Here is a 57671-nt window from a genome sequence, read left to right as displayed (position 1 = left end):
GGGGCCGGCGACCGTCCCCAACGGGCTTTTATTCGTTCCATTAAGCGCAACAGGGGTTCAAAACGACGCATTATAGGAGAATCCGTCCAGCCGTTGACCACAACGCCTGTCGCGCCCGGTTTCAAAACCCGGTAGAGCTCATGATAAGCCTGTTCCTGCTCCTCAAGTGGAAGGTGATGAAAGGTGTGTAAAGAAACCGCTCCTTCAAACACCTCGCTTCGGAAGGGCAAGTTAGCCACATCAGCCACCACATAAAGTCCATGCGAGCCCAAGCGCGCCCGCGCCTCCTTAAGAGCAACCAGCGAAAGGTCAGCACATACCCGATAGGTATAGCCGTGAGAATAAGTTAAATATTCAGGATACTGCACCGGGCCAGAGCCAGCATCTAACAAGAAGCGACCTTGTGGCGCCAGATAACGCCCGACTCGGAGGTGGCAGCGATGACGATATTCCTCTGAGACCGGGCGCAGGTCTTCGTAGCGCATATTCTGATAAACGCCCTCGGCGACCTGCTGCCAACCCACTTGATCGTAGAATTGTTGTACCTGCTGCTTAACCGAGCCAGGTCCACTCATGCATTGGCACCCTCACGCGCGTTGTAAGCCACCATCTGGGGTGAAACGGTCCACTCAATGGGCTCACCAACCAGGTACTGAAAGGTTGGAGCATAGAGGTCACGTTCATCGCCTTCCAGCACTTCAGCCAACGGTCGCGCCTGGTAATCTTCCCACATGCGCACCAGATGCCAGGGGAAGGGTTGCGGATACTCGAAGAAGAAGCGATAGGCGTATTGCCAGGCACGTTGAATCTGCTCGCGGCTCAAGCGATAGGCCGCCGGATTCTCGAGAATTTGCCCCAGCAACTTGAAGTAACTGACCCAGGAATCGGGATCATACGTGAAGCCGCGTTGACGATAGTGGGTTTGTCCAGCCACAATGACTGGCAGGCCATGCATGGCCATCTCCAACCCCACCGTGGTGGTATATACCAACCCTAAATCCGCCACCTCCACCAAATCATACGTGTTGATCGGATCTTTGGGGCGGATCAAACGAATATGCTCCGGCAAGCGCGGCAAAACATGGTGGAGAATATCCACCATAGACTGGCCGCGGGTCAATACCTCGCCGGGGTGCACCCGAATGACCAACTGTACATCCGGGCGTCCCATAAAATACTGCACGGTGCGGCTGATCCACTCGGTCATCGTTTTACTAAACACCTGGCGCCCTAAGGTCAGGCTATCACCCAACACATTGGTTGCCAGCAGTACCACCGGACGCTCATCCAACCCCAACGCGGCACGCGCCTGCGTACCCCCTTGCGCCGGTACCCCTTGCCATAAGCGGGCAAAGTTTTCCCACCGCGTGGCCCGTCGTCGTGCCATCAATAACGCCCGCATCCGCTCCAGTTCTTCCTCGGTCAGGGGGATATCCTTGCGTGCTTGCCACAGAGCATCTGTTTCTTGGCGCATGACCTCGGCATTCTGCGCTAACCAGATACGTTGACGTTGATCACCAAATTCGTAGGTTACTGTTGGAATCTTCAGGTAACGCGCTACGCGATAAACGACGCCTAATTCCTGGATGGTACCATTGGGAATAATGGCCACATCAGGACGATGCTGTTTGAGCCAGGTCAGTGCCGCCTGAGCCACATCCTTATTGCGCAAGTAGCGCAAACGATAAAGATCGCTCTGAGGATCAATATCTTCGACTTGTAAGGTGTACTGCGTGTCAAAAACCGACACCTGCCGCACCGCTTCTTCGAGTTCGTGCGCCAGATGGGTGTAGGGCGCCCGCAAGGTAACAAACGAAACGATGTTGATCAGCCCCTCAGCCACCGAGAGCACTTTGCGCGCATAGGCATTTTGGCGGCGCAGATCAAAGCGGTTGATCGGCGTATACCAGTCGCCATAAGGCAAGAACGCCAGGGTCACCCGATGTCCCTGGGCTGCCAACGAAACTGCTAACAAGGTAGCATGTTCAATCCAATAGTGGAGAGTGGCGAAAATAAACACCTCGCGCCCTGGAGAGGCTTTGGCTCGTAGAGTTTGCGCCTGGGCAACGATTTGGGGCAGAGTGCTTTGTAAGTTACGCAACACAAAACGACTTTGAATCGGCTTGTTGCCGCCCTGCCGCACCATCCAATACAATTCTGCCGCAAATGGCAGACTGCCCAACACCTCTTTTAGTAATTCTTTGCCATTGGTTTTCATCTCAAACAACCTCAACCTGCCATTCCAGACGGGGACGCACCGCCCCCAAACGCGGCTCAGGCCATTGGGTGCCTGGTGCACCGGTGGCATCCACCGTAAAGGTCAACGCTTGTTCATCTTGAAAATAACGTCGCACTCGATAGGCGCTGGCATTGACGCCCACGACAAAACGCCCCTCGTTGAGGAGATTGGCGGGTAACAAACACCGACTAATATAGCGCCCTGCCGGGCGAACCGAGAAGCGTTCGAACCGCTCCGGGTCATCGGTATCGAAGGATGTAAACACATACTCACCGCGCGTGCTCATCAAGTAAAAACCCACCCGCAGGCCGGCAATCGGCGCACTGAGTTCATATTCAATCTCGATCACGCTGGGTTCTACCGAACGCACGGTGTCTACCACTTGACCCTGTGCATTGCGTATGCGTAAGGCAATTGGGCGAAACGGCGCCGCCGATGCCGGTACCTCTTCTGCATGCCATACCCGCTCCCCGGTCTGCGAGAAACCCTGCGAGAGATAATAATCCACTGCCTCGGGAGTCGGAGCCCGCATGACCAGACGCCCTTTTTCCAGCACCAAGGTTTCCTCAGTGAGGCGCAAGATGGCTGACATGTTGTGGCTCACAAAGAGCACCGTGCGCCCCTCGCGCGCAACCTCTCCCATCTTACCCAGGCACTTACGCTGGAATTCCGCATCGCCCACTGCCAGCACCTCATCCACCACCAGGATTTCAGGCTCCAGGTGAGCCGCCACCGCAAACGCCAGACGCAGGTACATGCCACTCGAATAGCGCTTGACCGGGGTATCAATGAAGGGCTCTACCTCGGCAAAGGCCACAATCTCATCAAATTTACGGTCTATTTCAGACCGCTTCATGCCTAGGATGGCACCGTTGAGATAGATATTCTCCCGTCCGGTCAACTCCGGGTGAAAGCCCGTGCCGACCTCTAACAACGATCCCACGCGCCCACGGATCTCGGCTTCACCTTCAGTAGGCTCGGTAACCCGGGATAGAATCTTGAGCAGAGTGCTCTTTCCCGCGCCGTTACGCCCGATCACCCCCAACACCTTGCCATGCTCAACCTCAAAGGACACATGCCGTAACGCCCAAATGGTTTCATCGGCCCGATGATTGCGGTGAAAGAGCGCCTGTACCCGATCCGCCAACGCTTCGCGCAGGGTAGGATAACGGGTGACTACTGCGCCAATGCGATATTGCTTACCCAGGTCTCGAACTTGAATGGCGTAACGACTCATAAATCCTCTTCCCGCCGATTCATCAAACGCGGTCGGCAAAAAGGCGTTCCATCCGCCGAAAATAGAACAAACCGCTGATCAACATCACAATGGCCGTGGCGCTCGAGATCGCCAGAATCAGCCCTAATTGATCGGTTTGACTACCCAAAAGTGCCCACCGAAATCCCTGCACTACGCCGGTCATGGGGTTAAGTGCATACACCAACCGCCACTGTTCCGGAACGGTATTGATGGAGTAAATGATTGGGGAAACGAACATCCACAACTGGGTCAGGAACGGTAAGGCATACCCCACATCACGATACAAGACATTCAGGGCAGAGAGCCACAACCCCACCCCCAACGCCGTGACCAGTGCCAGGAGAAGAAGTAAGGGAAGCAGCAAGATTCCCCACGTAGGATAGAGGCCATAAAACGCCATCATTCCTAACAAGAACAGAAAGGCAATCCCAAAATCCACCACCCCGCTCAACACCGAGGACAGGGGAAGGATTAAGCGCGGAAAGTAGATTTTGGTGATCATATGACTATTGCCCACCAGAGACCGACTGGCATCGTTGAGGGCTTTCGAGAACAACCCCCAGGGCAGCAACGCGGCATACGAGAACACCGGATAAGGAAACCCTTCCGATGAAACCTTAGCAAAGTTTCCGAAAAAAATGGTGAAAACCACCATGGTCAAGAAAGGTTGTAAAATGGCCCAGGCTGCGCCCAGCAGGGTTTGTTTATAGCGCACTTTGAGATCACGCCATGTAAGGAAATAAATCAATTCACGATACAACCACAGATCACGCAGGTCAAGCGCAGCCCACCCGCGCGAGGGGCGAATGATCGTCACCGCAGTTTGTTCTCTTAAGGCCATACCTCAACCCGTCTCAGGCGCTGGCTACAATGCCGCGCACACGTTCACGATTCTGACGATACCACTCGATGGTTCGTCGCAACCCTTCCTCAAAAGGCGTTTGGGCTTTGAAACCAAAGTATTTTTCCGCCCGGCTGGTATCCAGGGCTCGCCGCGGCTGGCCGTTAGGACGGTTGGTATCCCACACCAGACGTCCCTCGAAACCGGTCAAGCGACGAATCATCTCCGCCAGGTCGCGAATACTGATCTCCATTCCAGAACCCAGATTCACCGGCTCGGGGCCGTTGTATTTTTCGGTGGCCAGCAGGATGCCTTCAGCGGCATCTTCCACAAAGAGGAACTCACGCGTCGGTGAACCATCCCCCCAAACCACCACCTCGGGTAATCCTTGCTCTTGGGCTTCAATGCACTTGCGTATCAAGGCTGGGATGACGTGGGAAGTCTCAAGGTCAAAGTTATCCCGTGGGCCATAGAGGTTGACCGGTAACAGGTAAATTGCATTGAATCCATATTGCTGACGGTAAGCCTGTGCCTGCACGAGCAACATCTTTTTCGCTAAGCCATAAGGGGCATTGGTCTCTTCCGGATAACCATTCCACAAGTCATCTTCTTTGAAGGGCACCGGGGTATATTTGGGATAGGCACACACGGTTCCAATGGCGACAAACTTCTCCACCCCGCGCTGCCATGCCTGGTGCATCAACTGGACGCCCATCATCAGATTATCGTAAAAGAACTCCGCCGGATGCATGCGGTTGGCGCCAATCCCCCCCACATGGGCAGCCAGGTGAATAATCACATCCGGGCGGGCGTCATCTAACATCCGTCGGATGGCTTGCGGATCCACCAAATCATATTCACGCTTGCGAGGGACAAAAATTTCGGTTGCCCCACGTTGGCGCAATTTATCCACGACAAATGAGCCCAGAAAGCCGGCACCCCCTGTTACGCAGAAACGCTTCCTCCAAAACGAATCAGTACTCATCAGCGGCCTCATTCGGAAAATCAAGTTGAATGGTCAAATTGTGCACCCGGATGACCGGCGCGCGACCATTATCTACCAAAGTTAGACCTTGTTCGAGGCAGGTAAGGCGACACACCTCGGCCACCTCACCCTCACCCTCTAGACGTACCGCCCGATAGCCACTCTCACGCACCTTTTCAATCACCGTTAGGGCGCGCTCACGCACTTGGCGGTAAAGTTGAAATGAATCGCGGATGTAATCCAGGGTCAAGCGAGTGCGCAGTGCTACCCCTTCCGGCGTGATCAAATAACGTAATTTGCGGCGCTCTACACGCCGCACTTTGATATACCCTTTAGCAATCAGACGTTTGAGGTGCCAGTTAACCGTCCCTACCGCAACGCCTAAACGCGTGGCCAGCGAGGCTTGAGTCGCATCTGGATCTTGCTCAATGTGCTCCAGGATAATCAAATCGCGCGTTGATTCAGAAGAAAGCGGCATAATCACCTGCTAATATTCAACGGTTGAATTATAAAACAGCCCTTCTGATCGGTCAAGCCTTGGTTTCTTAACCTCTTTTGTACTTACCCTTGCAATTAATGCGATATATTTTATAATTATTATCGTGATTTATCGCCTCGCTTTTACCATGGTCATGTGTCCGTGTAAGGCGCGGAGGTGGCAACCGCCGGCGTAGGTTTGTGTGTTGTCCATGTGGCTATCCCGAGCGGTTGCTCTCCCCTATCCAGAGCAACCGCTTGTTTTATCTGATCGCTTTCTGGAGGTGTCTTAACATGACCAATCTAAAACCTGTTGATCATACCGCATTACGCACCAACCAAGCCACCATCATTCTACTGCTGGTATTGGGATACGTCTTCAACCAACCCTTATGGGTTGTATTCGTAGCGTTGTTTATGCTCGGTGGCACCTTGATCGGTCGTCCAGGTTTTGGCTGGATTTATCAAGGTGTGTTCAAACCTCTGGGAATTCTCAAACCCGAGGTCCTTCAAGACAATCCCGCCCCCCATCGATTTGCCCAGGGATTTGGGGGCAGCGTCGTGGCAATGGCAGCAATCGCCCATTTTGCCGGTGCCCCAACGTTAGGGTGGATCCTGGCCTGGGTTGTGGTTGGCCTGGCTGCGCTCAATCTTTTTCTGGGATTTTGCGCCGGTTGCGCAGTTTATTACTTCCTTAACCGCCTAGGCGTACCCGGCTTCACTCAAGCCCCACCTCCCGGCACTCGCCCCGGTTTCCGCCCACCACGGCAGGCATGATGAACACAGACGTTCTATTGCGGCTTCTCACAGCCCTGCTTATCCTGGGAGCAGGGATTGTCGCGTTCACCCTGGTCAACCGGTGGTTGCTATGGCGAGCACGACGCGGGTTTTTAATGCCACCGGGATTTCACCTTGGAAAACCCGCCATTCTGTATTTCACTACCCCGGAGTGCGCGCCGTGTAAAACCTTGCAACGTCCTGCCCTACAGCGCGTTCGTGAACAACTGGGTGAAGCCTTTCAAATTATCGAAATCAATGCTTATGATCATCCCCAACTGGCTGACCAATGGGGCGTTTTCAGCATCCCGACCACATTTGTGTTGGACGCCCAGGGTCATCCTCGCTTCGTCAACCGCGGTGTGGCACGGGCAGAACAATTACTTCATCAAATTGCCCAGGTGACTCAAGAACGCAGTTGAGAGGATCCAGGATTGATGCCTGGCACAGGCAAGGAAGGCCACTCCAGTTCGGGGGTACGGTTGATGAACAGCACCTGCGGTCCCTTCTCCCCCAAAAGAATTGCGGAAAGGGATGCAGGCGCAACAATTAAACGGTGAAGGTCATCCAGCGTCATGTTGAGAAAATGTAACAATGCCAAGCGGATCACATCGGCATGAGTGACACAAGCAATTATTCCTTCAACCGCCAGGCTTTCCAGTTCGGCCACAACCCGCTGCTGAGCCTCGGATAACGCTTCGCCTTCTGGAAAACGCACCCGCGATGGCGTGGCTTGCAACACCCGCCAGAGTTGTGTTCGCTGCAATTGTTTATACGACCGTCCTTGCCATCGGCCAAAATCTATCTCATTCAGACCCGGACGGATCTCCACCCCTAATCCCAACGCCCGAGCCAATGGTTGGGCAGTTTCCACCGCCCGTTCCAGAGGGCTGGTATAAAGTGCCTGCACCGGCATCCCTAACAGCATCCGGGCAAGCCCCAGGGCTTGCTGCTGCCCACGTCGGTTCAGGTGCACCCCCGGCAAACGACCTGCCAGACGGCGGTACATGACATCATTCTCGGCGTGGCGAATCAGGAGCACAATCTTGGTCATCGGCATCTGTGGGAAGCAATTGGGATTTATCTGCGGTGGCCTGTGCTGCTCGCCAGCGCGCCAGACGCGCAGCGATTTCGGCCTCATAACCTTGATCTGAAGGTTGGTAGAAAATCCGCCCCACCAACCGATCCGGCAGGTATTGCTGAGGAATAAAATGCCCAGGAAAAGCATGAGGATATTGGTAGCCTTCGCCATGCCCGAACCCCTTGGCATCCCGGCTACTATCCATCAAATGGCGGGGCACTGGACCAGGCCCTTCTTCCTGCACCAAACGCTGCACCTCAAAGAATGTGGTAGCCGTGTTGGACTTCGGCGCTGTGGCCAGGTAGAGGGTAGCCTCAACAATGGGATAGATACCCTCTGGCATACCTACATACTCAAACGCATAAGCAGCAGCGGCCGCTACCAGCAGCCCGTGCGGATCGGCCAGTCCAATATCCTCCCCCGCCAGGATAAGCAGCCGACGCAGGATAAAGCGTGGATCCTCACCTGCCGTAATCATGGTAGCCAACCAGTAAAGAGCCGCATCCGGGTCAGAACCGCGCACCGATTTTATAAAAGCCGAGATTGTGTCATAGTGGGCGTCGCCCTCACGCCCATAATGGATAGCACGCTGCTGAATCGCTTCCTCAGCAATCTCGCGGGTAATGTGGATCACTCCATTCGCGTCCGGTGGGGTAGTTTCAACAGCCAATTCCAGCGCATTCAACAAATTGCGCGCGTCGCCGCCCGCGGTGCGCAGCCATAAAGCCCTCGCTTCCGGGTCAATGAGGACCTTACGCCGACCATATCCTCGCTCAGGATCGTGCAATGCGCGCTCCAGCACTTGCTCCAAATCCGCCTCGCTCAAGGGCCGCAGTTCAAAGATGCGAGAACGCGAAACCAGCGCCGGAATGACATCAAAGTACGGATTTTGGGTGGTTGCGCCAATCAGAGTGATTAAGCCGCTTTCAACGTGCGGGAGCAGGGCATCTTGTTGCGCTTTATTCCAGCGGTGTACTTCATCAATAAAGAGGATCGTGCGGCGACGGTAGAGTTTGCGCCGTTCAGTGGCCTCTTCAATCACCCTCCGTAAGTCGGCCACACCAGCCAGTACCGCCGAAATACGCTCAAAGTGGGCTTTGGTATGATGAGCAATGACCTGCGCCAGGGTGGTTTTACCGCTTCCTGGCGGCCCGTAGAGAATGATAGATGTCATCAAGTGATCAGCCTCGATGGCACGGCGCAACAATCGCCCCGGCCCAATGATATGGTCTTGCCCTACGATTTCGTCCAGGGTACGGGGGCGCATCCGCACGGCTAGCGGTGCTTCGGTGCTCATATCTTGTTCCATGGCATGATCAAACAAATCCATGTTTTCATTTTAACATAACCAGCCTCAGAGGCTATCCTTGAACCCCTTTTGGGAATAGAATTGAAGGGCAGATAACAAGGCCGGTGATGAACGATTACTCCACGCATCCCCATCCCCGTGATAACTCCACAGGGGGAGAGTATAATCTCACCTTTGCTGTACCATCACCACATCCGAGGCACGATTGGATTAACCGATGGACGACCTATCTCTCCTCTTGCCTATCTCGACCTATTATGCGCTTTACGCGTTCCCTTCGATCATCTATAACATAGCGGGGACACCGCACCCAATTACTAACGTGATGATTCATCACATCATCAACCTGACCCTGCCCGATTGGCGACAATTACAGCCTTATGTTTTCGCCGCCGGGCTGCTGGCTGTTTTATTATTGCTCAGCTTGGTCGCTTTATTGTATTTGCGTCACCGCCTGAACCAGCGCACAAATGCACTACGCCACAGCGAATCCCGTTATCGCACGTTGGTAGAAAACGCCACAGAAGGAATTCTCGTTATTGCGGGTGCAGAGGGGCGAATCGTTTTCGCCAACCCCATGGCTGCCGAGATTCTGGGACAACCCCTGGTTACGCTGGAAGGATTATCCGTCGCTAATCTGATTCATCCTGAAGATCGCGAGCCTGTTATGGCGCGTTATTCCGCCCGCCTGCAAGGGGAGAATCCACCCCCGCGTTATATCCTCCGCGTGATAACTGCGCGTGGCGCCACCCGTTGGTTGTTGCTCCACGCCGAGCGCATAAACTGGGAAGACCAACCCGCCGTTCTTGTCATGTTCTCCGATATTACCGAACGCCAGGAAGCCGAGTTTTACGTCAACGAAAAACTACGCCAAATGGCAGCCCTGCGGGCTATTGACACCGCCATCATCAACCACACCGAGATGACCACCGTCCTGACCACCATCCTCCGGGAAGCGCGTACCGCCATTCCCATGGATGCAGCGGCACTCTGGCTTCTAGATCCAGAAGAACAGCACCTGAATTTGGTTGTGGCGGAGGGCTTTCAACATCTTAAACCCCAATTCCGCCGCTCACTGAGCCAGGATCCATGGGCTCGTGAGGTGATCACCACTCGTAGAGCGTTTCAACATTTAAAATTAGACGTGCACGCTCTTCCTTCTGAGATTCAGAACCTGTTCCAGATGGAAGATTTCCAGGCCTATCTGGCTGCCCCGTTGGTTGCACACGGCGAGATTTACGGTCTCTTTGAGCTCTTCTACCGTTCGCCACTGGAGAACCCTCCCGATTGGCTTTCCTTCTTTGAGAATCTAAGCACCCAAACCGCCGTGGCAGTCGAGCATGTACGCTGGTTTCAAGCCCTACAAGACGCCAACCGCCGCCTCACCCAAGCCTATGAAGCCACCATCGAGGGCTGGGCTGCCGCATTGGAATTACGCGATGGCAGTCTGAGCGGGCACTCCCGCCGTGTTGCCGAATGGAGCGTGTCTCTGGCCAAAGCCCTTGGACTGGAAGGGGAGACCTTGTCTCATATCTGGTATGGGGCCCTGCTCCACGATATTGGGAAGATGGGTATTCCGGATGCTATCCTACAAAAAGAAGATGATCTCACCCCCGAAGAATGGGATCTCATGAAACGCCATCCGGAATACGCGTTACGTTTTCTGGAGGGGGTCGAGTTCCTAAGACCTGCCCTGGACATCCCTTATTACCATCACGAACGGTGGGATGGGAGCGGTTACCCTAAAGGTTTACGTGAAGAACAGATCCCTCTTGCCGCGCGCATCTTTGCCGTGGTAGATGTTTGGGATGCCTTACGCACACCCCGCGTCTATCGTCCTGCCTGGGATGACCACACCATCGCCGAATATTTGCGTCGCGAGAGCGGGCGTCTATTCGACCCCTACATAGTAAGCAAGTTCCTCTCTCTGTTGGAAAACCAGGGCTATATTACACGTTCGCAATGGTCAAAAAACTAGTCCAATGTCTGACGCGAGGGATCCTGGGCCTGGGATGGCTGGGAATGATCACGTCATGCCAGTCCATCCTTCCCCCACCCCCGCCTGATGAGGTCTTAACGACAACCTCTTTCCCTGCCACTCTCGAGCCTAACGCTTTTTACACACCCTCTCCCACCCCTCTTTCCACCCCAACGTCCGGCATAACGCCCACTTCTTGTACCGTAGGGCGGGTAGAAACCTACACCATTGAACCCACCCCTATTGGTAAGCCCTTACGGTTCCGGGTTTATCTTCCGCCTTGTTATGACTCCCACGCCACGCCGGGTTACCCCGTGCTTTACCTTCTCCACGGCCAAGGTAGCGATGAAACTCTTTGGATGGATTTAGGCCTCCCCCAACTCGCAGATCAGTTGATGGGACGTGGTCAGATCCCTCCGTTCCTCATCGTGATGCCCTACGAGGAATATGCACTCCGTGACCCTCAACAATCAACTTTTGGCCAGACGATTATTGAGAACCTTATCCCCTGGGTAGAAGGTCATTTCGCCGTCTGTCCCGGCCCAAGTTGCCGTGCATTGGGCGGCATCTCCCGCGGCGCCGGATGGGCAATCCATATTACCATTCAACATCCAGATTTATTCGCTGCCATCGGTGCGCATAGTGCAGCGCCCTTCTGGGGTGATGATTTACGCCTCTATTACCGCACCACCGACTATCCTCCCGAGCAATGGCCGCGCTTCTACTTCGACAGCGGTGCGCAAGATCGCTATCTCGAACCGGCCCAGGCATTCGTCAATCGTCTGTCCGAACTAGGCATATCCCATGAATGGCATCTCAATCCCGGGGCACATGATTTTACGTACTGGCAGAATCACCTTGAGGATTATCTCAGGTGGTATGCCATGCAGTGGCAGATGTCTAGTCCCTAATCATTCACCAAGGGCTAAAAAGCGGGGTTAAGGTTGTGCTATAATCTCCCCCTAGCAAGTCTTTTTAAGGAAACTGAGGGCATATGTTCAAGAATTTGATTCGGGTGCTAAGCGGCGATCCAACGCGGCGAGAACTCAATCGTCTCACTCGCCTGGTGGAACGCATTAACGAACTGGAAAAAACGTTTGAATCTTACAGTGATGACGCACTACGTGACCAAACCGAGGTGTTTCGCCGCCGATTGCGCGAAGCCACCTCCGGTATTGAAGATGCGCAGGAACGCTTTCAGGCCGAGCAGGTCGCACTGAATGAGATTCTGCCTGAAGCCTTCGCGGTTGTTCGCGAAGCCTCCAAGCGCACGCTGGGGTTGCGCCATTACGATGTGCAACTTATGGGTGGCATCGTCCTCCATGAGGGCAAAATCGCCGAGATGCGCACCGGCGAAGGTAAAACGTTGGTGGCGACCCTACCACTTTACCTCAACGCACTCACCGGGCGCGGCGTGCACCTCGTCACCGTCAACGATTACTTGGCACGACGTGATGCGCGCTGGATGGCGCCCATTTATGATTTACTGGGACTCAAGGTCGGCGTCTTGCAAATGGCCGCGCGCACCGAAAACGGTAAAAAAGCCTTCCTGGTTGATTTGGAAAAATCCTCGCCTTTTGAGGACCAGCACCAGTTGCGCCTGGTGGATCGGGCTGAAGCCTATCGCGCCGATATCGTTTACGGCACCAACAGCGAGTTCGGGTTTGACTACCTGCGTGATAACCTTGCCATGCGCCTGGAAGATCGGGTACAACGCGGACATTATTACGCCATCGTAGATGAGGTGGATAACATCCTCATTGATGAAGCCCGCACGCCGCTAATCATTTCTGGCCCAGCGGCTGAAGAGACCGAGTGGTATGTGCGCATGGCGCAAGTGGTGCGCCAGTTGCGCGAAGAAGATTATGAGATCAATGAACGCGATCGCACCGTTACCCTGACCGAGGTCGGTAAAGCCCATGTGGAAGCCCTTTTAGATATGGCGCTGGGGGATCCCGACCGCCCTGAAGACATCACGCCAGAGCAAGCTCGCATCCTGGGCTACCTGGAACAAGCTCTTAAGGCGCAATTCTTGTTCAAACGCAATAAAGATTACATTGTCCAGGGCGGCAAGGTCATCATCGTGGATGAATTTACCGGACGTCTGATGCCCGGGCGACGCTGGTCTGAGGGTCTGCACCAGGCGGTTGAAGCCAAAGAGGGCGTTCGGGTCGAGCCCGAGAACGTCACCTACGCCACCATTACGATTCAGAACTACTTCCGCATGTACCAGAAACTGGCCGGTATGAGCGGCACGGCGGTCACCGAGGCCGAAGAATTCAGCAAAATCTACAAATTAGAGGTCGTGCCCATCCCGACCAACCTGGAATACCTGGCCATGCAGCCCGACTCGCCGCTGGTGGAAATTACCGCTAAGGACGAAGACGGTTATAAATTCACGTATTATGCGCGCCGTGATGATCCGCTCAAGCATCCCGTCTATTGGAAGCGCAAAGACTATCCTGATGTCGTCTATCGCACCGAGGAAGCCAAACTGCGTGCCATAACCCTGGAAATTCTGCGTTATCATGTGTTAGGGCGTCCACTTCTAGTTGGGACAACCTCGGTCGAGCATTCCGAACGGCTTTCACAGCGCCTGCAACCCGAACTACTACGTCGCCTGATGCAGGTTCTACTGGTGCGCCAGGCCTGGTTGGAAAAACATAACCGCCAGGAAAGCGAAACAGCAATTCCGGAATTGCAGTTCCTCAACAAACCCCTCCCGGAACTCAACGTTGGGGAGTTGCGTCAGTTTGCGCGGAGCGTGGGAATCACCTCCCTCAATCCTGAGGATGCAGGTAACTTGGAGCGCCTAATATCATGGTTGGGCGTGCGCGAAGAAGATCGCCCCCGCCTGATTCGGGTTTTGCAGGGTGGCATCCCTCATCAGGTACTCAATGCCCGTAAACACGATGAGGAATCCCAGATCATTGCCCGCGCCGGTGCCTACGGTGCTGTAACCATTGCCACCAACATGGCCGGCCGCGGTGTGGATATCAAACTGGGTGGTGAACTACGCGAGGAAGTTATCCGTGATGTCGTGCGTGTCTTGCGTCGCAATGGATTCGCCAACGCCTACGAGATGAGCAACGAGGAACGCCGGCAAGCCTTACAAGGGTTGCGCGAAGAACAATACGGTATTTACGCCGAGGCTGTCCACGCCTTTCTGAAGTACATGGATGAGATGGAAAAAGTGCGCGCTCTGGGAGGCTTGCATGTCATCGGTTCGGAGCGCCACGAAGCGCGGCGCATTGACAATCAGTTGCGCGGGCGCGCTGCACGTCAGGGCGATCCGGGTTCATCGCGCTTTTATCTTTCTCTCGAGGATGACCTGATGCGCCTCTTCGGCGGTGAGCAAGTTGAAGCCATGTTGCGCCGCTTCAACTTTGACGAAAGCCTGCCCATTGAGCACGGCTTGGTTTCACGCATCGTTGAGCAATCGCAAACCCGAGTCGAGGGTATGAACTTCGACGTACGCAAGCATTTGCTGGAATACGATGACGTATTGAACCTGCAGCGCAAACGTATCTATGCCCAACGCGATCGCGTCTTCACCAAGGAAGACCTCAGTGAAGACGTCACCGAGATGCTACGGAGCGAAATTCAGGCACGTGTCCCTGCCGCTCTGCGTGATGCCGAGGGCCCCTGGCGCTTGCTCGCTTATCTTGAAGAGATTCAGCCCCCCATTGACGCCAACGGCCTCTATCACCCCTCCTATACCTTGCGCCTCGTATTAAACCAATTACGCCAACGCCTACCCGAGGGCGCCGTCAGCCGCGAGCATTTGATCACCGCATTGCTAGAGATTGCTCAGCAAGCCCTGGAAGCCGAACACGAGCATCTCTATCACATTGTGGAAAACCTGCTGGAACGGGCCGAGGAAACCTTTGAGGCACAATTAAATGAGCGCCTCGAGGCACTCTCTACCTTTTTTGAAGGATTGGAAGATCGCCTGGCTGAAAGTGAAACCCCGCCTCGCCCACAGTCATTGCTGGAGGAATTACAATCGCTGGTGCGCACTCCAATCCGCCTCACCCCCGAACAGCAGCGCCGCCTAGTCGGCGATGAGGATGGTCGTGAAGATCTCGAGTCCGTGCTGCGCGAACAAATCGAAACCCACCTTCAGAGCACCGCGCTCAACCGCCTTCTAGGGGCGTTGCAACAACGGGTGGAGAACTGGACCTTGCGCCCGGTGGACGTGTTAGGCCTCACCTGGAACGACGTTCGACGCCAAGTGTTGGACGCCCTGGAAACGGCGTTTGACCTGCGCCTGAACCAACTCATCGGCGAGGAAGGGCAAATCCGGCGCGACCTGAATACGGCTCTTGAGAAAGCCAATGGCAACCTTCTCATTGATGAACGGGGGCTAATGGGGTTGCTGCTGCTTATGATGCAAGGCACACGTCTGGCGTTTGATCGTCGTACCCATCGCCGCGGTCAAATGCGCTACTTGCGCCTTACTTACATCTACTACGCAGCACGATTGCTGGCCGATCAATCCTCTCAGGCACTCACCGCTGACATCCTGGACCATCTTGAAACAGCCCAAGAGGTATTGCGCCATATTTACGGACGATTTGAATTCAACCGCCTGGCTCAAACTCAAACCACCGTGGGCCAGTTGCACCCCAAAATCCTGGAACGCTTGAGCGCCGAGTACGGCGAAGACTACGTTGAAGTGCTCCGTAGTCGGCTCTTGGAAGAGTTGGGGGATGCCGATCGCGAAAACATCATTGAAATCCTGGGTTGGCGCTTGCAAAACGAAATTTATCGTGATCTTTTGCTCGGCGTCATCTCTCAGATGTGGGTAGACTATTTGACACGCATTGAAGCCTTACGCGTCTCGATTGGTTTAGAGGCCTATGCCCAACGTGACCCCCTGGTTCAATATAAGAGCCGCGCTTCTGAGATGTTTGAAGAACTACTAGGCGAAATTCGCGCCGGTGTGGTGACCCGGATGTTCACCGCCCAACCCACCCGCAGCATGACCGCCACCGTAGAACGCGAACGAGTAGAACTCACTTCCGACACCACGGTATCGGTGCCTGTCAATCAACCTGAATCGGCAGCCACGCGCAAGAAACGGCGCCGCCACTAATCTCTTTGAATCTTATCGGCGAGGGTTGCCAATCACGTTATTCACCTTTATAATGAGAACAATCTTTTCAGGCGGAGTATTTGAATCGTATGGACTATCATGAGACCTCATCGGAGCAGGGGGTGTTCCCCGAAAACCATGCCAATGACAACAACATGGCCTCCCTCTTGGAGCAGAGTCTGGGTATTGATTTCCCCAAACGGGGGGAGATTCGCGAAGGCGTAATCGCCAGTATTAATCCCGAACAAAAACAGATTTTGGTCAGTATAGGCACAAAATCTGAGGGTGTTATCAGTGGGCGTGAATTTGAGCAAATTCCCCACGACGAACTGGCACACCTTGAAGTCGGCCAACGCATTCCCGTGTACGTCCTCGACCCAGAAGATCAGAATGGGAACGTGGTGCTTTCCTACACCCGTGCCCGCGATGAAGTCGCCTGGCGCGAGGTAGAAGAATTGCTCCGTTCCAAAAAACCGGTGCACTCCAAGATTGTGGGCTACAACAAGGGTGGCCTGATCGTGCCCGTGAGCGGCCTGCGTGGCTTCTTGCCAGCCTCTCAGGTCAGTCTCACTCGCCGCGCTATGGCGACAGGCGATTCCCCTGAGGAACGCTGGGGCAAGATGATTGGGCAGGAAATTGATGTGGTTGTCATTGAGGTGGATCGGGAACGCCGCCGCCTGATCGTCTCAGAACGCGCCGCTAGCACCGAGACGCGCGAATCCATCAAGGAACGCGTGATCGAAGAATTACAAGAAGGGCAAGTTGTCACAGGGCGAGTTACCAGCTTGGCCGACTTTGGTGCCTTTGTCAATATCAGTGGCGCCGATGGTCTGGTCCATCTCTCTGAAATCTCCTGGGATAAAATCAACCACCCGAGTGAGGTGCTCAAAGTTGGAGATGAGGTTCAGGTCAAGGTCATTTCCATTGACCGCGATAAAAAGCGCATTGGCCTATCCATCCGCCAACTTCAGGAGGATCCCTGGTTACAGCGGGTCTCAAAGTACAAAGTGGGTCAACTGGTCGAAGCAAAAATCACCCGCCTGACCAAGTTCGGTGCCTTCGCGCAAATTGAAGGCCAGGAGGATCTGGAAGGCCTGATTCATATCTCCGAATTGAGCGAGAAACGCGTGGAACACCCCAAAGAGGTGCTGAAAGAAGGTGAAATTGTCACCTTGCGCATTATCCGTATTGATCCCGAAAATCATCGCATAGGGTTGAGCCTACGACGAGTGGATTCGATGGCATACGCGGATATTGATTGGTCTGCTTTAGAAGAAGTTATCGAAGAGGTTGACACCTCAAGCGAAGAAGACGAGTCATCATCAACCGCTAAGTCCACAGCAGCCTGAACGACAACGCCAAAATGGGGGAGCGCACACGCTTTGTGTGCGCTCCTTGCATCCAGGCACCTCCCCATGACATTAATCATTGACGGTCATCAAGATATTGCCTACAACGCCCTGACGTTTGGGCGGGATGTCCGCCGCTCCGCCCTGGAAACCCGCCAGCGCGAGGCCAACACCTGGATTCCCGCTGCAACTGGTGAGACATTATTGGGTTGGCCTGAATACCAACAAGCCCAGGTAGGGCTGATTCTTGCCACGATCTTCCTCACCCCAGCCCGCTACAAAGCCGGCAATTGGGAAACCCAGGCTTATGAGACCCCAGACGAAGGGCGCCGCTTAGCCCAGGCCCAACTGGCCTGGTACCGAGATTTGTTTGAGCGCGACCCGGACCTTTTCCGTCCGGTAACCAGCCGCAGTGATCTTGAGACCGTGCTACGTCCTTGGCAGCAGAACCCTGCCCGCTACCCCGACCTCACCCATCCGGTAGGACTGATGCTCACCTTGGAGGGTATCGAGTGGATGCAAACACCGGATGAATTAGCCCAATGGTACGATCATGGGGTTCGCCTGGTGGGCATGGTCTGGGCGGGGGATGAACGCTGTGGTGGAATGTATTACCGCAGTGGGTTAAGCCGGGAAGGTCAGCGTTGGCTGGCTGCACTGGCAGAACTGGGCTTTATCCTGGATATCACTCACATGAGTGAAGCCGCTGCGCTGGCTGCGCTGGAACGTTACGAGGGGGTTGTGGTCGCCTCACACAGCAATGTGCGTGCCTTACTCTCCGAAGATCCCTATGAGCGGCATCTCTCTCCACACCAAATTCGTGAACTGATCCAGCGGGATGGTCTAATCGGTGTCCTCCCCTTCAATCGCTACCTGCGCCCCGAATGGAAAAACGGCGATCCACGCGAGCAGGTGCGGTTAGAGCACTTAATCGCCCACATTGATGCCATCTGTCAAGCCGCTGGTGATGCCTATCATGTAGCGTTGGGAAGCGACTTTGACGGTGGTTTTGGTTATCCGGCTGTCCCGCTGGAGATCAACACCATCGCCGACCTGCCCAAACTGGCCGAGGGTCTGGCCCAGCGTGGTTATACTTCCACCGACATAGCGGCCATCTTTCACGCCAACTGGCAACGCATTTTGGAACGTGCCTTGCCGGAGTAAGCCCACCCATGACCGAAAGCCCTATCTCACAACTTGAAACCCAAGCCGGCCAAGAACCCCCTACCAGTCCCTTACCGTATTCGCGGCGGCGGATTCGCCTAGGATTATCCCTAACCCTGGTGGGCTTTGTGATCTTCTTGATAGGGGCACGCCCTAGCCTGTTCGGCCTGGACCGCAGCCCCGTGATCGGCTTTGTCCAGATTGCCGTCTTCTTAATTGGGCTGGCCATCATTTGCCTCGGCGGATACATCGCTCTGATGGCACTTTGGAAAAACCGCCAACCCAGCATCGCCGCCGATATTGGATTACGCTTGGTAAGCACAGGATACGTTATCGCCGTTTTCTCCGGAATGGCAGATGTGTTCGGTGCCGGGAGTCATCCCTTACCCGGCGTGCCCTACTTCGGCCCCTGGCAAGCCCGGGGCGTAGAGATCGGTCAGGCGATTATCGCGCTGGGATTTCTGCTCCTTATCCCTTACCGGCAGTCAAACCCTGAATCATCCTCCCCAACCCATAGCGCTTGACGTTGCGCCAAATCTTGTGATATATTGACACTGTGAGGTGCAAAGCATGCATCCTTTACATGCAGAAAAAGAAACAACCAACTCTGACTTAAACGGGGCAGATGCTCCGAAATCTTCCGACCCAATAAAATATTTTCCCGATTGGTGGGATCACCTGACCCGCATGGGGTTGGGTGAGATAACGTTGCGCATCGCCTCAGGATTGGCATCACTGGTTCTGATCCTCATTGTGGTCGCGGTGATGGGAAATTTATCCCCCCAGAGCACACCTCTGGCCGCAGGGGGAGCAGCACAAGCCGCAGCCTTGCCCACTGCTACGCCCACGATAACCATGCCTGCCTTCACCCTTCCCGATACCGAGGTTGCCATCAACGGTGTGGTGCGTCGGACGCAACTAAAGACCATCCTCCCCAGCCGTCCGCGCTTTGAGATCACACAATATGAGGTTCAGAAAGGCGATACGATCTTTGGGATTGCCGAGAAGTTCGGCCTAAAACCCGAGACAATCTTGTGGGGTAACTATGATATCCTCTACGATAATCCCCACTTTTTACAACCCGGCCAGGTGCTCAACATCCTGCCAACCGATGGCCTGCTTTACACATGGCATGAGGGCGATAGTCTCAATAAAGTAGCCGAATTTTTTAAGGTCAAACCCGAAGATATCATCAACTGGCCGGGCAATCACCTTGACCCAGCCAAGCTGGGTGATCTTTCTCATCCCAACATTGAAGCCGGCACAAAGATCTTTGTCCCCGGCGGTCGGCGCGAGTTTGTCACCTGGAGTGCTCCCCGCATCACCCGCCAGAACCCTGGTGTAGCCAAGATCATGGGTCCCGGGGCCTGTGGAGTCATCACCGAGGGTGCAGTGGGCACGGGTTCCTTCATCTGGCCCACTCCCTCCAAATGGATCTCAGGCTATGATTACTCGCCCTCAACCAACCACTATGGGATTGATATTGGTGGCGCGATCGGAGTTGCTATTTATGCCGCCGATAACGGCGTTATCGTCTACGCCGGATGGAACGACTGGGGCTACGGCAACGTCATTGTGATTGATCATGGTAACGGTTGGCAAACGCTCTACGCCCACCTCAGCCAGATTAACGTCGTATGTGGCCAAAGCGTTTATCAGGGTGACCTGATCGGTCTAATGGGAAGCACCGGGCGCTCCAGTGGGCCACACTTGCACTTTGAAATGCGCCATGATGTTTACGGCAAAGTCAACCCCCACGACTTCCTGCCCTAAACCGTTGCGCCCAATCTAGGAGGAGAAGCCGTCAGGCGCCTGGGTTCCGAAACCCACGGCGCCTGACCGGTTAATCACAAACTTACAATTGACCGATCCTCAACGCCCTTCGGTGATATCCTCTTGGGCCCGGGCCACGAAGGCATCCAACGACATTGGACCGGGATTCTCGCCGTTGCGCAGACGCAACGCCACTTTTCCTTCTGCGGCCTCTTTATCGCCTACGACCAGCATATACGGGATCTTTTGCAACTGCGCATCGCGAATCTTGGCGTTCATCCGTTCTGGACGCTCATCCACCTCCACGCGTAGCCCTTGTGCACGCAATTTTTCGGCCACCTGGTAAGCGTAATCCAGATGGCGATCTGCAATAGGAATTAGCACCGCCTGCACCGGGGCCAGCCAAACCGGAAAGGCGCCGGCGTAGTGCTCGATCAGCACGCCCATGAACCGTTCCATTGAGCCCAGAAGGGCGCGGTGGATCATAAACGGACGGTGCGGTTGACCATCCTCACCGATGTATTCCAGTTCAAAGCGTTCGGGCAGATTGAAGTCAAATTGAATGGTACTTAGCTGCCATTCGCGCCCCAAAGCGTCAATCATTTTCAGGTCAATCTTCGGCCCATAGAACGCCGCACCGCCTTCGTCAATGTCATAGTCAATGCCGGCGCGCTCAAGTGCTTGGCGCAGGGCCTCAGTTGCTTTTTCCCAATCCTCAACCCGCCCGGCAAACTTTTGGGGATCGCGGGTGGAGAGATAGGCATGGAAGTTGGTCATTCCGAAACGGCGCAGGATATGCAAGCAGAACTGTAAGGTGCTGTCAATCTCTTGCGGCATCTGGTCGGGACGGCAGAAGATGTGCGCATCATCCTGAGTAAAGCCGCGCACCCGCAACAGGCCATGCAGGACCCCACTCCGCTCATAGCGATAAACCGTGCCCCATTCCGCCATCCGAATCGGTAACTCGCGGTAACTGCGGATCTGGCTCTTGTAAATCATGATATGGAAGGGGCAATTCATCGGTTTGAGCAGATACTCCTCGTTTTCCACCTGCATCGCCGGATACATGTTCTCGCGGTACCAATGCAGGTGACCGCTGGTCTCCCACAATGTACTCCGCCCGATATGCGGGGTATAGACCGGTACATAGCCATGTTTGAGATGTTCTTCTTTGCAATACTGCTCCGCCAAATGACGGATCATCCCGCCTTTAGGATGCCACAGGATTAAGCCCGCACCAACTTCCGGATTGATGCTGAAGAGATCGAGGTCTTTGCCCAGTTTACGGTGATCGCGTTTTTTGGCTTCTTCCAGTTTCCACAAGTAATGTTGAAGTTGCTCCGGTGTCTCCCAGGCAGTGCCGTAGATGCGCTGAAGCATGGGACGGCGTTCATCGCCGCGCCAATAAGCCCCAGCCACATTGAGCAACTTGATCGCATCGGGGTTAATCTGCCCAGTGCGTTCGACATGCGGCCCACGGCATAAATCCACAAACTTATCATGGGCATAGATGGAGATCTCAGGCTTTTCCGTAAGGGGATTGCCATCCTCGTCCATTCCGCCAGCTTCTAACCCATCAATCAACTCCAGTTTATAGGGCTGATCACGGAAAATCTGGCGCGCCTCGTCGGCCGTGATTACCTTTTTAACGAAGGGGTAATCCCCTTTGATGATCTCGCGCATCCTCTGCTCAATCTTCTCTAAATCTTCCGGAGTTAGCGGACGGGGCAGATCAAAATCATAGTAAAACCCGTCCTCGATGGGCGGCCCAATGGCAATTTTGCCATTTGGGAACATCTCCAGCACGGCTTGGGCCATAATATGCGCCGCCGAATGACGAATGCGATATAGCCATGAGTCTTCGTAGCGTTCCTTTTGTTTTTCCTGCGGCATGATTAACCTCCTTTTATCTGTACACCTCTCAAAAATAACGAAGAACGCCTGCCCATTCTGGGGCAAGCGTTCGGCGCTCGCGGTTCCACCCAGATTAGCCGGTTTTATCACCGACCATCTCGTTAGGACCGATAACGGGGTCAACCGTTCACCTTACTTGGGATTAACTCCCGTTCAGGCTTCCGCTCGCAGGTGGTTTTCGCCGCCGCCTGTCCGCAGGGCATTCTCAGCCTATGATGCCCCTTCTCTGTCGGCGCGCACTGCGGCTACTCGTCCTGGTCAGCGCGTTTTGGATATGAAGTACCTCACATTATATAGGCGAAAGCGCAGAAAGGCAAGAGAAAACCCGATATTGGGTATAAACGAGCGAATATGAGATTGAAATGCCGATCAACACATGAAGTCAAAGATAACTGGCGTTCACCCCCTTCCTTCCGAAAAAAACATCCCCTGTAAAAATTCCTCGCGATGACAAGAACGTGAATGAGAAAATTCCTTTACCCGCTCAATATATAATTAGTCGCAGCGCTTATTAATTCGGGATGTTTGCCTTATGTATCGCTTACGCCGTGCTGAAGCCAAGGATGCCAAAGCCATCCGCCGCTTAATATACGCTGAGCGGCTCAACCCATTTGGGCTGGATTGGCGACGTTTTTGGCTGGCCATAGACGAGGATGAACATATCATCGGCTGCGGACAGGTAAAACCCCATTTCGACGGTTCGCGCGAACTGGCTTCAATTGCCGTGCAGCGCAAATGGCGCAGGCGCGGGGTCGCCAGTGCCATTATCCGTCAATTGTTGGCAGAAAACCCACCTCCGTTGTACCTGACCTGCCGAACCGAACTGACAGATTTTTACAACCGCTTTGGATTCGACGAGATAGAGTTCGCCGAACTGCCACCTTATTTCCGATGGATGGGCCAATGGGTTAGAATTCTGCATTGGTTCACCCTGGGTCAGGTGAAAATCTCCATCCTTGGGCTAAAATGACGCCTCAATGGCCAGTCGGGGGCAAGGGAATGATCTTATCCTGGCTCTTGCGACCAAAGATGTTTCACCAGTTAGCAGAACCGTTAACCTTTATGGTAAACTATGCGCTGAAAAGGTGCGAAACAAGTGCCAGGCTCCAATCTGGCAACCATGAAACCGAACAAATGGAGTAACAACCACTATCATGCGGTGGGTGCGCGATTATAAACCTCAACCTCAAGTGCAAGCGTGGTATCGCCAGGCGCTTTGGATTACCTTAGGGGGCAATATTTTCTTAGTAAGTGTAAAAGCACTGGCAGCCTACCTCTCGGGCAGCGTTGCGCTGTACGCTGACGCAGCAAACTCTGCCTCGGACGTCGTCTATTCATTGCTGATGGTCTTTGGTTTGTGGCTGGCCCAGCGCCCACCGGATCTCACTCATCCTCAGGGTCACAGCCGGTTTGAACCTCTGGTCGGCCTGATGGTCACCCTCTCGATGACCTTTGCCGGATTCGAGGCTGCACGTGCCTCACTGCAACGCTTTCTGGCCGGAGGGCTGGCCATCGAACCCGGGTTACCCACTTTAGTGCTGCTCTTCAGCGCAGGTATGAAAGCGGGCATGTACTTCACAATCACCCGCTTGGCGATTAAACTCCATAGTCCAACGCTTCGCACCACCGCCCAGGATAATCTTAGTGATGTCTTGACCTCTACCGCCGCCTTTATCGGTGCGGCAGGATCGAAGTTCGTCCATCCCTTACTTGATCCCATCGCCGGCTTCCTGGTCGCCATGTGGATCTTTCGCGCTGCCTACCGGGCCGGACGCGAGAATCTGAACTACTTGACCGGCGCCGGGGCTTCTGAAGAACTGCGGCACAAAATCGTTGAGGCAGCCCAATCGGTACCGGGTGTCCTGCGCGTTCATCACCTGATGACTGATTACGCCGGCCCGCGCCTGGTAGCCGACCTGCACATCAATGTGGACGGCTCCACTCCCTTGGTTGAGACCCACCGCATCTGCGACGAAGTGATTGCCCGCGTCGAATCCATCCCGGAAGTGGATCGGGCTTACGTCCATATCGAACCTGACGATTGGATAGACTGACTCGAAGTAGCCACCATGCGTCTCTCTCACCTCTTTCCTCCTACCCTCCGCGAAGCACCAGCCAATTGTCCTACGGAGGGTCTAGCCTGGTTGATTCGCGCCGGTTATCTCCGGCTGTTTGAGGCAGGATGGGCTTATCTCCCGTTAGGAAAGCGCATTTTAGAGCATGTATTGCGCCTTCTTGAATCCGAAATGGACCACCTGGAAGCCCAGCGGATATATTTACCCCCACCTACAACTCTATCCTCTCCCACTCCCTGGGATACCCTGGCACAAGCATGGAATGAGTCCGCACCCGCCTCGCCCCTGGTAGCAACCCAACTTGAAGCGGTTCGTACACTCGCCCAGCGCGATCTCCAAACCTATCGCCAATTGCCCCTTATCTTCTACCACGTATCACCATTGGCATCTGCGCCTTGGGAAGGTGTTTCTCCGCTCCATCTAACCCAGGGCTTGGTGCTGGAATCCTTTGCCTTGGTAAGTGCACCCACCGCTTTGGAAAGTTTCCAACGGCGCTACCTCCAAGCCATTGGGAATACTTTGCAACGCCTGGGTTTGCCGGTGCGCTTAGCCCATGCTGGCCTTCCAAGCGCCCTTTCGCCTCAATTAATTTGGGCACCATATCCCCAAAGTCATTCGTCCATACTGCATTGTCCTCAATGCCCTTATGCCGCCATAGAAGCCTTTGCAACCTTCAAAAAACCCGAGTTATCTCCCGAACCCGTTCTCCCTATTGAACTTATCTCCACACCAGGGATACAAACCATCCGTGACCTTTCCGTTTTTCTTGGCCTTCCGGCCTCCCGTTTGGCCAAAGCCGTCTTTTATCTGGCCCAGACCGAAAATGAGAGTCCCGAGCATCTGGTCCTGGCAGTTGTGCGTGGCGACCGCACCCTCAGCGAAGCCAAACTTGCCAGCGTGCTTGGCGCGCGCCACCTGCGGCCTGCTCCCTCCGAAGCCATCACAGCAGTTGGGGCAGTTCCTGGTTATGCCTCACCCATCGGACTGAAACCAGGGGTAAAGGTTATCGTAGATGATCTGATCCCGCGTTCCCCCAACCTTGTGGCTGGCGCCAATCAACCTGACGCCCACCTACGCCATGTTAATTTCGGGCGTGATTTCAACGCCGACTTAATCAGCGACATAACCCTGGCCGAGCCAGGTGACCCTTGCCCTTATTGTGCTGCTCCTTTGGTCAAGGCAAGCGGTTTGCCCTTGGCCTGGGTAACAGCCCCGGGTGCACTGGAAGGGGCAACTTTCCTGGATGAAAACGGGCAGAGCCGACCCATCTTTTTCGCGTATTTCCGGCTTAGTTTCGAAGCCCTTATCCTAGCCCTGGCCGAACAGTACCATGACGAACACGGTTTGATCTGGCCAGTACCTCTTGCACCATATGCCGTTCACCTGGTTGCCTTGGGTGGGCGCAAAGCCCCGCACGTGATCGAGGAATCCGAGCGCCTGTACGGACTGCTCCAAACTGCCGGGATCAGCGTCCTCTACGATGACCGCGAGGCCAGCCCAGGGGTCAAATTTAACGACGCTGACTTGATCGGGTCACCGCTGCGCCTCACCCTCAGCCCGCGCACATTAGAGACAGCCACTATAGAGGTTAAATGGCGCCATAGTGGCGATACCCAGATGATCTCCCTGGCCGAGGTGATCCCTCAAATCACGCGTTGGTTGAAAGAACATCAAACGCTGCCACCACGCCACGAATACATTATTTAGGTTGGCGCCAATCTTCTTCCAGCAGGTCAGCCAGGGTCACGGCTTGGCCGGGATGACGAATAACCAAAATCCGCGCCGGTGCCCAGCGCGCTGCATGTGAGAGCAGGGATGGTCGCAACACGACCACCCCCAAACGATAGGCGCGGGAGGCCAATGCCGCGAGAGCAGCCACCCAACCTTCTCCTCGTTCGAGTTCCAACGGCCCAATCTCATCTGCTACCAGAAAATCACACGGCGCAGCCACCTCAAATACGTTATTTCCCCATTGCAGGGTGTCGGGGTCAAAACGCCATTCTTGGGTGTGAATAACCTCACCTTCCACGATCTCCCCGCTGTTTATCCGCCACGCTAAAGTACGGCGCTCTCCGCTGCGTAAATTTACGGCCTCGATGGCCACCTTTTGCCCACCCTGATAGAGGCCAGGACTCAGGATCCCAGCAACATCCCAACCCAGGCTACGAGCCTCATTAACCAATCGTTGGCAAACGCTTGTTTTTCCAATGCCGATATCGCCGGTGAAAATCCACAAAAGGGATGAAAAAGACGTCATTCACGACTCCCACGTCACATAGCGATGCCCGTTGAACGTCCAAACCCGCAAGGGCACATTATAAGTCTCGCTTAACGCCTCAGGTGTCCATAACGCATCCAAAGGCCCGCTGTGCAGGACCCGCCCCTCGCGCATCAAGATGACATGCTGTGCCAAAGCAGAGACCACTTCTGGCTCATGCGAGGTCATGAGAATAGTAACTCCAGCACTGACCAGGCTTCTAAGACACTCAACCAGGCGTTTTTTATTGGCCAGGTCAAGGTGTGAGGTGGGCTCATCTAAGAGCAAGAGTCGTGGCTGCTGTGCCAGTGCCCGCGCTACCAGCAACAATTGGTATTCCCCCCCACTCAAAGCCTGCACTGAACGACGCGCCAGATGGTGTAATCCCACTCGTTCCAATGCCTCCCAAGCAATGGCCACATCAGATGCTGCAGGCATTTGCAAAGGCAATAGATAAGGGGCACGTCCCAAAAGCACATATTCCAGCAGGGAATAGGCAAAGGGATTGGCTTCACGTTGAGGTACCAACGCCACCATCCGCCCGATTTGCTGCCGCGTGTACGCCCCCAGGAGGCGACCCTCAAGCCAGATTTGCCCTCGCGTTGGAACATAACGCCCATAAGCCAGGCGTAAAAGGGTGGTTTTTCCCGCGCCATTCGGTCCCAAAATGGCTGTGACCTTGCCACGGGGCACATCTAGGTTAAGCCCCTGCAATGCTTCGGTTAGGGTTTCGGGATAACGAAAGGTGACGTTTTCGAATCGCAGAATGATGTCTGTCATGACTCACACCTTCACCGACGGCCAGGTCATGAGCAGCAGGAACCCCATTGCACCCAAAAGCGAGGTCAACACACCCAGGGGGATTTCACCTGCACTCAAGATCCGGGCTAAATCGTCACAAATCACAACAAACGCGCTACCTAAAAGCAGTGCCGTGGGTAAGGCGAAGCGTGCATCCGCGCCACTCAAACGCCGCGCCAATTGCGGCACCAGCAACCCCACCCAGCCGATCAATCCGCCGATGGAAATTGACGCTGCCGTAACCATCACGGCTGCTAAAAGAACCAAGAGTCGCTCACGATGCACCGCAACACCCAATGAAAAAGCCACTTCATCTTCCAGGGCAAGCAAGTTTAAGCGCCACCGCATCAAGACCAAAATTGTTAATCCCACCACCATCAGGGGTAGAGCCGTCACAAACGGACGCCAAGTTACACTTGATAACCCGCCTAACAACCAGAAAGTGATCTCCGGCAACTGGCGCAAGGGGTCAGCCAGGTATTTGACCAGCCCCACCCCCGAGGCAAAAAACGCCGAAACCGCGATTCCCGAGAGCAAAAGGCGCAACACCCAACCGCCATAACGCACCCGTCGCGCCAGTAAATAAGAAAGTGCCAACCCACCTAACCCAAAAATCACGGCACTGACCTGAACACCCCAGGCAGCCCCACCGAAAAAGATGATGCTCAGTGCAGCGCCAAATGCCGCGGCTTGCGAAACACCCAGAAACCCTGGCTCAACCAGCGGGTTGCTGAACACCATTTGAAGCACCAAACCCGCCCCAGCCAGGCTCATCCCTATCATGGCCGCAGCCAGCAGGCGCGGTAGGCGTAAATTTAAAATCAAGCGCTGGGCAAGCGAATCTTCACGGAGTTGAGCCGGAGTCAAGAAGCCCACTTGGGGATAGCGTCCCAGGAAGAGTGAGACCCCCAACACAACCACCAGAAGCAACCCCAGCCACAGTAGGCGTTGTTGGGCGCGCGCCCGGCTTTCCGACCAGGGTGAGGCACGTGGAGTCAAACCTAGGGATCGTGTGGAGGAGGTTAGGCTCACTTTAAATCCCCTTTTAAGAGAGGCAGAAGGCGGGATTCGAACGTGTTTGCATCAATCCTATATAATTGTTCGAAGAAGGTGCGGGTTTCCTGCATCATATCCAGCCCAGGGTAGGCATCGGGATGCAGGCGCCAGGCCAGCCAGCGCAAACCCAACACCCAGCGCACGTCCGGCTGATCCCAGGAGTAGAAATCCTTGGGAAACGCATACAGTTGTCCTTCCTGCACTGCTCGCATCGCCTGCCATTGGGGGTCGGCCTTCAGGCGCGTTACAACCTCATCGGGGTTAGCCGTATAAGCGATGATGGCGATCACGTCCGCATCCCATGCCGCAATTTGCTCCAAATTCACCTTGGTCCAACCACTTCCCAACTCAATATCCGTCCAAACCGGGCGCCCACCCGCTAGTTCGGTCATGATCGTTTGCATCCAGGTTTTGGGGGCGACATTAAACGCCACCTGACCATCGCGATCGGAATAATAGAGCAACAGCGTGCGCGGCTTTTGCTCCGATGCGAATCCTTGCAGAGGCTGTGTTACGTTTTGAACCCGAGCATCAAAATAACCGACCAATTCCTCAGCCCGCTGTGGATTCTGGAAAATTTGTCCAAGGATGCGTAAGTCACGCTGATATTCCTCGGGGGTCTCCAGCGAGAGATAAACCACCGGAATGCCCAATGACTCCAGGGGTTTTCCCAGGGTTTCGGCCATGTATGTTTTCATGATCACCACATCCGGCTGCGCTGTGACCACTTGCTCAGCTCCGACATTGGTCTCAAAAGCAATCTTTTTTTCTAGATTGGGATCCACCAGTGTGAGGAAATCGCCCTCGGCGCTTTGGCTGGTGCGAGAAAGGGCAACCACCCGCTCAATGGCTTCAGGGAAGAGGTATGCTGCATCGGCTAACATGGCGACAGCGCGGCCTGCAATAACGACTCGTTTCGGCGGGTGTGATAGGGTCACTGCGCGTCCCAAAGCATCCGTAATGGTGATGGTACTTGAGGTAGGCGTGGGCACTTCTGTGACCGCAACCGTCGCTTCTGACGTAGGGCCTCCAGAAAGAGTGGTCGTCGGGGTCAAGGTTGGCGGGGTGGCCGTGCAGGATATAACCACGAGCGCCATTAGTAGCAGAGCGAACAAGGCAACCCGAGTTTTCATAACGATCCTCCGATGTCAGAAAAAGTTTGATCAAACCAGGCCAAAAGGGATTCCACCTGGTGAATTCGCAACGAACACGCCATGCGATTATAGGGTTGGTGATCGGGGATGTCTTGACATTGCGCACGTAAGCGCTCTAGACCGCGCACAATTTCAGTGCGCTGGCGGGCCAGGAAGTCGGGGATGGCCTGGGGCGCCAGGCGTTTCAACAGATAAAGGCGGGTTGGTAACTCCAAACGAATGATCTGCACGCTACAACGGCTGGGTTGATAAAGCCATTCCTCAGCGGCACCCCGTCCCTGTGCGGTCAGCGCAAACACGCGCCGCGGCAACCCACGTTCAGCGGCTTCTTCGTGGCCCTTTACCCAGCCCCGCGCTTCCAGACGTGCCAATGAGGCATATAACTGACTCTGGCTAAGATGCCAGATACCCCCCAAATCCTGGCTAAAGACCCGATGCAGTTCATACCCATGCATTGGGCGTTCCAGCAAGAGGGCTAACAGCGGGTATTCAGGAGTAGGTGAACGGCGCATGGGATTAAAACCCACATTACGATCAATACTCACTGAGTGAGTATATCTACTGAAAAGTGTACTTCATCCCTCAATCCCCGTCAAGTGATGATTGTCATACAATTATGAAGATCGTCACCGCTCAGTTACGCATATCCTACCCCATTTACCGCGTGAAGCAGAGAACCCAGAAAATCTGCCGCGGCTTCTGCGGGTCGGACTGACTTTGCCACGGCCTGGATCAGTGCGGAACCCACAATTACCCCGTCCGCCAGCGGATACAGGGTTTGGACCTGGTCGGGTGAGGCAATTCCAAATCCCACCGCCAAAGGCAATGGGGTGATCTGGCGCACACGGCGGATAAAAGCACCCAGATCAGGTGGCAACGAATCGCGTGCCCCGGTCACGCCGGTTACCGAAACCAAATAAAGAAACCCTGTTGCGCCCTGGGCTATTTGCGCAATCCGGGCTTCAGCGAGGTTGGGCGGAATAAGTGGCACGAAAGCCAGATCATGCGCCTGACACATCCGTCGTACCGGGAGGGATTCTTCGAGCGGAAGGTCCGGGATGATCAAACCGTCCACGCCAACACGACCAGCGTCCCGGATAAAGGCTTCCAGGCCATAGGCTAACAACGGATTGAGATAGCTCATGAAAAGGAAGGGCTGTTCCAGGCCTTGTTCCCGCAACCGCACCACCAACTCCAAAGCCGCGGAAACATTCATCCCTTGGGCCAGAGCAAGTTGACTGGCGTGCTGAATGGTCGGACCATCCGCTAGCGGATCTGAAAAAGGAATCCCCAGTTCAATCAGGTCAGCGCCAGCCTGGGCCAGAGCCTTAATCACCTCCAAGGAATCCTCTAAGGAAGGATACCCAAGCGGAAAGTAAGGTATGACCGCCGGGCGGTGTCTCCCCCGGGCTTTGTCAAAAGCATTGGCAACACGTTCTCTACCCGCAGGCAATGCCCGCTGCGATATCAAGGACGGGATAGAAAGACTAATTCGTGTTAAGGGTTGCCCAAGATCCGGAACAGAAGTGGGCGAGTTCAACGCATGGGCAACACTCTCCAAATCTTTATCCCCCCGCCCAGAGAGATTGACCAGGATGATGGACTCTACAGGCAACTGAGGGGCCAGACGAATGGCTTCAGCCAGCGCATGAGCCGATTCTAACGCCGGTAGAATCCCCTCCAGGCGGGCCAGCGTTTGAAAGGCATCTAAGGCTTCACGATCCGTCGCCGTCGTGTAAGTAACCCGGCCCTGTTCATGCAACCAGGCATGTTGCGGACCGACCGCCGGATAATCCAGCCCCGCTGAAATGGAATGCGTCCCTAAAACCTGACCATCGTCATCTTGAAGCAGGTAAGTCAGGTTACCGTGTAGCACACCAGGGCGGGCACCCGCTCCTTTAGCCAATCGCGCAGCGTGCCGTCCGCTCGCCAAGCCCAGACCACCCGCCTCAACTCCGATTAGACGTACCTCTTCATCCTCGAGAAAGGCAGAGAAAAGTCCAATGGCGTTCGAGCCGCCTCCCACACAGGCAATACACACATCCGGAAGGCGTCCGCATGCGGCCAAAATTTGCGCCCGCGCTTCCTGACCAATGACAGCCTGGAACTCGCGCACAATATGCGGATAAGGGTAAGGTCCCAGCGCGGATCCAATCAAATAGTAGGTGTCTTTTACATGCGTCACCCAATCCCGAATCGCCTCATTGACGGCATCTTTGAGCGTGCGACTGCCACTTGTCACCGGACATACTTCGGCGCCGAGTAGATGCATGCGCAACACGTTTGGTTGTTGGCGCGCCATGTCCACCTCACCCATGTAAATCACGCATTCCAATCCTAAAAGCGCGCACGCTGTGGCCGTCGCCACCCCATGCTGTCCAGCGCCTGTTTCGGCCACGACCCGCCGCTTCCCCATCCGGTGCGCCAATAAGGCTTGTCCCAACGCATTGTTGATCTTATGAGCGCCTGAATGCGCCAGGTCTTCACGCTTGAGGTAGATTTGAGCCCCACCCAGAGCCGCACTTAAGCGGCGCGCATAGGTCAAGGGTGTCGGGCGCCCCACGTACGTCTTCAGCAGAGTGTCCAGTGTGACTTTAAATTCCGCATCCTCCAATGCAGCCATGAAAGCCTGCGTGAGTTCTTGGAGCGGCGGGATCAATGTCTCAGGAACGTACTGGCCGCCATAAGGTCCAAAGCGGGGCGAAAAGCGGGTTGTCATCATTCACCTCTTATGTGAAAGGGATAGCATCGTGTAAGTATCACGCACTTGGCGAAGGAACTCCTCCAGGCGGACTTTATCCTTGTGTCCAGGGGTAGCTTCCACTCCCGAGGCCACATCCACCCCCCAAGGCTGAACCTGGGTAATGGCCGTTGCCACATTTTCAGGGGTTAAGCCACCCGCCAATAGTAACGGGATCCGGTGGGCCGCCCAGGCCGCGATTTGCCAATTGGCCACCTGCCCACTCCCACCATAGACACCGGGTCTTGCCGCATCCACCAGACAGGCCGGGGGATCAGGACGTAACGGATAGGCGTTAAGAAGCGCCTCCATCTCATCCTGGGAGTGAGGGCGGAAAGCCTTGAAGGCACGGTATCCCATACGCTTGACCTCTGCGGGCGATTCATCACCGCTCAATTGCGCCAAATCCAATTGGCACTCGTCCAAAATTCGCAACACTTCATCCGCAGGCGTATTAACAAACACACCTACCAGCGTGGCCTCGGGATAAAGGGAACGAATCACCTCCACGATCGAGCGACATTTTTCAGGTAAAAGATAGCGCGGGCTGCGCGGATAAAAATTGAACCCCAACAAGGCCGCACCGGCCGCTAAGGCGATCAACGCATCTTCCAGCGTCGTGATTCCGCAAATCTTAGCCACCATGATTACTCCCTTCCCCACGCAACTCGCGGAGCAAAGCAACGGGATTAGAAGCCAGTACCAAGACCTCACCGATCAAAAAAGCATCCACTCCTACCGAACGCAACCTCTGGATGTCCTCTCGGGTGTGAATGCCGCTCTCGGCAATCACCCGAATACCCGCCGGGATCAAATGGCGCAACGTAATCGTCGTGTCCAGGCTGACGGAAAAATCGTGCAAATTACGGTTATTAATTCCGATGAGGCGCGGTAGGCCAGCGTGCAATGACTTTTCCAAATCTTCCACGGTGTGAATCTCCACCAATGCCGTCATACCCAGGGTCTGAGTTAAGGCCATCAGGTCCTGAAGAAGCACCCTATCCAGGTAGGATGCAATAAGCAAAACCGCACTCGCCCCCGCCGCCCGTGCTTCGTAAAGTTGATAGGGATCGAAAATAAAATCCTTACGTAACACCGGGAGAGGAATTGTGCGCGCCACTAAGGATAGGTCTTCCAGGTCGCCCTGAAAGAAGCGTGGTTCGGTGAGCACACTCACTGCCACCGCTCCTCCCGCCTCATAAAGCCGTGCCTGGTCCACGACATCTAAATCTGCCCGCAGTATGCCACGTGATGGGGAGGCTCGTTTGATCTCGGCGACAATAGCCACCCTTCCATCCTGGGGGTGTAACGCGGTCAGAAAATCGCGCGGCGGAGGGCTCTGTTCGGCCAAACGACGTACCTCAGTCAGGGGGTGTTGGTGCTTAACTCGATCCAGATCCTCAACCCGGGCAGCAAAGATATCCCGCAACCGGCTCATAAGACCACCTCGTGGGAGAAAGCGATCAAGGCTTCTAAGCGGTGTAAAGCCGCACCGCTTTCTAAAGACTCTTCGGCTTCGCGCAAGGCTGCCGCCATATCTCCCCCCTCAACGGCTAAGGCTGCCGCCGCATTGAGCAAAACGACATCCCGGCGCGGTGAACGATCCTCGCCGGCAAGTAGTGAGCGTAGAATCCGGGCATTTTCCTCGGGAGACCCACCCCGCAGGTCATTCAGGCTCGCCGGGCGCAAACCCAGATCGCGCCCATCCAGGTCATAGGTCTCAACTCGCCCATCCTTCAGATGGCTGACCCGATTGGGCCCTGCCGTCGTTAATTCATCCACCCCACCGTAACCATGTACAACCAGTGCTGCTTTTCCACCCAGCGCACTTAAAACTTCGGCCATGACGTGGGTCCATTGAGGCTCGGCCACACCGATCAATTGATGCGTAGCTCCCGCCGGATTGGTCAGCGGGCCCAACAAGTTGAACACAGTGCGCTGGCCGATTTCACGGCGTGGGCCCACAGCATGCTTCATCGCCGGATGAAACCGGGGGGCGAAGAGAAAGCCAATACCAACTTCTTCAATGCACCGCGCCACCTGCTCTGGTGTAAGGTCCAGGTTAACCCCCAGCGCTGCCAGCACGTCAGCACTCCCACATTGAGACGACGCGGCGCGATTGCCATGCTTGGCTACTTTGCGCCCTGTACCGGCAATCACAAAAGCGGCTGCGGTAGAAATGTTGAAGGTGTGTTGCCCATCTCCTCCGGTGCCGGCCGTATCCACCACCGGACCGGAAAAAACCAGTGGCACCGGCGTAGCGTGAGCACGCATGGCACGCGCACTGCCCAAAATTTCCTCTGGTGTCTCACCTTTCATGCGTAGAGCGATCAGATAGGCTCCAATTTGAGCTGGCGTTGCCTCACCACGCATGATCAGGTTCATCGCCTCTTCGGCTTGGGCTTCGTTTAGATGCTGATATTTGACCAATTGGGCAATATACGATTGAAGCATTTTTCCACCTCCTTACGCGAGCTTTATTTCAAGGAAATTCTGCAAAAGTCGCTGTCCCTCCTGAGTCAAGATGGACTCGGGATGAAACTGTACCCCAAAGATAGGGAACTTGGCATGACGCACACCCATAATCTCACCCTCGTCAGTCCATGCGGTGATCTCAATTTCGGGGGGAAGGGATGGCTCAACCAAGAGAGAGTGATAACGGGTCGCCTCAAAGGGGTTGGGCAACCCGGCAAATAACACATTGCCATTATGATGGACTAAAGACGTCTTTCCATGCATGACTCGCGCAGCGCGTACAACGCGTCCCCCAAATGCCGCCGCAATGCACTGATGCCCAAGACACACGCCTAAAATCGGTATGTGCGAGCCCAATTCGCGGATGACCGCAATAGAGATCCCTGCATCATCCGGGTCACCGGGCCCCGGCGAGATTACGATGTGAGAAGGGTAAAGTTGCCGGAGATCCGCACAAGTGAGCGCATCGTTGCGAAACACCTGGATCTCAGCCCCCAAGGCTCCCAGATACTGCACCAGGTTATAGGTAAATGAATCATAGTTATCAATGACCACAATCATCGCTAACCCTCCATCTCACCGCGATTCGGCCTCGGCCAGGTCTACAGCCACCAATAGAGCACGGGCTTTATTAAGCGTTTCTTCGTACTCCCGTTCGGGCACCGAATCAGCGACGATGCCCGCGCCGGCTTGAACAAATAAGCGTTCCCCTTGATAGACCAGGGTGCGAATGGTGATACAGGTATCCATGTTTCCCTCCCAACCCACGTATCCGGTAACACCGGCATATGGACCCCGGGGATGAGGTTCGAGATCACGAATAATTTGCATCGCCCGGATCTTGGGGGCTCCACTCACTGTGCCGGCAGGAAACGTAGCGCGCAATAAATCAAGGGCGTTGACCTCAGGACGCAAGTGTCCCTCAACCTGCGAGACAATGTGCATCACATGAGAATAGCGCTCCACAACCATGCGCTCTGGCACCTCAATGCTTCCGTACTCGCATACCCGCCCCAAATCATTGCGAGCCAGGTCTACCAGCATGATATGCTCCGCCCGTTCTTTGGGATCTGCCAGCAAATCCGCCTCATGAGCGAGGTCCTCGGCTGCAGTAGCGCCACGAGGCCGCGTGCCGGCAATCGGGCGCATCAGGGCATGCCTCCCTTCCAGCCGAACATGCAACTCAGGTGATGCGCCGATCAAATAAAACGGCTCCCCTGCCACCTCCCCAAAGTCGAAATAAAACATATACGGTGAAGGATTAAGGCGGCGCAGTGCGCGGTAAACCTGGAAAGGATGTACCTGCGCTGGCCGGACCAAACGCTGAGAGAGAACCGCCTGGAAAATCTCACCCGCGGTAATGTAATCCTTGGTTTGCGCTACCGCGGCAAGGAACTGGTCACGTTGAAAGGTTGAGCATGTTTCAGCCGTACTGCGCCTCTTATGAAAAGAAGGCAGCGCGGGTAAACGGGACTGGCGCAAGCGTGCCATAACCTCAGTTAGACGTTCCTCCGCCTCCACGGTGCCCCTTACCCCCGGACGTGCGATCAACAACATCTTGTTATAGGCATGATCAAAGACGATCAAGATCCCGGTCTCTAACAGCACAGATTCAGGTAGCGAAGGATCGGGGGTTAACCCGAGCACCGGCTCGAAATAACGCGCCAGTTCGTATCCGAGGTAGCCGACCCAGCCGCCGGTAAAACGCGGTAAATGGCAGGCTAAAGACATTTCAGGGGTTGCAACCTGGAGATAGGGCTGCAGAACCGCCAAGGGGTCGCTACTTACTGGCACGACCATACGGGTCTGTTCCCATTGATCTTGAACTTCCCAGCCATTGGAACGTAACACCCAGACCCGCTCAGGAAACAGACCAATAAAGGAGTATCGTCCTAATCGCTCACCCCCCACTACACTCTCCAGCAGAAACGTTGGCCCCGAATGGGCGATCTTGAGGTAGGCAGATACCGGGGTCTCGGTATCGGCGGGTAACTCATACACCCGCGTGCCATCTGCCAGGACATTAATATTGGCATGCTGTAGGGAGACCATGTTCATCACCTCCAACGGTTAAAACGCAGTCCCCTCCGCCATCAGGGACGGGAGGGGACTGTTTCCCGCGGTGCCACCCTGCTTAGACCAGCCGTTTACAAAAAATCCCGTCGGTGATGCGACGGGATGAACAAGGCCAGCCTCACTCTTCCGAGTACGCCGGATTTAACCGGATATACTCTTTGCCCTGATAACGGTGGCAACTCCGGCACAGGCTACTAGGCATTCCTTTCCGTTCGCCCTGCGGCTCAGGGAACCATTCAGCATCAGCGTACAGACAGGGCTCGCACCTGTTCCCTGCTCTCTGGACTGCCGTTTTGATGCTTACTCTTTCCCTTCAACGCCTTTACAAGCGGTCAGGCTATTCAAATGGGGAGGTTCAGATTGGTGGCAATTTTACAACGAACTTAAGTTTTGTCAAGGCATTGCCATCCCCTCAATTTGCGATTAAAATAAAGGGCGCTCTTATGCAAGCACTGGGGCGTGGTGCAATGGCAGCACACCGGACTTTGGATCCGTGGATCTTGGTTCGAATCCAGGCGCCCCAGCCTAGTGGTCGGCAATGAACGAAGCCCAAGACCCACCTTTATCTTCGTCATCACGCCGCACATCCTACCCCGTGAGTCTTGCCGCTAGGGCAATGCCTGGCAAGACTCGTTTGTTTTTTGGAGGACAGTCCCATCTATGAGTCAACGTATCACCCCTGTCATCCTGGCCGCCGGCTACGGCAAGCGGATGAAATCCACTCTGCCCAAAGTTCTTCATCCTTTGGCTGGCTTACCGATCATTCATCACATTCTGCGCGCTGTGCGTGTCGTGACTACTGAGCCGCCGGTTGTCGTGATTGGACATGGGGCTGATCAAGTGCGTCAAGCCATCGGTGATGGGGTGCGCTTTGCTTACCAGGCCGAACAACTGGGAACGGCACACGCCCTAAAAATGGCAGAGCCGCTTCTGGTCGGTCAGACAGATCTCATTCTGGTGGTTACCGGGGATATGCCCTTATTAACACCAACCACGTTTCGCCGCCTGATCGCGCTCCAAGCCACTAATTCCGGGCCACTGAGCCTGGTTACTCTGATCAACGAGAACTCCTATGGCTTCGGGCGGATCTTGCGCGGGCCCAATGGTCAGGTGCAAGGGATCGTGGAAGAAGCCCAGGCAACACCGGAGCAATTGGCCATCCGTGAACTCAATGCCAGTGTTTACTGCTTCAGGGCTGATTGGATTTGGGACGCCCTGCGCCGTGTGCCGCTTTCGCCCAAAGGGGAGTATTACCTTACTGATGTCGTCGGGATCGCCGCTCAAGACGGTCTGAACGTGCAGGCATTGGTGCTTGAAGATCCGCAGGAAGCCTTGGGGATCAATACCCGCGCTCACTTAGCCGAGGCCGAGGCCATCATGCGGCAGCGCATCATTTCCGCCTGGATGGACCAGGGCGTCACCTTTGTGGATCCGAGCAGCACGTATATCGAAGTTGACGTGAAAATCGGAATGGACACCGTCATTTATCCTTTTACCTCCCTGCGTGGTAAAACCCAAATCGGAGAAAACTGCCGTATCGGCCCCTTTACGTTGTTGCAAGATGTCACGGTGGGTGAAAATTGCCATCTGGTCGGGTGCGCATTGCAAAATCAGCAGATATCACCCGGCACATCCATCTTTCCCTCCCAGGGAACACTCTTTGTTGGAAGCGCCGATTCAAGGCAATCGCTATCGGCCATCTCCGCCACAGAAGATTTGTCTCCTCACTATGAGTAATTTTCTCAATATCGGGTTGATTGTCTTACTGCTTTTAGATTGGGGGGTAACGCTACTACGTGCCGCGTTGCTTGGCGCTCAGCGTGGACGTCTTATTTTGCGGGCTGAGGGACGAGAACAGGAAGTCGAACGCGCCATCCGCCTTTTGGAAGATCCCCACTTGCGGATAGGGTTACGATTCCTCCTCTCCCTTTTGCACTTGCTCTTGGGCTGGGCCTTGTGGCAAACACTGCTATGGCTAGGTCCTACCCTGGTCACCAGCTGGCTGGGAGTGGCGCTGGCGGGTAGTGTCATTCTAGCCATAGAACATCTATTGGAAGGTTCCATTGCACCCCATGCCGAAACATGGGTCTTACGCCTTTATGGCTTCTATCGTTTATTGGGTTTTCTGGTCCGTCCTGCAACAGTTCTATTGATCGCCCTGCGCAGGGGGCGGGTAACCGTGGAAGCCTCGCCGCACGCCGTCACCGAAGATGAACTCCGCGCCTGGGTTGAAAACGAGGATACGCCAGGCAGTCTGGAAAAGGGTGAGCGCGAGATGATCTATTCGATCTTCCAGTTCGGCGATACCCTGGCACGCGAAATCATGGTGCCCCGTATTGACATCCTGGCGCTAGAAGCCAGCACTACCGTGGAAGAGGCGATCCGCGCCTTTACCCAATCCGGACATTCCCGCGTCCCGGTTTACGAGGAAACCATAGATAACATTATTGGCTTGCTCTATGCAAAAGACCTTCTCCGCATTCAACTCGAACCCGAGAAGCCATCAAACATCCGTCCTTTCCTGCGCCAGGCCTATTTCGTGCCCGAATCCAAAAAGGTGGATGATCTCTTGCGCGAGATGCAGATGCGCAGTATTCACATGGCTATTGTGGTGGATGAATATGGAGGCACCGCCGGCCTGGTCACCCTTGAAGACATTGTCGAAGAAATCGTGGGTGAAATTCGGGATGAGTATGATCAGAGCGAAGAATTGCCCTACCAAAAACTCGGCCCGGATGAGTACGTCTTGCATGGACGGCTCTCCCTGGATGACGTGAACGATTTGCTCGACTTAAATCTAGATACCGATATTGCGGACACCCTGGGAGGGTACATTTATAGCGTCGTGGGCAAGGTACCGCTAGGCGGCGAGCAGATCCAAGTAGATGATTGGACGTTTATTGTAGAGCAGGTCAGTGGTCGCCGTATCCGCCGCGTTCATGCCATCCGTCAACCCACCCAAACCCCAACCGAGGAGGAAGCAAATGATGCTCGACAGCACAACACGCCAGCAGTTAGTAGCCACAGCGCTTGAAGCCCGCCAGTGGGCATATGCCCCTTACTCAGGCTATGCTGTTGGCGCCGCCCTGTTAACGGCCTCAGGGAAGATTTATGACGGCGTCAATGTCGAGAACGCGGCCTACCCGGATGGCATTTGCGCCGAACGGGTCGCTGTCTTCAAGGCCATCTCCGAAGGGGAACGTGAGTTTATCGCCATTGCCGTGGTTAGCCAGGATGGCGGATTTCCGTGTGGCTCATGTCGCCAGGTTTTGAGCGAATTTGGCTTAAATACCCTGGTCATTATCGCCAATCCTCAGGGTGAAATCCTCCAGGAAGCCACCGTAAGCGATCTCCTACCCCACGCCTTTGGACCGCAAAACTTACGGGATCGGTAGCCTCATCATCAATCGAGATCAATGGCGGTCATGAATTTAGCCCAGGAACGCGTGCTTAAGGTTGAAGCCGTGGTGCTCGAGCACCAGGAATGGGGAGAAGCCGATCGTTTGCTCACCCTCTTCACCCGCGAGTACGGACGAATGCGGGCAATAGCCAAGGGGGTGCGCCGCATCCGCTCGCGCAAGGCTGGTCACCTGGAGCCCTTTACCCGCGTTGCCCTGGTGCTGGCGCGTGGACGTGATCTGTGGATCATCACCCAAGCTGAAACCCTGGAAGCCAATCTAGCCCTGCACGGAGACCTTGAAGGTATTGGCTATGCCAGTTATGTGGCGGAATTATTAGAACGCTTGACTTACGAAGAAGGTCCCAACCCCAACCTCTACCGTTTGCTGGTGGATACTCTGCGCCGACTGGACGAAAACCTGGATCCGCCCGCGCTCATTTTGCGTTATTTCGAATTGCATATCCTGGATCTGGCCGGCTTCCGTCCCGAACTGACCGAATGCGTCACCTGCCGCCGGTTAATACAACCTGAAGATCAGTATTTTTCGTCCTCGTTGGGGGGTGTACTGTGCCCAACCTGTGGCAAGGTTGAGCCCTCGGCGCGGCCAGTATCCATGAATGCCTTGCGCTATCTGCGTCACTTGCAGCGTAGCACCTACCCCGAAGCCCGCCGAGCCCGCCCCAACCCTGCGATCACCACGGAAATGGAGCGGATTCTTCGAGATTATCTCACCTACATTTTGGAAGCACGGCTCAATAGCCCCGAATTCATAAGGCAAGTGCGCCAGAACCTCTCAACTACCGAGAGTTCTTCTCGCCCACCCGAAGAGAACGCTTCAGCCACCATTTCAGATACTGTAATTGACCTATAATAAAAAGAGAATTTACCTTGGGGGACGCCAATGCCACAGCTCCTTGCTTTAATTCCTGTTGCTTTGTTGTTTCTCCTCGCCATCATGCTCATACGTACGGCGCGCTTTGTCCGCCCGCCGCTTAGCCTGCCCCCTCTTCTCTTACCCGAGTGTGACGCCGATATCGCCGCCGAACACTTAGCTGAGGCACTCCGCTTCCCCACCATCACGCTCACCAATCAACCGCCCCCCAAACCTGACGCCTTTGTTGCCTTTCAGGCCTGGTTGGAACAATGTTATCCCCGCGTCCATGCCATCCTGGAACGTCTTCACTTTGGCCGAGATAGCCGACTCTATATTTGGCATGGGCGTCAACCGGACCTTGCGCCAGTGCTCTTCTCAGCACATGTTGATGTGGTTCCCGCCGAGGAAGGGCTTGCCAGTGGCTGGCGCTACCCGCCCTTCGAGGGAGTTATTGCCGAAGGTGCCGTTTGGGGGCGCGGCGCCTTGGATATGAAAGGCCCACTTATTGCTATTTTTGAAGCCATTGAGTTACTGTTGCGAGAAGGCTATCAGCCCGAACGCACCATCTACGTGGCACTAGGGGAGGATGAAGAGAGTGGAGGGCAACACGGGGCAGCCCAAATCGCTACCTGGCTGGCCGAACAGGGCATTCACCCTATGGCCGTGCTGGACGAGGGCGGTGCAGTGACCGAGGGTGTCGTGCATGGCATCGAAAGCCCGCTGGCTCTGATCGGCGTCGCCGAAAAGGGTTTTACTGTCCTGCACCTGAAGGTCATAGGCGAAGGTGGTCATGCAGCGCTTCCACCCCGCGAGACTGCAATCTCAAGCCTGGCTCGAGCCCTCACCCGTTTGAATGACGAACCGTTCCCGGCTCGTCTTGATCACATAAGGGATCTCTATGGCGCCGCGGGTAGTGCTGCCTCACCCACTCTGCAATTTCTGCTGGCCAATACCTGGCTGTTTGGATCATGGCTAACCCACCGCCTGAGCCAAGATCCACGCACCAACGCGCTAATCCGTACTACGCTTACCCCGACCTTGATTCGCGGGGGCATAAAAGAAAACGTGCTCCCGCCTCAAGCTGAAGCCTGGCTTAATGCCCGCATCCTGCCGGGCGAGAGCCCCTTTACCGTTTTAGAACACGTGCGCCGTGTTGTAAACGATCCTAACGTTCAAATCGAGATTGTTCCTGGTGCCGCCTGGGCACCATCGCCCATTTCACCCTCCCACACCCCTGCCTATAAGGTTCTCCATCAGGTTATTACCAGCGTGTACCCCCAGGCTTTGGTTGCCCCTTATTTGATGGTCATGGCCTCTGATGCGCGCTATTACGCTCAGATAAGCCCCCAAGTGTATCGCTTTACCCCTTATGCCCTAACTTCCACTGATCTCGAAGGAATTCATGGTATTAATGAACACCTCTCCATCGAGAACTTAGGCAAAATGATCCAATTTTACGCCTTACTCATGCGCGTATGGGGACAATCTCGCTTGGAGAATGAACTGGGAAAAGCAACCTAGCCCCAAGGGGTATGGTAGACTTAACTTATGAGAGACCCGAGGGTCGGGAAGCCGCGAATGAGGTCAGGTATGGCTCGAAAAATCGCCGCATTAGGGGGAATTTTGGCCCTGGTCCTGATCGGGCTGAGTTCATCATCAATCCCGATTGCTCGGGCTGAAGAATCCACCCCCACAGAGGAACCCTACGCCCGCCGAACCACATTGACCTTTGAGTATACAGCCTACCAGTGGTGGGTGGTTGAGTGGCGCACGAACTGGATCGCCTGCGAGTTGGTCATCGAACACGAAGGGTTGCCATACGCGGATGAAATCCGCACCTGGTGCGAACCTCACGTCTATAACCTCTGGCGCAACACCCAACCCTGTGTCCTTTCCACCCCTGATCAGCCTTTAACGTCGTGCCCAGGGTACTATCTTCACTTGGCTGAACAATGGCAAGCCTCTCGTGAAATCGAGGTTGAACTCCCCTTGCCGACGGTTTGGTTAAATCTGGAAGGCTGCAGCCCTGAGTTACCACCAGGGCAATGTGATAGGCTACCTCTACTGCGACTGGAAGCCGAAGAACCACTCCCCAATGAAATCATTATCGCCGTAAATGGTAGTTTAGGTGGCGAACCCTTTACTTGCCGCGGTGCCACCTGTTCTATTCCCTTACGCCCGACCGGCCTGAACGGGGAAACGCTGGAATTTTGGGCTGACTCTTCTTATGGGGATTCTAGCCCTCACTACACGGCACTGGTACGCGTGCTGCCACGAGGCGACTTCATGGCGCCGGAGGGAAACACCGATCAACAACCTTACTATTACGTAGACATCCTGAGTTCTCAATGGCGCGGTAGCGCACCAGCCAGTTGCGCCGAAACTTGGCAAGCCTTTCCTGAACCTGGCGGACCGCCGCCCTGGCTCAGCACCCCAGACGATCCTCAAGCCTTGTACTCCTCGCTCACGCTTTATTATTTAGCCGGCATCTTGATCAGCCGGGGTGAGATAGATGCCACAGACTGCCCCTCCGGTGGATTACAAGCTCCCTTGATCGCCAACGCCTGTGGGGTACAACGCGCTTATGATCTCGTTCTAGAATGGCAAAATCGTTTTGATGAAGAGATTTGGCGGGTTGCCCAGGAAAGTGGTGTCCCGGCCCAATTGCTCAAGAACATCTTCAGTCGCGAAAGTCAGTTTTGGCCGGGCATCTACCAATCTTACCGCGAAGCAGGGTTAGGACAACTCACCGAGAACGGCGCCGACACACTTTTGCTCTGGAATCCTGGTTTCTTTGCCCAGTTTTGCCCCCTGGTATTGCATCAATCGCGCTGTGACTTGGGATTTGGTAACCTCAAAGCAGAAGAACAGGCAATGTTGCGCGGTGCGCTGGTGCGCCAGGTCAACGCCAGTTGCCCGGAGTGCCCGGCCGGAATTGACCTGACCCAGGCACAATTCAGCGTGCGTGTTTTCGCCGAAGGGCTCAAAGCCAATTGTGAGCAGGTCGGACGCCTGATCAGCAACCTGACTGGTCGCAGGGCTGGCGAGATCAGTTCTTACACCGACCTGTGGCGCTTTACTCTGGTGAATTACAACGCTGGTCCGGGATGTTTATTGCGTGCTCTCCGCGGGGCTTACGCTGCCGGCGAGCCGCTCGATTGGGAACACGTGGCCGCACATCTAGAACCTGTCTGTCAAAGCGCGATTGACTACGTGCGTGATATCAGCGAGCGCCTGAGTGGTATCCAACCCACCCCCACGTCATGGGTTTATCCGGGACAAACACCCCCCTCGCCTCCGCTGGTGATTCCACCAACTCCCACCCCGCGCCCTACATCTGCTACCCCAGTTCCTGGTGGACCTACGCCCACACCCGGCCCAGGCTATTATCCACCTGGTACCCTCTTTCCTACCCAGCCCGGTGGATATCCCGAACCCGGCGCTACGGCTACTCCGGGCGGAAATTATCCCGGCCCATAATACCATAATGAGGAATACGACGATGGCCTTAAAAGACTTGTTTCTCGAGGTCCAGGGATTAACTACGCACCTGTTTTGCATGGGCGAAGGCGAACAAGCAATTCTGCTCTTACATGGTGGTGGGGTGGACTCAGCGCGCCTCTCTTGGGAACCCATCATCCCCGCATTGGCTAAAACCCACCGTGTTTATGCACCCGATTTACCCGGTTATGGCGACAGCGCCCATCCGGATATCCCTTACACCATGGCTTTTTATATTGACTTTGTTACGGCCCTCCTGGACACCCTTAATTTAACACGAGTCACCGTGGCTGGAGTATCAATGGGTGGGGGAATTGCGATTGGGCTGACCCTCACCCACCCCGAGCGCGTTCAACGCCTGATACCAGTGGACAGTTATGGGTTACAGCGTTTTGCCCCAGCGCATCGCTGGTCGTACTGGCTGGTCCAACTGGATTGGCTTAACCGCCTAACCTGGTGGATTATCACACGCCACCCTGCGCTGGCTAAAGCCTCACTCCAGCAAGTCTTTTACGACCCGCGAAAAATTGACTTCGACTTGATGAACGCCGTGTGGGAAGAGGTGCGCAAACCCCATGCCGGGCGTGCCTTTCGCGCCTTCCAGCGCCATGAGGTGCTTAAGAATGGTTTACGCACCGTCTACTTGGATCGCTTGAATGAGATTAAAGTCCCCACGTTATTTGTTCACGGGGAACATGATCGCTTGGTACCGCTCGAATGCGCTTATGAAGCTCACCGGCGATTGTCCGGTTCACAACTGACCATCTTGCCTCAATGCGGACATTGGCCACAGCGTGAAAACCCGTCAGCCTTTATCCAGGCATTGATGGCCTTCCTTAGCACTATATCATAGGGTTATTATTCCTCATCGGCGACGCGCACTCCTAAATCTTCGGGCATTACTTTTACCCCGCTAAATGCCTCAAACGTCAGGTGGGGGGATTCAATGCGAAGAGCACGCTTAACCGTTTCAAATAACGCCAGGTAACTCTGGCGAACACGGGTATCCCAGTTCAAACCCAAACGCCGCGCCGTCGTTTCAATCGTTGCGGCATCTGGCCCTTCGATCTCACAGAAAATCCCATAGGGCATTTCGTCAATAACCACTTCTGCCGCGCCTAAGCGATAAGTGGTACGCCATTTTTCATAAATAACACTTACCTCCAGCCCCAATGCCTCTAACAGATGGCGCGCCACGTCAAAGTCATCCACTTCTACCTCAATCTCACGCCTTGTGCTCACTGGTAGGTCGGGTTGGGCAGGGCCTTTATAGGTGAGCATAGCCTTGACATCGCGACGCAAGCGCAGCACGCGGTGCTCGCGCGTCAGGCGGCGGTCGGGATAATCAAAACGCAGGTTGAGTTCATAACCGCGGGGTCGGACTTCCTCCGCCCCTAATACCAACAACCGCTGATGCAACCGCTGCGGGGATCGGATATAAAACTTAACTTCAATCTCCTCTTCGTTATTCGTCTTTGACACCGTAGTCATCCTTTCTTTCGGCATGGATTAACAAGAAAACACTTATCAACATGATAAGGTTAACCGCCAAGGCAAACGGCCAGTTCCACAGCCCGGTGGGAGAAGACGAAACCCAAAGCCGATCCGCCCAATTCCACGCACTCCAGGCCACCAAGGTCGTCTCGCACAAACGTAGCCCCCAACCTCGGCGTCTCCATAACCCTACAATACCTACCGCCCCGGCCAGCGCCCAGATAAAACCCGTCACAGCCAGATAGGTCGGACCAGGCCATAACTGAATCCCCATTAGCCACGGCCATAATGCGACGGCCTGGACCAAGCGCATTGCTTGGGTCAGGGTAAACCAAGCCATTCCCACGAGCAACGCCCAATTGCGCCAACTGCGTCGCGCGCGTTGGCCCGATCCATTCACCGCCACTGCACCTCCCACAAATGCACATGCGCTGGCTCGCCATCGCGCACGTTTAAAACCTCAATCTCCATCCGGAGTACCTCTTGCGGCGCCGGTAGGCTCAAGGTCACCTCACGCGGGAGTGGCGTTTCTCCCACTTCTTGGCTCACGACCATCGCCTCGGCTGTATCCGGCGCCCACAACTGCACGGTCACCCGAGTGGGCACACCGCCAACCCGAAACGTAAACGTATGAATTAACTTTGGGTCAGAGAACGTTAACTGAATTCGCAGCGGGTTCGCTTCATAAGTGCGGATCATTGTCGTGGGATCACCGTCAAAGGCATGCTGAATTTCTCCCATATCAAGGTAAGAGTACGCCACCTGGGCTTGACTGCCATCCAGCAAGGTAATTTTTCCTTCAACCAAAAGGCGACGCTGTTGGCGCTCCGCTTCAAGGATAGCCTCAATGTTGTCCACGTAGCGCAGGCGGACAAAGTAAAACCCTGGCCGACCATCGGGATACGGCAAAATTTGCTCAATTTGGAGCCCGGTAAACTTGGGACTATTGCGGGCACGCTCATATTCCTCCGGGGTCATCACTAATACCAGGGTTTCTAATTCGGGACGGTACTCATTTACAAAACCATCAATGTTTCCCAGTTCAAATGGCAGAGGATCGCCGGCAAAGAAGCGCGCCAGGGCGTCAGTGCCGTTGGCCCAGGTCGGTGAAACCAGGATTTTAGTCCCCGGGTGATCCTGCAGGTAGTCTTGTACAGCCGCAAAAATTTGCTGTGCACCGTACTGCATGCCGTTTAGCCCATAATTACGATACCACAGGGGCGCATTGTGCAACGAATCATGGAGCATCTCCAGCCCATATAGGCTCAACCCGGCAAAGGTAATGCCGGCGAGCACATTTAGGGTAATTGAGGGTATTAGCCATTTCGCCAGGCTTTGCCCTATGCGCCGGATCACCCATTCCAGCCCTAATGCGGTAAGCAGTGCCGCCGGAATCACCATAAACAGCGCCCGTGTCACCCCCATCTCTACCATGGCCGCTCCACTCGGTGCTGCCAATACTGCCACCAACAAGGTACGATAGGCCGGTTGTCGCAGGTGACGCATTACCAAAATAATACCAATGAGGGTGAAGAGCAACCCGGGGCGCCACAAATGCCCGTAATTTTTCATGACATGACGGATCAAATCCGGTGGATCAGGACGAAACCAGTAGAGCAGATTTAGCCCTTGCAGATATTCCTGCCCCCACAGGTGTAATTTCTCCTCTAACGGCAGAGGCTGCAGCCAGTACGAGCGCAAGATTTCAAGATGACGCAGCGTTTCCCCAGGATAAGTGAGTTGAAAACGAACATAAGGCAGAAGCAGAAGCACCCCTAACCCCAGTGCCTGTCCCGCCTCGCGGCGGTGCTGTAAGTGATAGCGAGCGTCGAGTACCGCCAGCAGAACGACACTCACCGCCACCACGACCTGGGCCGGGCTGTAACTATAAAAGGTTAGCGCAGCCATAAGGGCGGCAGAGAGCAAATAACGCGGCTGCTCCAAGCGATAACGCGAGTAATAGTAAAGAAAGCCAGCGTAAAAACTGGTTGCCAAAGCCGTTTCAAACGCCGTGCGCGAATGCAAAAACCAAGCCGGTGTGACGGTCAAAATTAACGTCGCTAACCAGGGAAAACGACTTCCAAAGGCTCGGCGCATGATTAACGCTACCCACAGCGCTGCCAAACAGGTAATCAAGGCAGACGTTGCCCGCGTGACGATCACCGAGCGGCCAAAGAGCAGATAAGGCAACACCTGGAGATACACCGACAGGCTCAGGTTGTACTGACCGCCGTTCTCGAAGTAGGTAGGGAGAAACTCGCCGTCATAATTGCGTAAACCATCGCGCAGGAAATCGGCAGCTAAAAGTGTTTGCACAGCCTCATCGCTGAAGAAATAGATCGGGAAACGGTCTAAACCTACCAGACGCGTGAATGCATAAAAGGCTATGGCCAGCACGGTCAAAGCGCCCACCCACGGCAGGGCTTGCACGCGCGACCAAAGACGCTGCCAGAACCTTGCGCCCGCCGAGGGTACCGCCTCAGTTACCCAAGATGGCAAAGGAAGTGATTCAGCATTCTGCGGTGGGTTACTCAGCGCCAGGGTATGGGTTTCCAGGGGTTCACCCTCAGGGGTTAGGGTGGTGACATTCAGGTGATAATGTTCGCCCGGCTGCAAGATCAGGCGCAAATTTACCTGGCGCAAAGCCGAGCGCCGCAGCGGTGAGGAAGAGGACTCGGTAGGGGTTTTAGACTCAGCCATGGCTCAGGGGAGATTATAGCACGAGGAAAAAGAGGGTAAATTGGGCCCGACACTCAACTCACACCACAACAGTGAGGCAACCCACAGGCGTTCATGACGTTATGTAACTATAGCCACTCTTGCCAAAACTCACTTCATGGAAATAATTTATAGATCATCATGATGCTATAATGAAACTAAGACTTCAAAAAACAGGATATCCACATGAGCAGTGAAAGACCAACTGGTTTTTATCTTGGCCGGATTTTCGATCCCGCCAAAAATGAGGTCTCCGAAAAACCGCTCATTTACGATCCTGCCGACTTGACCACCCATGCGGTGATCACCGGTATGACCGGTTCAGGTAAAACGGGGTTGTGCATCTCTCTGCTTGAAGAGGCTGCATTACAGGGCATCCCCGCCATCATCATTGATCCCAAGGGTGATCTGACCAATCTGGTGCTCCATTTTCCCGAATTACGCCCTGAGGATTTCGAACCCTGGCTAGATCCGGAGAGCGCCCGTCGGAGCGGTAAATCACTAAGTGAACTCGCAGCTGAAACGGCTCAAATGTGGCGTGAGGGCCTGGCCAAATGGGGGTTAGGTCCTGAACAACTGAGGGCTCTTCAGGAAGCGGTTGATTACACCATTTATACCCCCGGTTCCTCGGCCGGGGTACCCGTAAATATCCTAACCTCGTTTGCTGCACCTAATGTGCCCTGGGAGGAGAACCGCGAAATCCTGCGTGAAAAAATTAGCAGCACCGTTACGGCTTTGCTCGGTCTGGTGGGTCTGGATAATATTGATCCACTTCGTTCGCGGGAACACATCCTCATTTCAAACATCATTGAAACCGCTTGGAGTCAGGGATACGCCTTAGACCTCACTGAATTGATTATGCAAACCCAGAGCCCGCCTTTTGACCGCTTGGGGGCTTTTGCGCTGGATAATTTTTTCCCTCCCAAGGAGCGAGCCGAATTGGCGATGCTGCTCAACAACTTCTTGGCTTCTCCGTCTTTTCAGACCTGGCTTGAGGGAGATCCCTTGGATGTGGCGGCCTTCCTCTACACCCCAGAAGGAAAGCCTCGCCACTCTATATTTTATCTTGCCCACTTGAACGACAATGAACGCATGTTCTTCGTGACGTTGCTTTTCACCGCCATTGAGGCTTGGATGCGAAACCAGCGTGGCACCAGCGGCTTGCGCGCCATTGTCTACTTTGACGAAATTCTGGGTTACCTCCCACCTGTTGCTAATCCGCCTTCCCGCCCGGTGATGCTCCGCATGCTCAAACAAGCCCGGGCGTTTGGCGTCGGGTTGCTTCTGGCTACTCAAAACCCGGTAGATCTGGATTACAAAGGTCTCTCAAACGCTGGAACCTGGGCCATCGGGCGTTTACAGACCCAGCGAGATAAAGACCGCTTGCTTGATGGATTAGAAACCATCACCGGTGCGTTAGATCGGGGTCAAATGGATCGAATGATCTCGAGTTTGGGCAAACGGGTGTTCTTTCTTCACAATGTTCACTCAAAAGGACCAACGCTCTTCCAGACGCGTTGGGCGCTAAACTTCCTGGCCGGACCGCTCACTCGCTCCCAAATCCCGGCCCTAAATCGGCTGGCTAAGCGACAGGGTCAGCCTGTAACTCCTCCTGTGGAATCAACCATTTCCGCCCAGACCCCACCCCAACCCCCTTCTCAAAGCCCAATTAAGAGCGAGAAATCCGCTGCCTTCTCCAGCACACGCCCGGCTGTTCCAGCAGGAATTGATGAATTTTTCCTTCCCGGCAACCTTGACCTGCAACAAGCCATGACCATGGCAGGGCTATCTCCTGCCCGCGAGGTAACGACCCGGGGCATTCTGTATATCCCGGCATTGTTAGCTCAGGCCGAAATCCGTTACCTGGCACGCAAATATAACCTTGAATTCAGCCGTAAACTGACCGCCTTGGTAGACCGCGAACCCAGTGGGTTAATCCCCTGGGAGAAATTTGCCTGGCGCAATCTCGAGCCAGGTTCCCTTCACTCTCATCCCCTACCCCAGTCATTCTTTGCACCGCTTCCCGCATGGCTTAGCAACGTACGGCTGCTCAAAGACCTAGAAAAAGATTTCGTGGATTGGGTCTTCCGTAATGGAACCATTTATTTACGTGCTAACGAAGCGCTCAAAGTTTACGCCAGCCCCGCCGTTACGGAAGAGGACTTTCGAAAGCAATGTGAGCAAGCCGCTCAAGCGACCATTCGCGCCGAGAAAGCCAAACTGGAAGAGACCTATCAACGCAAGATAGATGCCTTGAAGGAGCGCATTGAGCGCCAAAAGGCTGAGGTTAAGCGGAAGGAAGATGAGTTTTCGCAACGGCGGATCGAAGAACTGGGCGCCGGGGGTGAGTTGCTCATGAGTCTGTTCGGAGGCCGAAAGCGCAGCGTTTCCAGTTCACTAACCAAAAGGCGACTGACAGCTCAAGCCAAAGCCGCGTGGGAGCAGGAGAAAAAAGACCTGGAAGCCCTAGAAAAGCAATTGGCAGCCTTAGAGCAAGATTACCAGAAAACCCTTTCAACCCTTCAGGAACGGTGGACCAAGATCATCACTGAGGAAACTCAGGTGCCGTTACCTCCGCAACGCAGCAATGTCTTTGTTGAATTATTTGGAGTTGTGTGGTGTCCGTACTTTTTGATCACCATTGAGGACCAAGAGCAAAAAGTACCGGCATTCAGCCTATAGATTTGTCGGAATAAATCCAGAAAAGGGCACGGTGGATATGGTCCGACCATTTAATTGGGATTTGATCGAGTAATCTATTCGGGCCCCTCATTGCATTTTGCTAAGTTTTCTTGCCAGCGTCTCAACCACTCGATCCGCAACTGATCCGTATCGCGGAGTAATTGAGCCATCCGCGCCAGCACCTCACAGCTTCGGGCATCCAGTTTTTCCGAGTCAATGCAGTAGGAGAGTTGATTCACATCACGGATCTTTTCTTCCAGGCGTTGTATCTCGCGTTCAATGTGAGCCAGAATCGTTGACTTGCTCATGAGGGTGGCAAACTGCATTTTGAGCAAAAAAGATCGAAAATACATATCCGGTTCTATCGGGGCTTCGAGCCAGGTGTGTAAGACCTGCTCACCTAAGGGCGTGATACGATACACCTTTTTATCTGGACGATTAGGGATCGGCATAGCCGCATAGGTCACCCAACCCCGCTGATACAAACGCTTGAGCACCGGATAAATGTAAGCCAGGGACACAGAGATGAAGTAGCGATTTGAATCGCGAATAATCCGGTTTAATTCATAGCCGGTTACCTCTTTGTACAACTTGATCAGTCCAAGCAGGATATAGTCAATTTCCATGATGGTCATTTCTTCCTACGGACATTTCTCCCTTACGGAGATTGTCTCACCACCGATATATCTCAACCTTTACACCCAAGACCTGACCTCGGCATAAAGCAAGCAAGGGTTAGCGCAGATCACCCAACCCTCGCTCCTATGTTAACCACTATCCGTCCTTCGCGTTTAACCCAGAGTCGCCGCATGGCGACCAGCGATCATCCCAAAGACCATCGCCGGGCCAAGGGTGGCACCGGGGCCAGGATAGGTACGCCCCATCACCGAAGCCGTCGTATTGCCGGCAGCATACAATCCCTCGATAGGCTGGCCATCCTCACGTATGACCCGCGCCCATTCATCGGTCAACAAACCACCTTTAGTCCCCAGGTCACCGGGCCACACCCGTACCGCATAAAAGGGCGGCCGCTCTACTGGTCCAAGGTTGGGGTTGGGCTTGACCGTTGGATCGCTATAAACACGGTCATAGGCGCTATCCCCACGGTGAAAATCCAGGTCTTTGCCGGTCTTGGCAAAGCGATTGAAGCGCTCTGCCGTTTTTACGAGGTTATCCGCATCTATTCCACAAGCCTGGGCCAACTCGGGTAGCGAATTTGCCCTAACCATCATGCCTGATTCGAACCATTCTTTGGGTGTGATACCCGGCAGCATCATCCCAAAGGGATAATATTTTCGATGCCGCGAGTCCATAATTAAAAATGCCGGGATCGCTGGCACCTGTTTATGGCGTTCGTATTGCCAATGCCCACAATCCACATATGACGCGGACTCATTCATAAACCGCTGACCGGAACTGTCCACAATAAACCCAAACGGTGCTGAACGTTCCCAAAGCATGAACTGTGCTTTGCCCTTGTGATCAATAAACACCGGCCCCCACCAGGCTTCATCCATCAAGGCCGTAGCGGCGCCGATGGCCATCCCGGCTTGGATAGCTACTCCCAAATCGCCAGGACTGGCTACTGTCCAATTGGTGGTGATCGGGTGAGGATGATAGGTCTGCCGCATCTCATTGTTATGGGCAAAACCACCCGCAGCCAGAATTACCGCCCTGGCATAAATAGCACTGCGCTTACCCTCTTTTTCCACTACCACGCCCTTGACCTTTCCAGATTCGTAGATCAACTCCACCATAGGGCTATTAGTCCAAATGGGGATAGCGCGCTGCAACGCGAGGTACACGAGTTGACCAATCAAGGCACCACCGAGGCCGGTCAACGACTTGCCGATCAGCCGGCTGCCAATGCTGCGAATCCCGATCACGTAGGCAGTATGGAGAAAAGCGGAAAAAAGGCGAAACGAAAGTGAGATTTTAGAGGCATCTAAGGTATGCAGTGCCAGGGGAAGGGCGCCGTTGATCTTGTTTTTGTAAGCACCCAACTTGTTGAGGTCAAAGAAATCGGGTTCGACGCATCGTCCTTTGACGCTCCCCCCAGGCTGTTCAGGATAATAATCGGCATAGCCCGGGGTATAGAAAAAGCGAAATCCTAAGCGCGAGAGCCATTCCACCATCCGCGGACCTTCGCGCAAATAGGCCTCGCGGCGCTCGGGTGAACTGGCCGGACCGACATCGCCGATTACGGTATCCATATACAAGCGGGCTTGCTCATAGGAATCGGGCACCCCGGCCTTAAGCATGAGGGGATTATTGGGAATCCACATTCCCCCGCCCGACATCCCTGAGGACCCACCGATGGTGTCCATGCTTTCAACAATGATAGGCTTAAGGCCGGCTTCCTTTGCCGCCAGCGCTGCCGTCATACCTGCAGCACCCGATCCAACAACCACCACCGTTTTTGAAGCATCACCGTTCATAGGCTCCCCTTTATGTAAATGAAAGATTGGATCTCCATCCTTGCCCTCACGGCAGCGAGCATGCCTCCGGAGCGCATTTACTGACTACCCTTCACACGAATTAACCCGGATACCATAATTGTTATATATTACTGCTTATATATTAGAATTAGAACACAAGTATGTCAAGAATCTCGACACTATTTTCGGGTTAGGGTTTCCTGCCAGTTAAAGGCAAAATCCGCCTCTGAAGGCGGATTTTATTTTACAGGTAGCGGGGGGTGGATTCGAACCACCGACCTCCGGGTTATGAGCCCGACGAGCTGCCACTGCTCTACCCCGCAGCGCGATCATTATTATAATGAGAATAAACCAAGTCGTCAAGCATTCCGCATTCACGTTCAGTGGCTTGTTTTTGCTTATGATTGAGTCTGGACTTTCTCGCCCTCATTTTTATATTGGTACGTCAGGTTGGATTTACCCCCATTGGCAGGGGCGCTTTTATCCTTCAGATCTACCAGCCAGTCAGCGTTTTGGTTATTATGCGCAACATTTCAATACTGTGGAGATTAACGCTACGTTTTACCGCACCTTCAAAGATCAGACCTACCTGAAATGGGCAACTCAGGCGCCACCGGGTTTTCGTTACGTGCTCAAAGCCCCTAAGACCATTACCCATCGGAAATACCTGGTAGAAGTTGAAGAGGATATTCGCGCCTTCTGGGCATCGGCTAATTTACTTGGTGAGAAACTAGGGCTGATCTTGTTGCAATTAGCGCCTAGCACTCCCTACGATCTCTCGCGCCTGCGCAATGCCCTCCTGGCGTTCGAGGATCCCTCGCGGGTGGCCGTGGAATTCCGTCACCCGCGTTGGCTCACCGAGGATACCAGGTCATTGCTCACCGAACTCGGTGTCACCTTTTGCGAAGCCGATTCACCCAAGAGTCGCCCCTTAGGTTGGGTTACGGCCACATCAGCCTATTTTCGCCTGCATGGCCGCAGTCATTGGTATTATCACAACTACACGCATGATGAACTTAACGAAATCGCCCATTGGATACAACAGGCCGTGGATCAAGGAGCAGACACGGTGTACGTCTTCTTCAATAACGATTTTGAAGCCTTTGCCCCATTCAATGCCCTCACCCTTCTAAAGATCCTAAATGGTGAGGAAACGCCATGATGATCATTCAACCAGGGTTGTAGAGATACCATCATATATTCCCCGTCCTTTGAGATGGGGTTCAACCGGCCAGTTTTTATTACCAGGGTTTTTATTCCGAACTGAAGATGGTTTGCGATTTGTCGTTTAGATCACAAACTGCCGCAAGCCTATTCCCTCGTCGGCCAGCGCTCGCAGATCCTCGTTCAATGTATCCATGAATGACCCAAAGACACCTTTATCATACAAGTTGGGAAAACTGGCCTCGACCACCAGATCAAAATCTTTATCTAGATATCCTCGACAGACCCGCGCCAACCGATTATACGCATTCACCGCCTGATAAACCTCATTGCGATGCGATAGCCCCTTATCATTGACCTTAAAAAACGTGGTAAACAGGACCCCAAAGGCGTAATCCTTCACGATCAGGTTAAAATGACGCGGATGGCGGGCAAACAGAACGCGATCCTCACCCCACGAGGTCTCATAACCCAAGAAATCAAGGTGGGCGGCAATCTGATCCATAAGCGTAGTGGCAAACATAAACTCTCCTTTTTTCAGTTAATCTCTGTCTGGATTTTCAGCCTTCATTCCCCCTGTGATTTATAATAACACAGAACTTTGGGCACAAGCCGCAGATTCCTAACTAAATTAATCCCTTTATTGGGATAAGCCTAAAAAAGCCTCAATCCCCCGCCTCACTCAAAACCTGACCCCTACAAATTCAACCACCGTGCCGCAGCAGCGGGTAATTCCTGCATCGAAGCCACGCGCATTGTGCACTGGGGCAGGGATTCTAAAAAGGCTTTTCCGTAACTCTTAGAGAGGACACGCCGATCTAAAATAACCACAACGCCGCGGTCGGTCTGGGTACGAATCAGGCGACCAAACCCCTGCCGAAAGCGCAAAATCGCCTCGGGCAAGTGATACTCATTGAAGGGATCCTCAAATGTCTCAGCGCGGGCCGCGACAATCGGATCGGAGGGTACATCAAAAGGCAAACGCACAATGACCAGCACCGAAAGCGCTTGGCCGGGGATATCCACGCCCTCCCAAAACGCGCGCGTTCCTAGCAGAACTGCACGTTCGCTCTCACGGAATGATTCTAAAAGCAAATTGGATGACACCCCCTCTCCCTGCTCATAGACCTGAATATCCGCTTCCAGCAGACGAGCGGTAATCGCTTCAGAGGTGCGGCGCAATTGAGCATACGACGTGAAGAGTACCAGCATGCGCCCACCGGTAGCCTTCGCCAATTGCACCAACACCTGCTCAACCTTGCGCTGATAATCTCCGCCCCCATTGGGTTCGGGAATGTCGTTGACGATATACAACAGAGTTGAGTTCTGGTAATCAAAGGGCGAATCTAACGCCAGTTCATCGGCGGTAAAAGCATTTAAGCGATTGCGCAGATAATCAAAATTTCCCTGAGTCGTTAGGGTGGCCGAGGTAAGCACAATACTGCGCTTTTCATTCCACAGGTATTTTTCCATCAGCGCACCGATGTGCACCGGTGCAACCTGCAACGCAATGCGGTTAGCCCCACCGCTGGTTTCAACCCAGTAAACAAAATCCGGATTGGGTTGACTTACCAGCGCGGTAATTTGGTGATCTGCTTCGCTTAGGCGGCGTAACACCCCATTGAGAGACCCCAGTACATCATCTAATTCCTCAGGCGCCAGCCCCAATACATCACCCAAGGCTTGTACGAACTGCTCGCCGCGCGCCACAAGCGCCACCAAGCGTTCATGTACTGCCTGCCAAGCCAGTTCCACCGCCTCCCAGGTCGGCTGATGGCGATTGCCGGGCAGTAAACGCACCTGTTGCCCATACATACCTAACGGCTGCCCTTCCCGTTCATAGTCAAGAAAGGTGTCAAGCGCAGTAAAAAATTGCCCTAGATCTTGCTCAACTTGAAACGCCAAATCAGTAAGGTGTTGAACTTCGCGATTCGCCGCGGCGAAATCCGAGGGGCGCAGGACGTTACGCAACTGGGTGAGCACATGCCCCAGAATCCCGCTCGAAGTTCCCCCTAACTCCCGCAACATGCGCGCCAAATCTTCGCGAGTGACGCGATAACTGAGGGCATTGGTGGTCGCCTCCTCTAGGTGATGGGCTTCATCTACAATCAGCGCCTCATACTCGGGGATAACACGATTGCCGGCCACAACATCCGCCAGCAAGAGCGCATGGTTGACCACTACCAAATGCGAGCTCAGCGCAGCCTGCCGGGATCGGTAAAACGGACAGGCCCCACCAGTGCGTTTAAGGCAAGTCTCGGCCTTACATTCCTCATCCTCAGCCGAAAGGCGTTGCCACACTTCACGCTCTGCCGCTCCGTGGAGTGTAATTTCACTGCGGTCTCCGCTCCCCCCTTCCCACAACCAGACTAAGACTTTGCCTAAAACGCGCAACTCATCCACGCTTTGTGGTCCCCGCTGACGCAGCGCCTCCAAACGGCGCGGACATAGGTAATTAATGCGCCCCTTCATCACTGTGGCACGCAGTTCCAACCCCAACGCTTTCACTAAATCGGGGATATC

At 54.5% G+C, this 57671-nt stretch carries 48 protein-coding genes, 2 tRNA genes, 1 pseudogene and 1 other annotated feature (2 of these 52 only partly in view); of the genes and pseudogenes, 22 read left to right on the top strand and 29 right to left on the bottom strand.

Annotated elements, in window-relative coordinates:
- The 6 genes in view from QYE77_RS12470 to QYE77_RS12445 are tightly spaced (at most 22 nt apart) and all read right to left on the bottom strand, a layout consistent with a single transcriptional unit that may run on beyond the window.
- A protein-coding gene (locus QYE77_RS12470; RefSeq protein WP_315625760.1) for a class I SAM-dependent methyltransferase crosses the window boundary here: on the bottom strand, nucleotides 1-575 show its 5' portion. It extends 283 nt beyond the left edge of the window; only the first 575 of its 858 coding nucleotides appear in the window; it begins with the start codon at nucleotides 573-575; its stop codon lies beyond the left edge, outside the window.
- On the bottom strand, nucleotides 572-2218 hold the full coding sequence (locus QYE77_RS12465) for a hypothetical protein (protein WP_315625759.1): 1647 nt from the start codon (nucleotides 2216-2218) through the stop codon (nucleotides 572-574). The genes QYE77_RS12470 and QYE77_RS12465 overlap by 4 nt, the downstream gene beginning before the upstream one ends.
- Nucleotide 2219: 1 nt before the next feature.
- Nucleotides 2220-3476 (bottom strand): ABC transporter ATP-binding protein, encoded by a 1257-nt coding sequence (locus tag QYE77_RS12460; protein WP_315625758.1) that lies wholly within the window; start codon nucleotides 3474-3476, stop codon nucleotides 2220-2222.
- Between the two features lie 22 nt (nucleotides 3477-3498).
- A complete protein-coding gene (locus QYE77_RS12455; protein ID WP_315625757.1) occupies nucleotides 3499-4338 on the bottom strand; it encodes an ABC transporter permease in 840 nt (279 codons plus the stop codon).
- 13 nt (nucleotides 4339-4351) lie between these two features.
- The gene (locus QYE77_RS12450) at nucleotides 4352-5323 is read right to left on the bottom strand and encodes a GDP-L-fucose synthase family protein (RefSeq protein WP_315625756.1); all 972 of its coding nucleotides are present in this window, start codon (nucleotides 5321-5323) and stop codon (nucleotides 4352-4354) included.
- Complete coding sequence (locus QYE77_RS12445; protein ID WP_315625755.1) at nucleotides 5313-5801, bottom strand: winged helix-turn-helix domain-containing protein; 489 nt, start codon at nucleotides 5799-5801, stop codon at nucleotides 5313-5315. The genes QYE77_RS12450 and QYE77_RS12445 overlap by 11 nt, the downstream gene beginning before the upstream one ends.
- A 293-nt stretch (nucleotides 5802-6094) precedes the next feature.
- On the opposite strand from QYE77_RS12445, the gene QYE77_RS12440 reads away from it, so the two are divergent.
- Both QYE77_RS12440 and QYE77_RS12435 read left to right on the top strand, forming a co-directional pair.
- Complete coding sequence (locus QYE77_RS12440) at nucleotides 6095-6577, top strand: DUF4395 domain-containing protein (RefSeq protein ID WP_315625754.1); 483 nt, start codon at nucleotides 6095-6097, stop codon at nucleotides 6575-6577.
- The gene (locus tag QYE77_RS12435) at nucleotides 6577-6999 is read left to right on the top strand and encodes a thioredoxin family protein (RefSeq protein WP_315625753.1); all 423 of its coding nucleotides are present in this window, start codon (nucleotides 6577-6579) and stop codon (nucleotides 6997-6999) included. The genes QYE77_RS12440 and QYE77_RS12435 overlap by 1 nt, the downstream gene beginning before the upstream one ends.
- Here the strand turns inward: QYE77_RS12435 and QYE77_RS12430 are convergent.
- Nucleotides 6984-7631, bottom strand: a complete 648-nt coding sequence (locus tag QYE77_RS12430; protein ID WP_315625752.1) for a histidine phosphatase family protein — start codon at nucleotides 7629-7631, stop codon at nucleotides 6984-6986. The genes QYE77_RS12435 and QYE77_RS12430 overlap by 16 nt on opposite strands.
- Complete coding sequence (locus QYE77_RS12425) at nucleotides 7591-8988, bottom strand: AAA family ATPase (RefSeq protein ID WP_315625751.1); 1398 nt, start codon at nucleotides 8986-8988, stop codon at nucleotides 7591-7593. Before QYE77_RS12425 ends, QYE77_RS12430 begins: the two co-directional genes overlap by 41 nt.
- Before the next feature lie 196 nt (nucleotides 8989-9184).
- On the opposite strand from QYE77_RS12425, the gene QYE77_RS12420 reads away from it, so the two are divergent.
- The 7 genes from QYE77_RS12420 to QYE77_RS12390 all read left to right on the top strand — a co-directional run bounded on the left by QYE77_RS12420 (nucleotide 9185) and on the right by QYE77_RS12390 (nucleotide 20329).
- Nucleotides 9185-10945 (top strand): HD domain-containing phosphohydrolase, encoded by a 1761-nt coding sequence (locus QYE77_RS12420; RefSeq protein WP_315625750.1) that lies wholly within the window; start codon nucleotides 9185-9187, stop codon nucleotides 10943-10945.
- Nucleotides 10946-10989: 44 nt separating this feature from the next.
- Nucleotides 10990-11856 carry an alpha/beta hydrolase gene (locus tag QYE77_RS12415; RefSeq protein WP_315625749.1) on the top strand — a complete coding sequence of 289 codons (867 nt, stop codon included), beginning with the start codon at nucleotides 10990-10992 and terminating at the stop codon, nucleotides 11854-11856.
- A gap of 83 nt (nucleotides 11857-11939) precedes the next feature.
- On the top strand, nucleotides 11940-16043 hold the full coding sequence (locus tag QYE77_RS12410) for a preprotein translocase subunit SecA (RefSeq protein WP_315625748.1): 4104 nt from the start codon (nucleotides 11940-11942) through the stop codon (nucleotides 16041-16043).
- Nucleotides 16044-16132: 89 nt separating this feature from the next.
- On the top strand, nucleotides 16133-17392 hold the full coding sequence (locus QYE77_RS12405; protein WP_315625747.1) for a 30S ribosomal protein S1: 1260 nt from the start codon (nucleotides 16133-16135) through the stop codon (nucleotides 17390-17392).
- Between the two features lie 66 nt (nucleotides 17393-17458).
- Nucleotides 17459-18556, top strand: a complete 1098-nt coding sequence (locus QYE77_RS12400; protein ID WP_315625746.1) for a dipeptidase — start codon at nucleotides 17459-17461, stop codon at nucleotides 18554-18556.
- 8 nt (nucleotides 18557-18564) lie between these two features.
- Nucleotides 18565-19080, top strand: coding sequence for a hypothetical protein (locus QYE77_RS12395; RefSeq protein ID WP_315625745.1), 516 nt, complete (start codon nucleotides 18565-18567; stop codon nucleotides 19078-19080).
- 46 nt (nucleotides 19081-19126) lie between these two features.
- A complete protein-coding gene (locus QYE77_RS12390) occupies nucleotides 19127-20329 on the top strand; it encodes a M23 family metallopeptidase (RefSeq protein WP_315625744.1) in 1203 nt (400 codons plus the stop codon).
- 99 nt (nucleotides 20330-20428) lie between these two features.
- On the opposite strand, the gene thrS is transcribed toward QYE77_RS12390, so the two are convergent.
- Nucleotides 20429-22222 carry a threonine--tRNA ligase gene (gene thrS / locus QYE77_RS12385; RefSeq protein WP_315625743.1) on the bottom strand — a complete coding sequence of 598 codons (1794 nt, stop codon included), beginning with the start codon at nucleotides 22220-22222 and terminating at the stop codon, nucleotides 20429-20431.
- 553 nt (nucleotides 22223-22775) lie between these two features.
- Between thrS and QYE77_RS12380 the strand changes: the two genes are divergently transcribed.
- The 3 genes from QYE77_RS12380 (at nucleotide 22776) to QYE77_RS12370 (ending at nucleotide 26025) form a co-directional block, all read left to right on the top strand.
- Nucleotides 22776-23213 carry a GNAT family N-acetyltransferase gene (locus QYE77_RS12380; protein WP_315625742.1) on the top strand — a complete coding sequence of 146 codons (438 nt, stop codon included), beginning with the start codon at nucleotides 22776-22778 and terminating at the stop codon, nucleotides 23211-23213.
- Between the two features lie 184 nt (nucleotides 23214-23397).
- Nucleotides 23398-24297 (top strand): cation diffusion facilitator family transporter, encoded by a 900-nt coding sequence (locus QYE77_RS12375; protein ID WP_315625740.1) that lies wholly within the window; start codon nucleotides 23398-23400, stop codon nucleotides 24295-24297.
- A gap of 15 nt (nucleotides 24298-24312) precedes the next feature.
- Nucleotides 24313-26025, top strand: a complete 1713-nt coding sequence (locus QYE77_RS12370) for a proline--tRNA ligase (protein WP_315625739.1) — start codon at nucleotides 24313-24315, stop codon at nucleotides 26023-26025.
- On the opposite strand, the gene QYE77_RS12365 is transcribed toward QYE77_RS12370, so the two are convergent.
- The 12 genes and pseudogenes from QYE77_RS12365 to trpE form a co-directional block, all read right to left on the bottom strand.
- The gene (locus QYE77_RS12365) at nucleotides 26018-26575 is read right to left on the bottom strand and encodes a nucleoside-triphosphatase (RefSeq protein ID WP_315625738.1); all 558 of its coding nucleotides are present in this window, start codon (nucleotides 26573-26575) and stop codon (nucleotides 26018-26020) included. The two genes, QYE77_RS12370 and QYE77_RS12365, sit on opposite strands and share 8 nt — an antisense overlap.
- Nucleotides 26576-27355, bottom strand: a complete 780-nt coding sequence (locus QYE77_RS12360) for an ABC transporter ATP-binding protein (protein ID WP_315625737.1) — start codon at nucleotides 27353-27355, stop codon at nucleotides 26576-26578.
- A gap of 3 nt (nucleotides 27356-27358) precedes the next feature.
- A complete protein-coding gene (locus tag QYE77_RS12355) occupies nucleotides 27359-28408 on the bottom strand; it encodes a FecCD family ABC transporter permease (RefSeq protein ID WP_315625736.1) in 1050 nt (349 codons plus the stop codon).
- A complete protein-coding gene (locus QYE77_RS12350; protein WP_315625735.1) occupies nucleotides 28405-29565 on the bottom strand; it encodes an ABC transporter substrate-binding protein in 1161 nt (386 codons plus the stop codon). The genes QYE77_RS12355 and QYE77_RS12350 overlap by 4 nt, the downstream gene beginning before the upstream one ends.
- Nucleotides 29562-30131 (bottom strand): PadR family transcriptional regulator, encoded by a 570-nt coding sequence (locus QYE77_RS12345; protein ID WP_315625734.1) that lies wholly within the window; start codon nucleotides 30129-30131, stop codon nucleotides 29562-29564. The genes QYE77_RS12350 and QYE77_RS12345 overlap by 4 nt, the downstream gene beginning before the upstream one ends.
- 92 nt (nucleotides 30132-30223) lie before the next feature.
- The gene (gene trpA / locus QYE77_RS15400) at nucleotides 30224-31039 is read right to left on the bottom strand and encodes a tryptophan synthase subunit alpha (RefSeq protein WP_399390602.1); all 816 of its coding nucleotides are present in this window, start codon (nucleotides 31037-31039) and stop codon (nucleotides 30224-30226) included.
- An 84-nt stretch (nucleotides 31040-31123) separates the two neighbouring features.
- Nucleotides 31124-32308, bottom strand: a pseudogene (trpB, locus tag QYE77_RS15395) (tryptophan synthase subunit beta); the annotation flags it as partial.
- A complete protein-coding gene (locus QYE77_RS12335; RefSeq protein ID WP_315625732.1) occupies nucleotides 32309-32971 on the bottom strand; it encodes a phosphoribosylanthranilate isomerase in 663 nt (220 codons plus the stop codon).
- A complete protein-coding gene (trpC, locus tag QYE77_RS12330) occupies nucleotides 32961-33764 on the bottom strand; it encodes an indole-3-glycerol phosphate synthase TrpC (RefSeq protein WP_315625731.1) in 804 nt (267 codons plus the stop codon). The genes QYE77_RS12335 and trpC overlap by 11 nt, the downstream gene beginning before the upstream one ends.
- Nucleotides 33761-34780, bottom strand: coding sequence for an anthranilate phosphoribosyltransferase (trpD, locus tag QYE77_RS12325; RefSeq protein ID WP_315625730.1), 1020 nt, complete (start codon nucleotides 34778-34780; stop codon nucleotides 33761-33763). The genes trpC and trpD overlap by 4 nt, the downstream gene beginning before the upstream one ends.
- Nucleotides 34781-34792: 12 nt before the next feature.
- Nucleotides 34793-35362 (bottom strand): anthranilate synthase component II, encoded by a 570-nt coding sequence (locus tag QYE77_RS12320; protein ID WP_315625729.1) that lies wholly within the window; start codon nucleotides 35360-35362, stop codon nucleotides 34793-34795.
- A gap of 15 nt (nucleotides 35363-35377) precedes the next feature.
- Nucleotides 35378-36853, bottom strand: a complete 1476-nt coding sequence (trpE, locus tag QYE77_RS12315; protein ID WP_315625728.1) for an anthranilate synthase component I — start codon at nucleotides 36851-36853, stop codon at nucleotides 35378-35380.
- A 40-nt stretch (nucleotides 36854-36893) separates the two neighbouring features.
- Nucleotides 36894-37203, bottom strand: a binding site (T-box leader).
- Nucleotides 37204-37330: 127 nt separating this feature from the next.
- Here trpE and QYE77_RS12310 point away from each other — a divergent pair.
- The 8 genes from QYE77_RS12310 to QYE77_RS12275 all read left to right on the top strand — a co-directional run bounded on the left by QYE77_RS12310 (nucleotide 37331) and on the right by QYE77_RS12275 (nucleotide 45505).
- Nucleotides 37331-37401 (top strand) — tRNA-Gln (locus tag QYE77_RS12310).
- Nucleotides 37402-37537: 136 nt separating this feature from the next.
- Nucleotides 37538-38614, top strand: a complete 1077-nt coding sequence (locus tag QYE77_RS12305) for a bifunctional UDP-N-acetylglucosamine diphosphorylase/glucosamine-1-phosphate N-acetyltransferase GlmU (protein ID WP_315625726.1) — start codon at nucleotides 37538-37540, stop codon at nucleotides 38612-38614.
- A complete protein-coding gene (locus QYE77_RS12300) occupies nucleotides 38607-39911 on the top strand; it encodes a hemolysin family protein (RefSeq protein ID WP_315625725.1) in 1305 nt (434 codons plus the stop codon). The genes QYE77_RS12305 and QYE77_RS12300 overlap by 8 nt, the downstream gene beginning before the upstream one ends.
- Nucleotides 39862-40272, top strand: coding sequence for a cytidine deaminase (locus QYE77_RS12295; protein WP_315625724.1), 411 nt, complete (start codon nucleotides 39862-39864; stop codon nucleotides 40270-40272). The genes QYE77_RS12300 and QYE77_RS12295 overlap by 50 nt, the downstream gene beginning before the upstream one ends.
- Before the next feature lie 21 nt (nucleotides 40273-40293).
- Nucleotides 40294-41148, top strand: coding sequence for a DNA repair protein RecO (gene recO, locus QYE77_RS12290; protein ID WP_315625723.1), 855 nt, complete (start codon nucleotides 40294-40296; stop codon nucleotides 41146-41148).
- Nucleotides 41149-41178: 30 nt separating this feature from the next.
- The gene (locus tag QYE77_RS12285) at nucleotides 41179-42672 is read left to right on the top strand and encodes a M20/M25/M40 family metallo-hydrolase (protein WP_315625722.1); all 1494 of its coding nucleotides are present in this window, start codon (nucleotides 41179-41181) and stop codon (nucleotides 42670-42672) included.
- Between the two features lie 69 nt (nucleotides 42673-42741).
- The gene (locus QYE77_RS12280) at nucleotides 42742-44631 is read left to right on the top strand and encodes a lysozyme family protein (protein ID WP_315625721.1); all 1890 of its coding nucleotides are present in this window, start codon (nucleotides 42742-42744) and stop codon (nucleotides 44629-44631) included.
- A gap of 22 nt (nucleotides 44632-44653) precedes the next feature.
- Nucleotides 44654-45505: an alpha/beta fold hydrolase gene (locus QYE77_RS12275; protein WP_315625720.1), complete on the top strand. Its 852-nt coding sequence runs from the start codon at nucleotides 44654-44656 to the stop codon at nucleotides 45503-45505.
- A gap of 5 nt (nucleotides 45506-45510) precedes the next feature.
- On the opposite strand, the gene cyaB is transcribed toward QYE77_RS12275, so the two are convergent.
- From cyaB to QYE77_RS12260, 3 genes are read right to left on the bottom strand one after another with little or no spacing between them, the layout of a single operon-like run.
- Nucleotides 45511-46134: a class IV adenylate cyclase gene (cyaB, locus tag QYE77_RS12270; protein ID WP_315625719.1), complete on the bottom strand. Its 624-nt coding sequence runs from the start codon at nucleotides 46132-46134 to the stop codon at nucleotides 45511-45513.
- Nucleotides 46118-46546 (bottom strand): hypothetical protein, encoded by a 429-nt coding sequence (locus QYE77_RS12265; protein WP_315625718.1) that lies wholly within the window; start codon nucleotides 46544-46546, stop codon nucleotides 46118-46120. The genes cyaB and QYE77_RS12265 overlap by 17 nt, the downstream gene beginning before the upstream one ends.
- Nucleotides 46543-48846, bottom strand: coding sequence for an ArnT family glycosyltransferase (locus QYE77_RS12260; RefSeq protein WP_315625717.1), 2304 nt, complete (start codon nucleotides 48844-48846; stop codon nucleotides 46543-46545). The genes QYE77_RS12265 and QYE77_RS12260 overlap by 4 nt, the downstream gene beginning before the upstream one ends.
- Nucleotides 48847-49050: 204 nt before the next feature.
- Between QYE77_RS12260 and QYE77_RS12255 the strand changes: the two genes are divergently transcribed.
- Complete coding sequence (locus QYE77_RS12255; RefSeq protein WP_315625716.1) at nucleotides 49051-51546, top strand: helicase HerA domain-containing protein; 2496 nt, start codon at nucleotides 49051-49053, stop codon at nucleotides 51544-51546.
- 74 nt (nucleotides 51547-51620) lie between these two features.
- Here the strand turns inward: QYE77_RS12255 and QYE77_RS12250 are convergent, their stop codons facing one another.
- The 3 genes from QYE77_RS12250 to QYE77_RS12240 all read right to left on the bottom strand — a co-directional run bounded on the left by QYE77_RS12250 (nucleotide 51621) and on the right by QYE77_RS12240 (nucleotide 54307).
- A complete protein-coding gene (locus QYE77_RS12250) occupies nucleotides 51621-52181 on the bottom strand; it encodes a PadR family transcriptional regulator (protein WP_315625715.1) in 561 nt (186 codons plus the stop codon).
- Between the two features lie 156 nt (nucleotides 52182-52337).
- Complete coding sequence (locus QYE77_RS12245) at nucleotides 52338-53984, bottom strand: FAD-binding protein (protein WP_315625714.1); 1647 nt, start codon at nucleotides 53982-53984, stop codon at nucleotides 52338-52340.
- A 251-nt stretch (nucleotides 53985-54235) separates the two neighbouring features.
- Nucleotides 54236-54307: transfer RNA gene (locus QYE77_RS12240), tRNA-Met, on the bottom strand.
- Between the two features lie 77 nt (nucleotides 54308-54384).
- On the opposite strand from QYE77_RS12240, the gene QYE77_RS12235 reads away from it, so the two are divergent.
- Nucleotides 54385-55146, top strand: a complete 762-nt coding sequence (locus QYE77_RS12235) for a DUF72 domain-containing protein (RefSeq protein ID WP_315625713.1) — start codon at nucleotides 54385-54387, stop codon at nucleotides 55144-55146.
- A 126-nt stretch (nucleotides 55147-55272) separates the two neighbouring features.
- Here the strand turns inward: QYE77_RS12235 and QYE77_RS12230 are convergent, their stop codons facing one another.
- Both QYE77_RS12230 and QYE77_RS12225 read right to left on the bottom strand, forming a co-directional pair.
- Nucleotides 55273-55671: a hypothetical protein gene (locus QYE77_RS12230; RefSeq protein WP_315625712.1), complete on the bottom strand. Its 399-nt coding sequence runs from the start codon at nucleotides 55669-55671 to the stop codon at nucleotides 55273-55275.
- A 173-nt stretch (nucleotides 55672-55844) separates the two neighbouring features.
- Nucleotides 55845-57671, bottom strand: partial view of a helicase C-terminal domain-containing protein gene (locus QYE77_RS12225; protein ID WP_315625710.1) — the 3' portion only. It continues 972 nt past the right edge of the window; 1827 of the gene's 2799 nt are visible here — the last part of the coding sequence; its start codon lies off the right edge, out of view — the gene reads right to left on this strand; its stop codon occupies nucleotides 55845-55847.

This window comes from Thermanaerothrix solaris, assembly GCF_032334255.1.
In the GTDB taxonomy this organism is placed as follows: domain Bacteria; phylum Chloroflexota; class Anaerolineae; order Anaerolineales; family Anaerolineaceae; genus Thermanaerothrix; species Thermanaerothrix solaris.
The sequence above is the reverse complement of the archived record's forward strand: the minus strand, read 5'-3'. Positions and strand labels throughout refer to the sequence as shown.

Bases quoted from the DNA above. Each gene is read 5' to 3' on its own strand.
- QYE77_RS12255 (WP_315625716.1), top strand. From the start codon at position 49,051: ATGAGCAGTGAAAGACCAACTGGTTTTTATCTTGGCCGGATTTTCGAT.
- thrS (WP_315625743.1), bottom strand. From the start codon at position 22,222: ATGCCGCAGGAAAAACAAAAGGAACGCTACGAAGACTCATGGCTATAT.
- QYE77_RS12230 (WP_315625712.1), bottom strand. From the start codon at position 55,671: ATGTTTGCCACTACGCTTATGGATCAGATTGCCGCCCACCTTGATTTC.
- QYE77_RS12435 (WP_315625753.1), top strand. From the start codon at position 6,577: ATGAACACAGACGTTCTATTGCGGCTTCTCACAGCCCTGCTTATCCTG.
- QYE77_RS12245 (WP_315625714.1), bottom strand. From the start codon at position 53,984: ATGAACGGTGATGCTTCAAAAACGGTGGTGGTTGTTGGATCGGGTGCT.
- QYE77_RS12450 (WP_315625756.1), bottom strand. From the start codon at position 5,323: ATGAGTACTGATTCGTTTTGGAGGAAGCGTTTCTGCGTAACAGGGGGT.
- QYE77_RS12350 (WP_315625735.1), bottom strand. From the start codon at position 29,565: ATGAAAACTCGGGTTGCCTTGTTCGCTCTGCTACTAATGGCGCTCGTG.
- QYE77_RS12430 (WP_315625752.1), bottom strand. From the start codon at position 7,631: ATGACCAAGATTGTGCTCCTGATTCGCCACGCCGAGAATGATGTCATG.
- QYE77_RS12285 (WP_315625722.1), top strand. From the start codon at position 41,179: ATGCCACAGCTCCTTGCTTTAATTCCTGTTGCTTTGTTGTTTCTCCTC.
- trpD (WP_315625730.1), bottom strand. From the start codon at position 34,780: ATGCTTCAATCGTATATTGCCCAATTGGTCAAATATCAGCATCTAAAC.
- QYE77_RS12370 (WP_315625739.1), top strand. From the start codon at position 24,313: ATGCGTCTCTCTCACCTCTTTCCTCCTACCCTCCGCGAAGCACCAGCC.
- QYE77_RS12260 (WP_315625717.1), bottom strand. From the start codon at position 48,846: ATGGCTGAGTCTAAAACCCCTACCGAGTCCTCTTCCTCACCGCTGCGG.
- QYE77_RS12465 (WP_315625759.1), bottom strand. From the start codon at position 2,218: ATGAAAACCAATGGCAAAGAATTACTAAAAGAGGTGTTGGGCAGTCTG.
- QYE77_RS12440 (WP_315625754.1), top strand. From the start codon at position 6,095: ATGACCAATCTAAAACCTGTTGATCATACCGCATTACGCACCAACCAA.
- QYE77_RS12380 (WP_315625742.1), top strand. From the start codon at position 22,776: ATGTATCGCTTACGCCGTGCTGAAGCCAAGGATGCCAAAGCCATCCGC.
- QYE77_RS12460 (WP_315625758.1), bottom strand. From the start codon at position 3,476: ATGAGTCGTTACGCCATTCAAGTTCGAGACCTGGGTAAGCAATATCGC.
- QYE77_RS12395 (WP_315625745.1), top strand. From the start codon at position 18,565: ATGACCGAAAGCCCTATCTCACAACTTGAAACCCAAGCCGGCCAAGAA.
- QYE77_RS12375 (WP_315625740.1), top strand. From the start codon at position 23,398: ATGCGGTGGGTGCGCGATTATAAACCTCAACCTCAAGTGCAAGCGTGG.
- trpE (WP_315625728.1), bottom strand. From the start codon at position 36,853: ATGGTCTCCCTACAGCATGCCAATATTAATGTCCTGGCAGATGGCACG.
- QYE77_RS12445 (WP_315625755.1), bottom strand. From the start codon at position 5,801: ATGCCGCTTTCTTCTGAATCAACGCGCGATTTGATTATCCTGGAGCAC.
- QYE77_RS12250 (WP_315625715.1), bottom strand. From the start codon at position 52,181: ATGACCATCATGGAAATTGACTATATCCTGCTTGGACTGATCAAGTTG.
- QYE77_RS12360 (WP_315625737.1), bottom strand. From the start codon at position 27,355: ATGACAGACATCATTCTGCGATTCGAAAACGTCACCTTTCGTTATCCC.
- QYE77_RS12425 (WP_315625751.1), bottom strand. From the start codon at position 8,988: ATGGATTTGTTTGATCATGCCATGGAACAAGATATGAGCACCGAAGCA.
- QYE77_RS12335 (WP_315625732.1), bottom strand. From the start codon at position 32,971: ATGGTGGCTAAGATTTGCGGAATCACGACGCTGGAAGATGCGTTGATC.
- QYE77_RS12300 (WP_315625725.1), top strand. From the start codon at position 38,607: ATGAGTAATTTTCTCAATATCGGGTTGATTGTCTTACTGCTTTTAGAT.
- QYE77_RS12400 (WP_315625746.1), top strand. From the start codon at position 17,459: ATGACATTAATCATTGACGGTCATCAAGATATTGCCTACAACGCCCTG.
- QYE77_RS12275 (WP_315625720.1), top strand. From the start codon at position 44,654: ATGGCCTTAAAAGACTTGTTTCTCGAGGTCCAGGGATTAACTACGCAC.
- QYE77_RS12305 (WP_315625726.1), top strand. From the start codon at position 37,538: ATGAGTCAACGTATCACCCCTGTCATCCTGGCCGCCGGCTACGGCAAG.
- QYE77_RS12415 (WP_315625749.1), top strand. From the start codon at position 10,990: ATGATCACGTCATGCCAGTCCATCCTTCCCCCACCCCCGCCTGATGAG.
- QYE77_RS12280 (WP_315625721.1), top strand. From the start codon at position 42,742: ATGGCTCGAAAAATCGCCGCATTAGGGGGAATTTTGGCCCTGGTCCTG.
- QYE77_RS12295 (WP_315625724.1), top strand. From the start codon at position 39,862: ATGATGCTCGACAGCACAACACGCCAGCAGTTAGTAGCCACAGCGCTT.
- recO (WP_315625723.1), top strand. From the start codon at position 40,294: ATGGCGGTCATGAATTTAGCCCAGGAACGCGTGCTTAAGGTTGAAGCC.
- QYE77_RS12235 (WP_315625713.1), top strand. From the start codon at position 54,385: ATGATTGAGTCTGGACTTTCTCGCCCTCATTTTTATATTGGTACGTCA.
- QYE77_RS12410 (WP_315625748.1), top strand. From the start codon at position 11,940: ATGTTCAAGAATTTGATTCGGGTGCTAAGCGGCGATCCAACGCGGCGA.
- trpC (WP_315625731.1), bottom strand. From the start codon at position 33,764: ATGAGCCGGTTGCGGGATATCTTTGCTGCCCGGGTTGAGGATCTGGAT.
- QYE77_RS12365 (WP_315625738.1), bottom strand. From the start codon at position 26,575: ATGACGTCTTTTTCATCCCTTTTGTGGATTTTCACCGGCGATATCGGC.
- QYE77_RS12420 (WP_315625750.1), top strand. From the start codon at position 9,185: ATGGACGACCTATCTCTCCTCTTGCCTATCTCGACCTATTATGCGCTT.
- QYE77_RS12455 (WP_315625757.1), bottom strand. From the start codon at position 4,338: ATGGCCTTAAGAGAACAAACTGCGGTGACGATCATTCGCCCCTCGCGC.
- QYE77_RS12390 (WP_315625744.1), top strand. From the start codon at position 19,127: ATGCATCCTTTACATGCAGAAAAAGAAACAACCAACTCTGACTTAAAC.
- QYE77_RS12405 (WP_315625747.1), top strand. From the start codon at position 16,133: ATGGACTATCATGAGACCTCATCGGAGCAGGGGGTGTTCCCCGAAAAC.
- QYE77_RS12320 (WP_315625729.1), bottom strand. From the start codon at position 35,362: ATGATTGTGGTCATTGATAACTATGATTCATTTACCTATAACCTGGTG.